Annotated in this window: 21 protein-coding genes and 1 pseudogene (1 of these 22 running past the window's edge); 14 read left to right on the plus strand and 8 right to left on the minus strand. The window is 74.7% G+C overall.

Translation table 11 applies throughout. The annotated features are described in order from the left end of the window. The first annotated feature begins 546 nt into the window (after positions 1–546). The 4 genes and pseudogenes from ACTG9Q_RS23640 (at position 547) to ACTG9Q_RS23655 (ending at position 41,346) form a co-directional block, all read left to right on the plus strand. On the plus strand, positions 547–1,839 hold the full coding sequence (locus ACTG9Q_RS23640) for a serine hydrolase domain-containing protein (RefSeq protein WP_455575065.1): 1,293 nt from the start codon (positions 547–549) through the stop codon (positions 1,837–1,839). 108 nt (positions 1,840–1,947) lie between these two features. Next, positions 1,948–39,807: pseudogene (locus tag ACTG9Q_RS23645) on the plus strand (non-ribosomal peptide synthase/polyketide synthase); the annotation flags it as partial. Positions 39,808–39,910: 103 nt separating this feature from the next. Next, entirely contained in the window at positions 39,911–41,134 is a 1,224-nt protein-coding gene (locus ACTG9Q_RS23650; protein ID WP_455575066.1) for an MFS transporter, read from the plus strand. 14 nt (positions 41,135–41,148) lie between these two features. Continuing rightward, on the plus strand, positions 41,149–41,346 hold the full coding sequence (locus ACTG9Q_RS23655; protein WP_455575067.1) for an MbtH family protein: 198 nt from the start codon (positions 41,149–41,151) through the stop codon (positions 41,344–41,346). Between the two features lie 38 nt (positions 41,347–41,384). Here ACTG9Q_RS23655 and ACTG9Q_RS23660 read toward each other — a convergent pair whose 3' ends face one another. Then, complete coding sequence (locus ACTG9Q_RS23660; RefSeq protein WP_455575068.1) at positions 41,385–41,534, minus strand: hypothetical protein; 150 nt, start codon at positions 41,532–41,534, stop codon at positions 41,385–41,387. A 240-nt stretch (positions 41,535–41,774) separates the two neighbouring features. Between ACTG9Q_RS23660 and ACTG9Q_RS23665 the strand changes: the two genes are divergently transcribed. The 4 genes from ACTG9Q_RS23665 to ACTG9Q_RS23680 are packed head-to-tail and all read left to right on the plus strand — an operon-like array spanning position 41,775 to position 45,510. Next, complete coding sequence (locus tag ACTG9Q_RS23665) at positions 41,775–42,296, plus strand: hypothetical protein (RefSeq protein ID WP_455575069.1); 522 nt, start codon at positions 41,775–41,777, stop codon at positions 42,294–42,296. Continuing rightward, positions 42,289–42,636: an STAS domain-containing protein gene (locus ACTG9Q_RS23670; protein ID WP_455575070.1), complete on the plus strand. Its 348-nt coding sequence runs from the start codon at positions 42,289–42,291 to the stop codon at positions 42,634–42,636. Before ACTG9Q_RS23665 ends, ACTG9Q_RS23670 begins: the two co-directional genes overlap by 8 nt. Next, complete coding sequence (locus ACTG9Q_RS23675; protein WP_455575071.1) at positions 42,633–45,044, plus strand: ATP-binding SpoIIE family protein phosphatase; 2,412 nt, start codon at positions 42,633–42,635, stop codon at positions 45,042–45,044. Before ACTG9Q_RS23670 ends, ACTG9Q_RS23675 begins: the two co-directional genes overlap by 4 nt. Position 45,045: 1 nt before the next feature. Further along, positions 45,046–45,510 carry an MSMEG_6728 family protein gene (locus ACTG9Q_RS23680; protein ID WP_455575072.1) on the plus strand — a complete coding sequence of 155 codons (465 nt, stop codon included), beginning with the start codon at positions 45,046–45,048 and terminating at the stop codon, positions 45,508–45,510. 4 nt (positions 45,511–45,514) lie between these two features. Here the strand turns inward: ACTG9Q_RS23680 and ACTG9Q_RS23685 are convergent, their stop codons facing one another. From ACTG9Q_RS23685 to ACTG9Q_RS23700, 4 genes are all read right to left on the minus strand, one after another. Then, entirely contained in the window at positions 45,515–46,081 is a 567-nt protein-coding gene (locus ACTG9Q_RS23685) for a DUF2510 domain-containing protein (protein ID WP_455575073.1), read from the minus strand. Between the two features lie 5 nt (positions 46,082–46,086). Next, on the minus strand, positions 46,087–47,424 hold the full coding sequence (locus tag ACTG9Q_RS23690; protein WP_455575074.1) for a DUF4041 domain-containing protein: 1,338 nt from the start codon (positions 47,422–47,424) through the stop codon (positions 46,087–46,089). A gap of 95 nt (positions 47,425–47,519) precedes the next feature. Continuing rightward, complete coding sequence (locus tag ACTG9Q_RS23695; RefSeq protein ID WP_455575075.1) at positions 47,520–48,821, minus strand: SGNH/GDSL hydrolase family protein; 1,302 nt, start codon at positions 48,819–48,821, stop codon at positions 47,520–47,522. Positions 48,822–48,849: 28 nt separating this feature from the next. Continuing rightward, positions 48,850–49,974, minus strand: coding sequence for an endo-1,4-beta-xylanase (locus tag ACTG9Q_RS23700; protein WP_455575076.1), 1,125 nt, complete (start codon positions 49,972–49,974; stop codon positions 48,850–48,852). 124 nt (positions 49,975–50,098) lie between these two features. On the opposite strand from ACTG9Q_RS23700, the gene ACTG9Q_RS23705 reads away from it, so the two are divergent. From ACTG9Q_RS23705 to ACTG9Q_RS23715, 3 genes are all read left to right on the plus strand, one after another. Further along, complete coding sequence (locus tag ACTG9Q_RS23705; protein ID WP_455575077.1) at positions 50,099–51,112, plus strand: LacI family DNA-binding transcriptional regulator; 1,014 nt, start codon at positions 50,099–50,101, stop codon at positions 51,110–51,112. Positions 51,113–51,204: 92 nt separating this feature from the next. Further along, positions 51,205–52,476, plus strand: coding sequence for an SGNH/GDSL hydrolase family protein (locus tag ACTG9Q_RS23710; protein ID WP_455575078.1), 1,272 nt, complete (start codon positions 51,205–51,207; stop codon positions 52,474–52,476). Positions 52,477–52,652: 176 nt separating this feature from the next. Then, positions 52,653–53,153, plus strand: a complete 501-nt coding sequence (locus tag ACTG9Q_RS23715; protein ID WP_455575079.1) for a DUF4396 domain-containing protein — start codon at positions 52,653–52,655, stop codon at positions 53,151–53,153. A 44-nt stretch (positions 53,154–53,197) separates the two neighbouring features. Here the strand turns inward: ACTG9Q_RS23715 and ACTG9Q_RS23720 are convergent, their stop codons facing one another. After that, complete coding sequence (locus ACTG9Q_RS23720; RefSeq protein ID WP_455575080.1) at positions 53,198–53,518, minus strand: hypothetical protein; 321 nt, start codon at positions 53,516–53,518, stop codon at positions 53,198–53,200. Positions 53,519–53,652: 134 nt separating this feature from the next. On the opposite strand from ACTG9Q_RS23720, the gene ACTG9Q_RS23725 reads away from it, so the two are divergent. After that, positions 53,653–55,122, plus strand: a complete 1,470-nt coding sequence (locus tag ACTG9Q_RS23725) for an alpha/beta hydrolase (RefSeq protein WP_455575081.1) — start codon at positions 53,653–53,655, stop codon at positions 55,120–55,122. 2 nt (positions 55,123–55,124) lie between these two features. On the opposite strand, the gene ACTG9Q_RS23730 is transcribed toward ACTG9Q_RS23725, so the two are convergent. Then, the gene (locus ACTG9Q_RS23730) at positions 55,125–55,547 is read right to left on the minus strand and encodes an MmcQ/YjbR family DNA-binding protein (RefSeq protein ID WP_455575082.1); all 423 of its coding nucleotides are present in this window, start codon (positions 55,545–55,547) and stop codon (positions 55,125–55,127) included. 141 nt (positions 55,548–55,688) lie between these two features. Between ACTG9Q_RS23730 and ACTG9Q_RS23735 the strand changes: the two genes are divergently transcribed. Both ACTG9Q_RS23735 and ACTG9Q_RS23740 read left to right on the plus strand, forming a co-directional pair. After that, the gene (locus ACTG9Q_RS23735; protein ID WP_455575083.1) at positions 55,689–55,994 is read left to right on the plus strand and encodes a DUF4342 domain-containing protein; all 306 of its coding nucleotides are present in this window, start codon (positions 55,689–55,691) and stop codon (positions 55,992–55,994) included. A 145-nt stretch (positions 55,995–56,139) separates the two neighbouring features. Beyond that, positions 56,140–56,709, plus strand: coding sequence for a dihydrofolate reductase family protein (locus ACTG9Q_RS23740; protein WP_455575084.1), 570 nt, complete (start codon positions 56,140–56,142; stop codon positions 56,707–56,709). On the opposite strand, the gene ACTG9Q_RS23745 is transcribed toward ACTG9Q_RS23740, so the two are convergent. Continuing rightward, positions 56,666–57,671: the 3' portion of a BTAD domain-containing putative transcriptional regulator gene (locus tag ACTG9Q_RS23745; protein WP_455575085.1), read on the minus strand. 2,336 nt of this gene lie beyond the right edge of the window; the window shows 1,006 of its 3,342 coding nt (coding positions 2,337–3,342); the start codon falls outside the window, past its right edge — the gene reads right to left on this strand; it ends in the stop codon at positions 56,666–56,668. The genes ACTG9Q_RS23740 and ACTG9Q_RS23745 overlap by 44 nt on opposite strands.

The raw sequence follows: 57,671 nt of genomic DNA on the forward strand, positions 1-57,671 counted from the left end.
CGGACGAACACCTCCGGACGACGACCCACGACCACCTCCCGCTCGACATGGGAGAACCAGCCTGGCCCGTCAACCAACCAGACCGATTACCGGGTCAACGTTCCGAGATGCAGCACTAGGTCCTATCACTCGTTTGGCCTAGAGATTCGGCTCGTAGTGAAGCTATCGCTGACCATTATGGCCTTAAAAGACCTGGTGGGAGCGGTTAAGTCAAGTTAATCGAGAGTAGTTCAGTTCTCCGGTCACGCCACGAACGGGTTAAACGTGGCATCGGGGTGAATGGGGACTCAATATCTTCCCACCTTCTCACGCTGTGTCGACGTGATTGTCACAAAAATGGCTCGCCGACCCCGATGTTCGACTACTCCATTTGGAGGTTTGTCCGGCGGGTCCCGCCATGCGAAGTTAAAGTGGTCGCGAGTGCCGTACGGCATCCATTCAGTCCCTTGCGAGGAAGGCGGAGCGGGGTCGGGGTGTCATAGCAGAAGCACTGTCATGAAAGGGATGGCCAATGAATGCGAATGAGGGACTATGCGCTGGAACAACATGGAAACTGAATTCCACCGTCTTCGCGAACAGACGTTTACGCCCGGGGCGCAGCTGGAGATAGCCGAAGGCGACCGGCTCACCTCCTGGGTGAGCGGGGTCGAGGAGCACGGCACCTCCCGCCTGCTGAGCGCCGACTCCGCGGTCCCCATCGGCTCGATCACCAAGGTCTTCACCGCCGTCCTGCTGCTGGCGCTGGTCGCCGACGACGAGGTGGACCTCGACGAGCCCATCGCCCGGTGCCTGGACACCGTCCGTCGCACCCCCATCGCGACGGTGACCGTCCGCCAGTTGCTGACCCACACCTCCGGGCTGGTCAACGAGCCGCCCGGACAGATGGAGGGCTGGTCGGTCGACCGCTACATCAAGGCCGTCGCCGCGTGCGGGACGCTGCACGAGCCCGGCTCCGCCTTCTCCTACTCCAACGCGGGCTCCACCGTCCTGGGCGCCGTCGCCGCCGCTGTCACCGGCATGAGCTGGCACGAAGCCGTCGAGGCCGTGGTACTCGAACCGCTGGGCATCGTGCCCCGGTTCGTGGTCGGGCCCACCACCGCCGCGCAGACGCCCCAGCCCGTCCTCGGCCACGCGGTCAGCGCCGCCCGCGGCCGCGTCCGCCCCGTCGAGCAGGCGATCGGTCCCGCCCAGGCCGCCGCGGGCGCCTTGGCCTGCAGCGCGGCCGACCTCGTCCGACTGGGCCGCGCCCTGCTCGCCGACGGCCGCCGCACCCGTCTGGACGAGGTGGACTTCGCCGCGATGCTCGTCCCGGAGCCCTCGGCCCGCCCGGTCGGCCTCGCCGACGCGTGGGGACTGAGCCTGGCCCGGTTCGACCGCGGCCGGACGTCCTGGTGGGGGCACGACGGGATGGCCAACGGCACCTCGTGCCACCTGCGCATCCACCCCCTCGACGACACCGTCATCGGGTTCACCGCCAACGGCACCTCCGGCCACGCGCTCTGGCGCGCCCTGTTGCCTGAGCTGCGAGAACGCGGGATCGATGTCGGCGACCACAACCCGCCGGGCCCGGCGGGCCCGCCGATCGCCTCGGTCACGGAGTTCGCGGGCGACTACCGCAACGGCGACACCGACTACCGAATCGTCGCGCGCGGCCTTGAATTGATGCTCGTCATCGACGACGAACCGTCGGCACGGATAGTCCTGGCCCAGAACGGTGTGTTCGCGTTGTGTGACCCGGACTCCGGCGAACGCGTGCAGACCGGACTGTTCCTGGCCGGACCGGACCGTTCTGTCGACCGCCTGCAAATCGCTGGACGGGTTGCCCGAAAGGTTTCATAGTCGCGGCACCGACTGAGTCGTAAACAATTCACGGCCACCTTCGGCAATAATCCCGTCGGCCGGCGATGACGCCTGCCCGAAAGGTCTCACATGACGATCCAAGATGCCATGCCCGGCTTTCGGGCGGGTGCCGCGAATCCGGCCGAGGCCCGGCTGGTCGAGCTCATCGCGGCCCGGGTGGCACTGTCGCCGAACGCGCCCGCCTTGGTGCACGACGGCGGCGAGATCAGCTTCGCCGAACTCGACGCCATGGCGGGCGGCCTGGCGCGGCGGCTGCGGGCGCACGGCGCGGGGCCCGAGCAGGTGGTGGCCCTGGCGCTGCCCCGGTCCGCCGAGATGGTGGCCGCCCAGCTGGCCGTGCTGAAGACGGGCGCGGCGTTCCTGCCCGTCGATCCGGACTACCCCGCCGAGCGCATCGCCCACATGCTCGCCGACGCGGCCCCCCGCGTGCTCGTGACCAGCGCGGAGATCGCCCCGGGGCTGCCCGCCGCCCCCGGCACCCAGGTGCTCACCCTCGACCAGGCCCGCGATCGGTCCACCCCCACCACGCCCACGGCGCCCGAGCACGCCGCCTACGTCATCTACACCTCCGGGTCGACCGGCAGGCCCAAGGGCGTCGTGGTGACCCACGCCGGGCTGGCGTCCTTCGCCGCGGCCGAGATCGAGCACTTCCAGGTGAGCGCGGGCGACCGGGTGCTGCTGTTCTCCTCGCCCAGCTTCGACGCCTCGATCCTCGAGCTGTGCCTGTCGCTGCCCGCGGGCGCCGCCCTGGTCGTCCCCCCGCCGGGCCCCCTGCTCGGCAGGGACCTGGCCGACGTGCTGAACCGCCACCGGGTCACCCACACCCTGATCCCGCCGGTGGCGCTGGCCACCGTGGACCCCGGCACCGACCTGCCGCACCTGCGCACCCTGATCGTCGGGGCCGACGCCTGCCCGCCGGAGCTGGTGCGGCACTGGGCCCCCGGCCGCAGGATGGTCAACGCCTACGGCCCCACCGAGTCCACTGTGGTCAGCACCTGGAGCGAGCCGCTGAGCCCCGGCGGGGACGTCCCCATCGGCAGCGCGATCCCCGGCGCCCGGGCCTACGTGCTCGACGGGGACCTGCGCCCGGCCGACAGCGGCGAGCTGTACGTGGCGGGCATCGGGCTGGCCCGCGGGTACCTGCGCCGCCCGGGGCTGACCGCGCAGCGCTTCCTGCCCGACCCCTACGGCGCGCCGGGCGCCCGCATGTACCGCACGGGCGACCTGGTGCGCCGCGGCGAGGACGGGCAGCTGCGCTTCCTGGGCCGCGCCGACCACCAGGTCAAGATCCGCGGCTTCCGGGTCGAGCCCGGCGAGGTGGAGGCGGTGCTGCGCGAGCAGCCCGGCGTGCGCGACGCCGTGGTGGTGGCCCGTGCCGACGCCAGTGGGCTCAAGCGCCTGGTCGCCTACGTCCTCGGTGAGTCCGACGGACTGCGCGAGCGCGTCGCCGAGGTCCTGCCCGCCCACCTCGTCCCCGCCGCCGTCGTGCCGATGACGGCGTTCCCCCTCTCGCCCAACGGCAAGCTCGACCGCGCCGCGCTGCCCGAGCCCGTCTGGCGCACCCGCGAGGCGGCCGGGGCGCGCACGGCCACCGAGGCCGCGGTCACCCGGGCCTGGGCCGACGTGCTCGGCCTGCCCGAGGTCGGCGTCGACGACGACTTCCTCGCCTTGGGCGGCGACTCAATCCTGGCCACCCGGCTGCTCGCCCGGCTGAACGCCGCCGTTCCCCTGCGCGCGGTGTTCGAGGCCCGCACCCCCGCCGCGCTGGCCGCCGTGATCGACACCGCGGGCGTGGACACCGGCCCCATCGAGGCGCGCGCTCCCGGCGCGACCCCGCTGTCCGCCCCGCAGCGCAGGCTGTGGCTGCTCGACCAGAACGACCCGGGCTCCACCGAGTACAACACCGGCGTCGCCGTGCGGCTCGGCGGCGCGGTCGACACCACCGCGCTGCGCGCCGCGCTGGCCGCCGTGGTCCGCAGGCACGACGCGCTGCGGACGACGTTCGCGGGCGGCACGCAGGTTGTCGCCGAGGACGGCCACATCCCGCTGGCGACCGTGCGGACCACCGACGTGGACAGCGCGGTGGCCGCCGACCTCCGCGTCCCCTTCGACCTGGCCGAGGGCCCGCTGACCCGCGCGCTGCTGGTCACCGCCGCCGACGACGACCACGTGCTGCTGCTCGCCCAGCACCACATCGTCACCGACGGCTGGTCGGTCCGCCTGCTCGTCGACGAGGTGGTCGAGCACTACCGGGCGGCGCTGGCGGGCGAGACCCCCGCCGTGCCCGCGCTCCCGGTGACCTACCGCGACTTCACCACCTGGCAGCACGCCCGCCTGACCGACGACGCCCTGGCGCGGCACCTGGCCGCGCTGCGGACCGAACTCGCCGGGCTGCCCGTGCTGGACCTGCCGACCGACCGGCCCCGGCCCCGGGTGCGCTCGCGCGCGGGCGCCGCCCACCGCGTCGACCTCCCCGCCGACCTCGCCGACGCCCTCACCCGGCTCGCGCGCGCCGAGGGCGCCTCGCTGTTCACCGTGCTCACCGCGGCCGTGCAGCTGCTGCTGTCGCACTACACCCGCGAGCGCGACGTCGCCGTCGGCACGATCACCGCCGGGCGCGACCGCCCGGAAGTGCAGGACCTGCTGGGCTTCTTCGTCAACACCGTCGTCCTGCGCTCCGACGTGGACACCAGGCGCACCGTCGCCGAGTTCGTCGCGGCGGTCCGCGACACCGTGCTGGCCATGTTCGCCCACGCCGAGGTCCCCTTCGACCGGCTGGTGGAGGAACTGCGCCCCGAGCGCGACCCGAGCCGGACCCCGCTCGTGCAGGCGCTGGTCCTGCTCCAGCAGCCCGCCCCCGCCGCGCGCGAGGTCGCAGGGCTGCGGGTGTCCGACCACGACCTGCCCCGGCAGGCGTCCCGGTTCGACCTGGTCTTCGAGTTCACCCCGCGCGCGGACACCCTCGCCCTCACCGTCGAGTACGACACCGCGCTGTTCGACCCGGCGACCGTCGAGCGGGTCAGCACGCACCTGACCCGGCTGCTGGCCGCCTTCGCCGCAGGCCCGGACGCCCGCCTGGCGGAGCTGTCCCCGCTGACCGACGACGAGCGCTGGCGCGTCCTGGTGGACTGGAACCCGCCCGCGGCGGCGCCCACGGCGTCCCCCGCGACGCTCCCCGACCTGTTCCAGCGCCAGGCCGCCCGCACCCCTGACGCCCCGGCCGTGGCCTGCGACGGCGTGGAGCTGACCTACCGCGACCTCGACGAGCGCGCGAACCGGCTGGCCAGGGTGCTCATCGAGCACGGCGCCGGGCCCGAGCGCTTCGTCGCCGTCGCCCTGCCCCGCACCCCCGACCTCATCGTGGCCCTGCTCGCGGTGCTCAAGGCGGGCGCGGCCTACCAGCCGGTCGACCTCGGGTACCCGGCCGAGCGCATCGCCTTCCTGCTCGCCGACACCCGGCCCGCGCTGCTGCTCACCACGGCCGCGGCGGGTGCGCGCGACGGCGTGGACACCCTGTTCCTCGACGAGCTCGACCTCGCCGGGCGCCCCGCCGCCGCCCCCACCGACGCGGACCGGCGCGCGGCCCTGCGGCCAGGGCACCCCGCCTACGTCATCCACACCTCGGGCTCGACCGGCAGGCCCAAGGGCGTGGTGGTCGCCCACGAGTCGGTCGCCGACCTCGCCGCCTGGGCGGCCGCCGACCTCGGCCCGGACCTGCTGTCCAGGGTGGCCGCCTCCACCTCGCTCAACTTCGACGTCTCCGTCTTCGAGATCTTCTGCCCGCTGCTCGCGGGCGGCCGGATCGAGCTGGTCCGCGACGTGCTCGCCCTGGGCGAGGGCATGGCCGCGGGCTCCACCCTGGTCAGCGGCGTCCCGTCGGCGTTCACCCAGATGCTCGCCGACGGCGGGCTCGGCGCGACGCCGGAGCTGGTGGTCCTCGCGGGCGAGGCGCTGACCCCGCACGTGGCCCGCCAGGTGGCCGAGGCCCTGCCCGGCGCGCGCGTGGCGAACATCTACGGGCCCACCGAGGCCACCGTCTACGCCACCGCCTGGTACAGCTCCGCGCCCGACGGCGAGTCCCCGGTCCCCATCGGCACGCCGATCGCCGGGACCCGCGCCTACGTGCTCGACGCCGAGCTGCTCCCGGTGCCCGTCGGCGTGCCGGGGGAGCTGTTCCTCGGCGGCCGGGGCCTGGCCAGGGGCTACCTCAACCAGCCTGGGCTGACCGCCGACCGGTTCGTCGCCGACCCCCACGGCGCGCCGGGCGAGCGCATGTACCGCACCGGCGACGTGGTCCGCTGGACCGCCGACGGCGAGCTGCTCTACCTGGGCCGCACCGACCACCAGGTCAAGATCCGCGGGTTCCGGGTGGAACTGGGCGAGATCGACGCCGTGCTCGTGCGCCACGACGCGGTGGCCGAGGCGGTCACCGTCGTGCGCGAGGACGGCGGCCACCCCCGACTGGTGTCCTATGTGGTCGGATCGGCGCCGGACCCGGTCGAGTTGCGGGCCTTCCTCGCCCAGACGCTGCCCGAGCACATGGTCCCGGCCGCGATCCTGGTGCTCGACGCCATGCCGCTCAACCCCAACGGCAAGCTCGACCGCCGCGCGCTGCCCGCGCCGGAGTTCGCGGGCGGGGCCGAGCACGTCGAGGCCGGGACCGAGACCGAGCGCGTGCTCGCGGCCATCTGGGCCGAGGTGCTCGGCGTGGCCCGCGTCGGCGTGCACGACAACTTCTTCCTGCTCGGCGGCGACTCCATCCTGGGCCTGCGGGTGGCCGCCCGCGCCAGGGCCGCGGGGCTGCGGCTGGTCTCGCGCGACCTGTTCCTGCACCAGACCGTCGCCGCGCTCGCCCCGCACGTGACCCCGCTGGCCGACCAGGTCACCGCGGAGCAGGGCCGCGTCACCGGTGACGCTCCGCTGACCCCGGTCCAGCACTGGATGTTCGCCACCAACCCGGTGCCCGGCCGGTTCGACCAGTCACTCGTCCTCACCCTCGCCCCCGGCGTCGACGTGCCCGCCCTGCGCACGGCGCTGGCGGCGCTCGTCGACCACCACGACGCGCTGCGCACCCGCTTCGAGCGGACCGGCGACACCTGGCGCCAGCACATTGTCGAGCACCAGCACGGAGAAATTCTCCACGTCGTGTCCACTCTGGACGACGACGCAGGCGAGTTCGACCTCGCGAACGGACCGCTGCTGCGCGCCGTGCTCGCCGAGTCGGGCACCGCGCCCCGGCTCGCGCTGGCCGTGCACCACCTGGTGGTCGACACCGTGTCCTGGCAGATCCTGCTCGAGGACCTGGGCACCGCCTACGACCAGGCCCGCCGCGGCGACCCCGTGCGGCTGGGCGACAAGAGCACCTCGTTCCGCGACTGGGCCCGGGGCCTGGCCGCGCACACCGCCGAGTTCGCCGACGAGGCCGACCACTGGGCCCGGACGCTGGAGGTGGACCCGGCACTGCCCGTCGACCGGTCGGCCCCGGCCACCGGCGTGCGCTCGGTCTCGGTCCGGCTGACCGCCGAGCAGACCTCGGCGCTGCTGCACCAGGTTCCCGACGCCTACCGCACCCAGGTCAACGACGTCCTGCTGGCCGCGCTCGGCCGGGTCCTCGCCGACTGGACCGGGCGCGGGCGCGTGCCGGTCACCCTGGAGGGGCACGGCCGCGAGGACGACCTCCTGCCCGGCATCGACCTCTCCCGCACCGTCGGCTGGTTCACCGCCATGTACCCGGTCGTGCTGCGCGGCCACCAGGACTGGGCGCACGCCCTCAAGGGGACCAAGGAGGACCTGCGCGCGGTGCCGCGCCGGGGCATCGGCTACGGCGCCCTGCGCAGGCTGGCGGGCGACCCCCGCCTGGCCAAGGCCGAACCGCTGATCAGCTTCAACTACCTCGGCCAGGCCGACCTGCCCGGCACCGGGGCGCTCGCGGCCACCGTCGAGCGGGACCTGGCGCTCACCGCCGACCCCGCCACCCCGCGCCCGCACCTGCTCGACGTCGTGGCCCGGGTCGAGGCGGGCGAGCTGGAGACCACCTGGTTCTACTCGCCCGACGTCCACGACGACACCACCGTCGCCCGGCTGGCCGACGCCTTGGCCGCCGCGCTCGCCGAGGTCATCGCCCACTGCGCGCAGCCGGGCGCGGGTGGCCGCACCCCGTCGGACTTCCCGCTCGCGGGGCTCACCCAGTCCCAGGTGGACGCCCTGGTCGACACCGGCGTCGAGGACCTGTTCCCGCTGACGCCCGCCCAGGCGGGCATGGCCTTCCACTCCCAGGACGGCGCGGGCGCCTACCTGCAGCAGATCGACCTCGTCCTGGACGGCGTGCCCGACCCCGAGCTGCTCGCCCAGGCGTGGCGCGCCGTCGCCGAGCGCACCCCCGCCCTGCGCGCCGAGCTGGTCTGGGACGACGTCCCCGTGCCGCTGCAACGAGTCCGCCGCGACGCCGTGCTCCCCATCCGGATGCTCGACTGGTCCGATGTGGACGACCAGGCCGACGAGCGGGCCCGGCTGCTGGCCGAGGACCGCGCCGAGGGCATCGACCTGCGCCGCGCCCCGCTGCACCGGGTGGGCCTGATCCGGCTCTCGGCCACCGAGGTGCGGGTCGTGTGGACCTTCCACCACGTGCTGCTCGACGGCTGGAGCCTGTTCCACGTCCTGTCCGACGTCTTCGCCCACCACGCCGCCCTGCGCGACGGCACGCCCATCGACCCGGCGAACCGCCCGCCGTTCCGCGACCACCTGGCCTGGCTGGCCGCCCAGGACACCGCCGAGGCCGAGGCGCACTGGCACGCCGTCCTCGACGGCGTCACCGAGCCCACCCCGCTGCCCTTCGACCGCCCCCCGACGGTCACCCACCAGGCCGAGTCCTTCGCCCGCGAGGACGTCCGCCTCGACACCGGCACCACCGCGGCCCTCGGCGACCTCGCCCAGCGCTCCGGCCTGACGCTGGGCACCCTCATGCAGGGCGCGTGGGCACTGCTGCTGGCCCACCACGACCGCACCCGCGACGTGCTCTTCGGCACCACCGTCTCGGGCCGCCCCGCCGAGCTGCCCGGCGTCGAGTCGATGGTCGGCATGTTCATCAACACGATCCCCACCCGCGTGCGGGTCGCCCCGGGCGAGTCGCTGCTGCCCTGGCTGCGCGACCTGCAGGACGCCCAGACCCGCGCCCAGCGCCACGACCACCTCCCGCAGGCCAGGATGCGCTCGGGCGCCGCGCTGCCCGAGCGCGCCCCGCTGTTCCACAGCATCGTCGTGGTCGAGAACTACCCGGTCGACGCCGACGCCGCCGCCGAGCACGGCCTGCGGCTGCGCGAGCTGAGCGGCGTGGAGACGACCAACTACCCGCTGAGCGTCGTCGTCTACCCGGGGCCGGAGCTGGGCCTGGCCTTCGGCTACGACCCGGCGCTGTTCGACGCGGCCACCGTCCGGCGGCTCGCGGTCAGGCTGCTGACCCTGCTGCGCGGCATCGCCGCCGACCCGGCCCGCCCCGCGCTGGACATCCCCGTGCTCGACGACGCCGAGCTCCGCACCCTCACCGCCTGGCACGGCACCAGTCCCGAGCCGCCCGCGCGGACGCTGCCCGAGCTGATCGCCGAGCGCGCCCGCACCGCCCCGGACGTGCCCGCCGTGCTCGCCGACGGCGTCTCGGTGACGATCGGCGAGCTGGCGGCCAAGGCCAACCGCCTCGCGCACCGCCTGCTCGCCCTCGGCGCGGTGCCCGACCGCCCGGTCGCCCTGCTGCTCGAGCGGTCGCCGGAGGTGGTGGCCGTGGAACTGGCGGTCGTCACCGCGGGCGCGGCGTACCTGCCGCTGGACACCCGCGCGCCGGTCTCCCGGCTGCGCGACCTGCTCGCCGAGTCCGGCGCGACGGTCGTGATCACCGACGCGGCGCGCGCCGAGACCGCGCGGCAGGCCCACGACGGCCCCGTCGTCCTGGCCGACGACCCGACGCTGGCCGACGAGCCGACGCACGCCCCGGCCGTCGACCTGACGCCCGATCACCTCGCGTACGTGATGTTCACCTCCGGCTCGACCGGCAAGCCCAAGGGCGTGGCGGTGCGCCACCGCGACGTGGTCGCGCTGGCCGTCGACAGCCGCTTCGCAGGCGGTGGCCACGAGCGCGTGCTCATGCACTCCCCGCTGGCCTTCGACGCCAGCACCTACGAGGTGTGGGTCCCGCTGCTGGGCGGCGGCCAGGTCGTCGTCGCCCCGCCCGGCGACCTGGACCCCGGCGTCCTGCGCCACGCCATCGGCACGCACGGCGTCACCGGCCTGTTCCTCACCACCGGCCTGTTCCGCCTCGTCGCCGAGGACGACCCCGGCTGCCTCGCGGGGCTGCGCGAGGTCTGGACCGGCGGCGAGGTGGTGCCCGCGGCGTCGGTGCGCGCCGTGCGGGCCGCCTGCCCCGAGCTCACCGTGGCCGACGTCTACGGCCCGACCGAGACCACCACGTTCGCGACCAACCACCCATTGACGGGCGAGGTCCCCGAGAGCCTGCCAATCGGCAGACCGCTCGACGGCATGCGCGCCTACGTGCTGGACGCCGACCTGCGTCCGGCGCCGATCGGCGCGCCTGGGGAGCTCTACCTCGCCGGGGCCGGGCTGGCCAGGGGATACCTGGCCAGGCCCGGTCTCACCGCGGAGCGGTTCATGCCCGACCCGCTGGGCACGCCCGGCACCCGGATGTACCGCACCGGCGACCTCGCGCGCTGGTCGGCCGAGGGCACGCTGGACTTCCTCGGCCGCGCCGACGACCAGGTGAAGATCCGCGGCTTCCGCATCGAGCCCGCCGAGATCGAGGCCGCCCTCACCCGGCACCCGGACGTCGCGCAGGCCGTCGTCGTCGCCTACCGGCCCTCGGGCCGGACCCGGCTCGTCGGGTACGTCGTGGCCACCCCCGGCCACGACCCCGACCAGCGCGCCCTGCGCGACTTCCTCGCCCAGTCGCTGCCGGACTACATGGTGCCCTCGGTGCTCGTGCCGATCGCCGCGCTGCCGCTGAACAAGAACGCCAAGGTCGACCGGCGCGCGCTGCCCGAGCCGGACTGGTCCGCCGCGCCCGCCGCCGCCCACGTCGAGCCCCGCACCGACGCCGAGCGCGCGCTGGCCGACATCTGGGCCACGCTGCTCGGCCGCGACCGGATCGGCGCGACGGACAACTTCTTCGAGCTCGGCGGCGACTCCATCCTGAGCATCCAGGTGGTCTCCCGGGCCAGGGCCGCGGGCCTGGCGCTGACCGCCCGCGACGTGTTCGGCCACCCCACCGTCGCCGCGCTCGCCGCCCGCGCCGGGAAGGTGGGCGACGCGCCCGCCGTCGACCAGGGCCCGGTGACCGGCCCCGCGCCACTGACCCCGGTCCAGCACTGGTTCCTCGACGCCCCCAACCCCGACCACGCCCTGTTCACCCAGTCGGCGGCCCTGGAGCTGGACCCGGCCGTCGACGTCGAGGCCCTGCGCCGCGCGCTGACGGCGCTGGTCGAGCACCACGACGCCCTGCGGACCCGGTTCACCCGCCACGAGTCCCGCTGGCGCCAGCGCGGCGTCGCCGCCGAGCAGGTCGAGTTGCTGGTCGGGGCCGTGGACGCCGAGGAACTGGCGCGCGGGCTCGACCTGGAGAACGGGCCCCTGCTGCGGGCCGCGTTCGTGCCCGGCGACCAGCCGCTGCTCGTGCTCGCCGCCCACCACCTGGTCGTCGACGGCGTCTCCTGGCGAATCCTGCTGGAAGACCTCGCCACCGCCTACACCCGGGCCCAGGGCGGCGACGCCCAGCTGCCCGCCAAGACCACGTCCTGGCGCGACTGGGCCCGCCGCCTGCACGCCCACACCACCGCGGGCGGGTTCGACGGCGAGATCGGGCACTGGAGCACCGTCGACGCCGACCCGGGGCTCCCGGTCGACGGGGACGGCCCGGGGACCATCGGGTCCATGGGCACCGTCTCGGTGCGCCTGGACGCCGAGCACACCAAGGCGCTGCTGCACGAGGTGCCCAGCACCTACCGGACCCAGGTCAACGACGTCATGCTGGCCGCGCTGGGCCACGTGCTGACCGCGTGGACGGGCCGCGACCGCGTCCTGGTCGACCTGGAGGGGCACGGCCGCGAGGCCGACGTCCTGGACGGCCCCGCGGCCGACCTGTCCCGCACCGTCGGGTGGTTCACCGCGCTCTACCCCGTCGTGCTGCGCGCGCACCCGGACTGGGCCACCGCGCTCAAGACCACCAAGGAAGACCTGCGGGCGATCCCGGCGCGCGGCGTCGGGCACGGCGCGCTGCGACACCTCTCCGGCGACCCGTCGGTGTCCGGCGAGCCGCCGCGGATCAGCTTCAACTACCTCGGGCAGTTCGACTGGACGACCGGCAGCGGCCTGGTCCGCGGGGTGCGCGGCGGCCTCGGCGGCCAGGCGCACCCGGACATGCCGCGCCCGCACCAGCTCGACGTGGTCGGCCAGGTCCGCGACGGCGGGCTGGAGTTCACCTGGTACCACGACCGCGGGACCCACCACGAGAGCACGGTGCGCGAGCTGGCCGACGGGCTGCTGTCCGCGCTGCGGGCGATCGTGGCGCACTGCGCCGAGCCCGGCGCGGGCGGGGCCACCCCGTCGGACTTCCCGCTCGCCCGGCTCGACCAGTCCCAGGTGGACGCCCTGACCGGCGTGGTCGAGGACGTCTACCCGCTGACGCCGATGCAGGCGGGCATGGTGTTCCACACCCTGGTCGACGGCGAGGGGGACGCCTACTTCAACCAGGTCGTGCTCACCCTCTCCGGCGTCGGCGACCTGTCCGCGCTCGCCACGGCGTGGCGCGAGACCGTCGCGGCGAACCCCGTGCTGCGCACCCAGGTGGTGTGGAACGGGGTCGCCGAGCCGGTGCAGGTGGTCCGCGGTGACGCCGCGCTGTCGGTGACGACGCTGGAGCTGCCCGACGAGGACGCCCTGGCCCGTTTCCTGGCCGAGGACCGCGCCCGCGGCGTGGACCTGACCGAGCCGCCGCTGCTGCGCGTGGCGATCGCGCCCGGCGACGGCGACACCGCGCTGGTCGTCTGGACCTTCCACCACGTCCTGCTCGACGGCTGGAGCGCCGCGGAGGTCTTCGCCGAGGTGTGCGCCCGCTACGCCGCCCTGACCGGCCGCCCGGTCCCCGAGCCGCCGGTCCGCGCCCCCTTCCGCGACTACCTGGCGTGGCTCGCCGAGCGCGACCACGCCGCCGCCGAGCGCTTCTGGCGCGCCGAGCTGGCCGACCTGACCGCCACGACCCCGCTGCCGTTCGACCGGCACCCGGTCGGGGCGCACCGGGCCGCGTCCAGCCGCAGCGTGCGCCTGGCGCTCTCGGCGGAGGGGTCCGCGCGGCTGCGCGCCCAGGCCCAGCGGCACGGGCTCACCGCCAGCACGGTGGTGCAGGGCGCGTGGGCGCTGCTGCTGTCCCGCTTCGGCGGCACGGACGACGTCGTGTTCGGCACGACCGTCTCCGGCCGCCCGCCGGACCTGCCGGGCGTGGAGTCGATGGTGGGCATGTTCATCAACACCGTGCCCACCCGGCTGAAGGTGCCCGGCGACCGGCCCGCCGCGGCCTGGCTGGCGCAGGTGCAGGCCCGGCAGTCCGAGGCCCGCCGCTACGACCACGCCGCCCTGGCCCAGCTGCGCGCCTGGAGCGGCGTGCCCGCGGGCGGGAACCTCTTCGACAGCATCGTCGTGTTCGAGAACTACCCGTTCGACACCGGCGCCCTGGACGCGACCGGCGTGCGGCTGGTCGGGAGCACCGACACCGAGCCCACCAACTACCCGATCAGCGTCGTGGTGCGCCCCGGCGACGAGCTGGTCATCGACATCGACCACGACCCCGACCTGTTCGACGAGGGCACCGCGCGCAGGCTCGCCGACCACCTGGAACTGCTGCTGAGCGCCATCGCCGCCGACCCGATGACCCCGCTGGGCGACCTGCCGGTGTTCATCGGGGGCCAGCGGTGGCTGACGGCCGATGACGCGGCCGAGCCCGAGGCGGACACCGTCACCCGGCGCTGGTCGTCGCTGGTGGCGCTGGACCCGGCCGCGGCCGCCGTCGCCGCCGATGGGGTGGCCTGGAGCCGCGCCGAGCTGGACGCGCGCGCCAACCGGCTGGCCCACCGCCTGCTGCGGCTGGGCGTGACGGCCGAGCAGCCGGTCGCGCTCCTGCTCGAGCGCTCCCCGGACGTCGTGGTGGCCGAGCTGGCCGTGCTGAAGGCGGGCGGCGCCTACCTGCCGCTGGACACCCGCGCCCCGGTGGGACGACTGCGCGAGCTCGTCGACCAGGCGGGCGCCCGAGTCGTGCTCACCGACGACGGGTGGAGCGCGACGGCTGTCCACCTTGGACAGACCCAGCGGGTCGACGACACCGCGGGGGAGCCCGAGGACGTGCCGGGCGTGGACGTGGCGCCGGACAGCCTGGCCTACGTGATGTTCACCTCGGGGTCGACGGGAACCCCGAAGGGGGTGGCCGTCCGACACCGCGACATCGTCTCGCTCACCGACGACAGCCGCTTCGCCGGGCACGACTGCGTGCTCCTGCACTCGCCGCTGGCCTTCGACGCGACGACCTACGAGGTGTGGGCGCCGCTGCTGCGCGGCGGCCGGGTCGCGGTGGCCCCACCGGGCGACCTCGACCCGGTCGCGCTGCGGGAGGCGATCACCGCGCACGGCGTCAGCGGCCTGTGGCTGACCGCCGGGCTGTTCCGGGTGATCGCCGAGGACGAGCCCGCCGCGCTGGCCGGGCTGCGGGAGGTGTGGACCGGCGGCGACGTCGTGCCCGCGGCGTCCGTGCGCGCGGTGCTGGCCGCGTGCCCGGGGCTGACCGTGGTCGACGGCTACGGGCCGACCGAGACCACGACCTTCGCCACCGCCTTCCGCGTGCCCGAGCAGGTGCCGGACGTCATCCCGATCGGCGCCCCGCTCGACGGGGTCCGCGCCCACGTGCTCGACGCGCGCAGGCGCCCGGTCCCCGTGGGCGCCCCGGGTGAGCTGTACCTCGGCGGCGCCGGCCTGGCCCGCGGCTACCTCGGCAGGCCGGGGCTGACCGCCGAACGGTTCGTGCCCGACCCGTTCGGGCGCCCGGGGGAGCGGCTGTACCGCACCGGCGACGTCGTCTCCTGGACCGACGAGGGGACGCTGCGGTTCCTCGGGCGGGCCGACGACCAGGTCAAGATCCGCGGCTTCCGCATCGAGCCCGGCGAGGTCGAGGCCGTGCTGGCCGCGCACCCCGCCGTCGCCCAGGCCGTCGTGGTCGTCCGGCAGACGGACACCGGCCGCAAGCGCCTGGTCGCCTACGCGGTGCCCGCCACTGGCGAAATCGGCACTGGCGGGATCAACACCGGCGGGCTCGACACCGAGACCCTGCGCGCCCACGTCGCCGGGCTGCTGCCGGACTACATGGTCCCGTCGGCGTTCGTGCTGATGACGGCGTTCCCGTTGAACGCCAACGGCAAGGTCGACCGGCACGCCCTCCCGGAACCCGCCGCGGACGTGGTCAGCACCGCGGGCCACATCGCCCCGCGCACGGCCGCGGAGTCCGCCCTGGCGGAGGTGTGGAGCGGGGTCCTCGGCGTCGAGGGCATCGGGGTCGACGACGACTTCTTCGGCCTCGGCGGCGACTCGATCCTGAGCATCCAGGTGGTGTCCCGGGCCCGCGCCCACGGGCTGCGGATCACCCCGCGCGACGTGTTCGACCACCCGACCGTGGCGGGTCTCGCCGCCGTCGCCCAGGCCCTGCCCACCGCGGGCGGCCACGGCCCGGTCACCGGCGACGCGCCGCTCACCCCGGTCCAGCACTGGTTCTTCGCCACCATCGGCCCGGAGCCCGCGCGTTTCGACCAGTCGGTCACGCTGACCCTCGCGCCCGGGGTGGACACCGGTGCCCTGGACCGCGCCCTGCGCGCCCTCCTCGAGCACCACGACGCCCTCCGGATGCGCTACACCCCCGCCGAGGGCGGCTGGACCCAGTCCAACCCCGCCCCGGCCGACCGCCCCGTGCTCCGGACGTCCGATGTGGACAAGGCGCACGACTTCGACCTGGCGAACGGCCCGCTGATCAACGCGGTGCTGGTTCCCGGGGACGAGCCGACGCTGCTGCTGGCCGCCCACCACCTGGTCATCGACGGCGTGTCGTGGCGGGTACTGCTGGAAGACCTCGACACCGCCTACCGCCAGGCCGTGGCGGGGGAGCGGGTCGACCTCGGCAGGCGCACCACCTCCTTCCGCGACTGGGCCCGCCGCCTGGCGGCCCACGCCGCCGCGGGCGGGTTCGACGACGAGATCGCCCACTGGCGCGCGGTGACCGCCGACGCGGGCGGCGCGCTGCCGGTGGACCTGCCCGGCGCCAACACCGCCGAGTCCACCGCCGAGCACACCGTCTGGCTGGACGAGTCCGAGACGAGGGCCCTGCTGCGCGAGGTCCCCGCCGCCTACCACACGCGCGTCAACGACGTGCTGCTCACCGCGCTGGGCCAGGTCCTCACCGAGTGGACCGGGCGCGAGCGGGTGCTGGTCGAGGTGGAGGGCCACGGCCGGGAGGAGGACGTCCTCGGCGCCGCGGGCGCCGATGAGACCGTCGACCTCTCCCGGACCGTCGGCTGGTTCACCTCCATGTACCCGGTGGCGCTCGGCGCCCGCGGGGACTGGGGGTCGGCGCTGCGGGCGACCAAGGAGAGCCTGCGCGCCATGCCGCGCAACGGCGTCGGCTACGGGGCCCTGCGCCACCTCGCCCGGCACCCGGAGTTCGTCGCGGTGCCCGAGCAGGCCGTCGGGTTCAACTACCTGGGCCGCTTCGACTGGTCCGCGCTCACCGGCGAGCTGATCACCGGCGTCGGCGCCCTGGAGTCCGACGTCAGCCCGCGGGCCGCGCGCCCGCACCTGCTCGACATCGTCGCCAGGGTCGAGGGCGACCGGCTGGCCATCACCTGGCTCTACGGGACCGAGGTCCACCGCGCGGAGACGGTCGGCGGCCTCGCCGACGGCCTCGCCGCGGCCCTGCGGGCGATCATCGCCCACTGCGCCGCGCCGGGCGCGGGCGGCCACAGCCCGTCGGACTTCCCCCTCGTGCGGCTCGACCAGTCGCAGGTGGACAGGCTGACGGCGGGCGACGTCGAGGACATCCACCCGCTGACGCCGATGCAGGCGGGCATGGTGTTCCACGGCCTGTCCCAGACCGCGCAGGGCGTCTACCTCGAACAGGTCACCTTCATCGCCGAGGGTGTCGACGACGTCGACGCGCTGGCCGCCGCTTGGCGCCACGTCGTCGCCCACACCCCCGTCCTGCGCAGCGCCATGGCCTGGCACGGCCTGGACGAGCCGGTCCAGGTGGTGCACCGCGACGCGGAGCTGCCCATCACCCGGCTCGACTGGACCGGCCTGAGCGCCGAGGAGCGGGGTTCCCGGCTGCACGGGTTCCTGGAGGCCGACAAGGCCCACGGCATCGACCTCACCGCGCCGCCGCTGCTGCGCGTCGCCCTGGCCACCGTCTCGCCCACCGAGGTGCGGGTCATGTGGACCTTCCACCACGTCCTGCTCGACGGCTGGAGCGTCTTCCACGTGCTGGCCGACGTCCTCGACGCCTACCCGGCCCTGCGCGGGGGCGAGTCCCCCGCCGTGGCCGACCGGCCGCCGTTCCGCGAGTACCTGCGCTGGTTGTCCACCCAGGACGACGAGAGCGCCGAGGCGCACTGGCGGCGGGTGATGGCGGGCTTCGCCGAGCCCACCCCGCTGCCGCTGGACCGCAGGCCGGACCCGGCCCACGCGACCCGCTCCAGCACCTGGGTGACGGAGTCGCTGGACACCGCGCGCACCGCGGAGCTGACCGCCTTCGCCAAGCGCCACCAGCTCACCCTCAACGCCCTGGTCCAGGGCGCGTGGGCGCTGCTGCTCGCCGCGCACAGCGGACAGCGCGACGTCTGCTTCGGCGCGACCGCCGCGGGCAGGCCCGCCGACCTGCCCGGCGTGGACCGCATCACCGGCATCTTCATCACCACGCTGCCGGTCCGCGTCCGGATGCCCGGGGCGCAGCCGGTGGTGCGCTGGCTGCGGACCCTGCAGGCCGACCAGGCCGCCGCCCGCGCGGCCCAGCACGTGCCTCCCGCGGTGGCCCAGGCCGCCAGCGACCTGCCCGCCGGGGTCGCCGCCTTCGACAGCATCGTGGTCTTCGAGAACTACCCCGTCCGCCCGGCCGAGGGCCCCGGCCCCCGCCTGCGCGACATCGACGCCCGCGAGACCACCAACTACCCGCTCACCCTCGTGGCGGCGCCCGGGGAGCAGTTCGGCGTGGAACTGGGCTACGACCCGGACCTGGTCACCGGGCACACCGCCCGGCGGCTGTGCGCCCAGGTGCTGTCGCTGCTGCTCACCCTGGCCGCCAACCCCGCCACCCCGCTGGCCGCCCTGGACCTGCGCCCCGAGGCCGACCGGGAGCTCCTGGCCCGGTGGAGCGGCGCGGTGGTGACCGACGTCCCGCCGCTGCTGCCCGACCTGATCACCGACCAGGTCGCCAGGACACCGGCGCTCCCGGCCCTGCTGGGCGCGCACGGCGAGATCACCTACGCGGAGCTGGACATCCGCGCCAACCGCCTCGCGCACCTGCTGGTCGCCGAGGGCGCGGGCCCGGAGACCATCGTCGCCCTGGCGCTGCCCAGGTCGGTCGACATCGTGGTCGCCCAGCTCGCGGTGTGGAAGGCGGGGGCGGCGTTCCTGCCCATCGACCCCGCCTACCCGGGCGAGCGCATCGCGTTCATGCTCGCCGACGCCGCCCCGCTGCTCGTGCTCACCGACACCCTGTCGGCGGCCGTCCTGCCGCCGGGGACCCGCCACCTCGTCCTCGACGCCACCGGCCAGCCCCAGCTGCCCGCCGACGCCTGCGTGCCCGAGCACGCCCCGGGCGTCAGGGTGGCGCCCGAGCACCCGGCGTACGTCATCTACACCTCGGGCTCGACCGGCACCCCCAAGGGGGTCACCGTCTCCCACGCCGGGCTGCCGGTCTTCGCCGCCGCGGAGATCGACCACTTCCAGGTCACCGAGGGCGACCGGGTCCTGCAGTTCTCCTCGCCCAGCTTCGACGCCTCGATCCTCGAGCTGTGCCTGGCCCTGCCCGCGGGCGCGGCCTTGGTCGTCCCGCCGGAGGGCCCGCTGCTGGGTGAGCACCTCGCCGAGGTGCTCACCCGCCACCGGGTGACCCACGCGCTGATCCCGCCGGTCGCCCTGGCCACCCTCGGGGCCGACGTCGCCCTGCCCGACCTGCGCACCCTGGTCTCCGGCGGCGACGCGTGCACCCCCGAGCTGGTCCGCAGGTGGGCCCCGGGCAGGCGCATGGTCAACGCCTACGGCCCCACCGAGTCCACTGTGGTCACCGCGTGGAGCGGGGCGCTGGAGCCCGGCGGGGGCACGCCCATCGGCACGCCGATCCCGGGCACCCGGGTGCACGTCCTCGACGCCGACCTGCGCCCGGTCCCGATCGGCGCGCCGGGTGAGCTGCACGTCGCGGGCGCCGGCCTGGCCCGCGGCTACCTCGGCCGCCCCGGCCTCACCGCCGACCGGTTCATCCCGGACCCGCACGGCGTGCCGGGCGACCGGATGTACCGCACCGGGGACCGGGTCCGCTGGCTCGCCGACGGCACGCTGGAGTTCCTCGGGCGCACCGACCACCAGGTCAAGGTCCGCGGCTTCCGGGTCGAGCTCGGCGAGATCGAGGCCCGCCTGCGCGAGCAGCCGGGCGTGGCCGACGCGGTCGTCGTCGTCAGGGACCAGCGCCTGGTCGCCTATGTGACCGGCGCCCAGGACACCGAGGAGCTGCGTGCCGCGCTGGCCACGTCGCTGCCGGACTACCTGGTGCCGTCGGTGGTCGTCGCGCTCCCGGCCCTGCCGCTGACCCCCAACGGCAAGCTCGACCGCGCGGGGCTGCCCGACCCCGGCGCCCCGGCGCCGCGCGCGGACCGCGTCGCCCCGCGGACCGACACCGAGGCCGTCCTGGCCCTGATCTGGGCCGAGGTCCTCGACCTGGCCGAGGTCGGCGTGACCGACAGCTTCTTCGACCTCGGCGGTGACTCGGTGCGCGGGCTGCAGGTCAGCTCCCGCGCCCGCGAGGCCTTCGACGTCGCCCTGACCCCGCGCGACGTGCTCACCGCGCGCACCGTGGCGGCCCTGGCCGAGGTCGTGGAGGACCACATCCTCCGCGACCTCGAACTCGCCGCCCTAGACCAGCAAGCCTGAGGAGAACCGACGATGACGTCCTCGCGCCAGGACCGTGCCGCCAAGCTGCCCGCCAACCTGCGGGAGCAACTGGCCCAGCGGCTCGCGGGCAAGGCACGCCGTGCCGACGTGATCCCGCCCGCCGACCGCGGCGGAGCGCTGCCGCTGTCCAGCGCCCAGCGCAGGCTGTGGTTCCTCACCGAGTTCGGCGGCAGCGACTACACCAGCGCCGTCGCGCTGCGCCTGACCGGCACGCTGGACCGGGCCGCGCTCGGCCGGGCTCTGGACGCGCTCGCCGCCCGGCACGAGGCCCTGCGCACGACCTACGCCGACGGGCCCGTGCAGGTCGTCCACCCGCCCTCGGGGCTGCCCATGACGATGGTGGACGCCCGTCCTGGAGTGCTGGAGGAGGAGTACGCCCGGCCCTTCGACCTGCGCACCGGACCGGTGGCGCGGGCCGTGCTGGTCACCGAGTCCGACACCGAGCACGTGCTCATGCTGATCGCCCACCACATCGCCACCGACGGCTGGTCGATGGGCGTGCTCGTCGGCGAGCTGGGCCTGCTGTACTCGGCGGCGCTGCGCGGGGAGGAGGCCGAGCTGCCCGCGCTCCCGGTGGCCTACGGCGACTTCGCCGTCTGGCAGCGCGACCGCCTCTCCGGCGGCGCGCTGCGCGAGCAGATCGCGCACTGGGAGGCCAAGCTGGCCGGGCTCACCCCGCTGGAGCTGCCCACCGACCGGCCCCGGCCCGCGGTGCGCGGCGGGCACGGCGCGGTGCACGGGTTCACCCTGTCCCGCGAGCTGAGCGCCCGGCTGGCCGAGCTGGCCCGCTCCCGCCAGACCACCCTGTACACCACGCTCGTCGCCGCCTGCCAGGTCCTGCTCTCCCGCTACGCCCGCCAGCGCGACGTCGCCGTCGGCACCGTCACCACCGGCCGGGGCCGCCCCGAGCTGGAGCGCGTGGTCGGCTTCTTCGTCAACACCGTCGTCCTGCGGTCCGAAGTGGACCCGGCACTGTCCTTCCACGACTTCCTGTCGCGGGTCAACGAGACCGCGCTGGAGGCGTTCACCCACGACGAGACGCCCTTCGACCAGCTCGTCGGCACGGTGGCGGGCGGGCGGGACGCTGGCCGCAACCCGCTGTTCGACGTGATGGTCCTGCTCCAGAACACCCCGCCCGCGCAGGGGGGCTTCGCCGACCTGGCCGCCACCGGGGTCGAGGTCGGCAGGCACAGCGCCAACTTCGACCTGACCTGGGAGTTCCAGGAGACCGACGGGGTGCTGTCCGGCTCGGTCGAGTACGCCACCGAGCTCTTCGACGCCGCCACCGTCGAGCGGATGGCCGCGCACCTGCTCACCCTGCTCGACTCCGCGGTCGCCGACCCCACCCTCCCCATCGGCCGACTCGCCATGATGTCCCCCCAGGACGCCGCCGACGTCCTGGGCGTCGGTGACCGCGCCGCCGCGGCGACCGAGCCCGCCACGGTGCTCGACGTCTTCGCCCGGCAGGTCCGCGACACCCCGGACGCCGTTGCGGTCACCTCCGCGCGGGGCACGCTCACCTACGCCGACCTCGACGCCCGCTCCGACGACCTCGCCCGCGCGCTGGACCTGCGCCCCGAGGACCGCGTCGGCCTGCTGCTGGAGCGCTCGCCGGACGTCCTCGTCGCCGAGCTGGCCGTCCTCAAGGCGGGCGGGGCCTACCTGCCGCTGGACGCCCGCGCCCCCGAACAGCGCAACCGGCAGATCCTGGCCGCGGCGGGCGCCGGGGTGCTCATCACCGACCGCCAGGCCCCCGAGGGCTACCCCGGGCGCGTCCTCGCCCCCGACGCCCGCGCCGAGGGCCCGGCCCCGGCCGCGGCGGTGACCCCGGACAGCCTCGCCTACGTCATGTACACCTCCGGCTCGACCGGCGTGCCCAAGGGCGTGGCCGTCCGCCACCGCGACATCACCGCCCTGGCCGCCGACAGCCGCTTCGCGGGCAGCGCCCACGACCGCGTGCTCGTGCACTCCCCGCACGCCTTCGACGCCAGCACCTACGAGGTCTGGGTCCCGCTGCTCACCGGCCGCACCGCCGTCGTCGCCCCGCCCGGCGAGGTCGACCTGCGCGCGCACGACGTGACCGCCGCCTGGATCACCGCGGGCCTGTTCCGCGTGCTCGCCCAGGAGGACCCCGCCGCCTTCGCCGGGCTGCGCGCCGTCCTCACCGGCGGCGACGTCGTGCCCGCCGCCGCCGTGCGCCGCGTGCGCCGCGCCTGCCCCGACCTCACCGTCATCGACGGCTACGGCCCCACCGAGACCACCACGTTCGCCACGACCCACGCCGTGGAGGGCCAGTCGCCCGAGGTCATCCCGATCGGCCGCCCGCTCGACGGCATGGCCGCCTACGTGCTCGACGCCGACCTGGCCCCGGTGCCGCCCGGGGTGCCCGGCGAGTTGTACCTGGCGGGCACCGGCCTGGCCCGCGGCTACCTCGACCAGCCCGGCCTCACCGCGGGCGCCTTCGTCGCCAACCCCCACGGCCCGCCCGGCTCCCGCATGTACCGCACCGGCGACGTGGTGCGCTGGGCCGCCGACGGCGAGCTGCGGTTCCTGGGCCGCGCCGACGACCAGGTCAAGATCCGCGGCTTCCGCATCGAGCCCGGCGAGGCCGAGGCCGCGCTCGCCGCGCACCCCGCCGTCGCCGAGGCCGTCGTGGTGGCCCGCCGCGACACCGGCGGCGCGCGGCTGGTGGCCTACCTCGTCGGCACCGAGCCCGGCGCGGCCGACATCGATGCCGAGGAGCTGCGCGCCTGGCTGCGCCGCGGCCTGCCCGACTACCTGGTGCCCTCGGCGTTCCGCTGGCTCGACAGCCTCCCCCTGACCGCGAACGGCAAGGTCGACCGCCGGGCGCTGCCCGACCCCGAGCCGGTGGCCAAGCGCCCCGCCGTCGCCCCGCGCACGCCCGCCGAGGAGGCGCTGGCCGCGGTCTGGCGCGAGGTGCTCGGCGTGGCCGAGGTCGGCGTCGAGGACAACTTCTTCGAACTCGGCGGCGACTCCATCCTCAGCATCCAGCTCGCCTCCCGGGCGCGCGCCGCGGGGGTGCCGGTCACGTCGAAGGACCTGTTCCTGCACCAGACGATCGCGGGACTGGCCGCGAACCTGAGCACCGGGGCGGATGAGCCCGCGGTCGAGACGGTCACAGGCCCGGCCCCGCTCACCCCGATCCAGCGCTGGTTCCTCGACCCGGAACCGGCCGCGCCGCACCACTTCACCATGTCGGTCCACGTCGAACTGGACGCGGGCGTCGACGAGACCGCGCTGCGCGCCGCGCTCGACGCCGTCGTCAACCACCACGACGCCCTGCGCACCCGGTTCACCCGCGGCGAGGCGGGCTGGACCCAGGAGACCGGCCCGGCCCGCGGCTGCCCGCTGGCCATCGGCGACCCGGCCGAGGCCGACGCGGCGGCCCTGGCCGCCCAGAGCGGCATGGACCTGGCCGAGGGTTCGCTGATGCGCGCCGTCCTGTTCCCCGGCGAGCAGCCACGGCTGCTGCTCACCGCCCACCACCTCGTCATCGACGGCGTGTCCTGGCGCGTCGTCCTCGGCGACCTGGAGACCGCCTACCGCCAGGCCGTCTCCGGGCAGCCCGTCGAGCTGGACCCGGTCGGCACCGCGTTCGGCCAGTGGGCCCACCGCATCGCCGCGCACGTCGCCGACGGCGGCTTCGCCGACGACCTCGACCACTGGCGCGCGCAGGACGCGCCCGCCGAGCTGCCCGTCGACGGGTCCGGCGAGCCCACGGCGGCCGCCGTCCGCGCGGTCACCGCCCGCCTCAGCCGCGAGGACACCGCCGCGCTGCTGCGCCAGGTGCCCGCCGTCTACCGCACCCAGGTCAACGACGTGCTGCTCAGCGCGCTGGGCCTGGTGCTGTCCCAGTGGACCGGCGAGGACCGGGTGCTGCTGGAGATGGAGGGCCACGGCCGCGAGGACGTGCTCCCCGGCGCCGACCTCACCCGCACCGTCGGCTGGTTCACCAGCCAGTACCCGCTGGTCCTGCGCGTGCCCGCCGCCGATTGGGGCACGGTCCTCAAGTCGGTCAAGGAGCAGGTGCGCGCCGTCCCGCGTCGCGGCCTGTCCTACGGCGCCCTGCGCTACCTCGGCGGGCACCCCGACCTCGCCGAGCTGCCCGCCCCGCGGATCAGCTTCAACTACCACGGCCAGTGGGACACCAACTCCGCCGGTGACGGCCTGGTGCGCGGGCGGTGCGCCCCGATCGGCGCGGACGCCGACCCGCACCGCCGCCGCGACCACCTCATCGACATCGCGGGCGTGGTCGACGGCGGCGTGCTGGAGCTGACCTGGCTGTACTCGCCGGGCGTGCACACCGAGTCCACCATCCGCGGCCTCGCCGAGGCGATGAGCGCCGCGCTGCGCGAGATCGTCGCGCACTGCGCCGACCCCGCCGCGGGCGGGCGCACCCCGTCGGACTTCCCGCTGCTGCGCCTCACCCAGGAGCAGGTCGACCGGCTGGCGGGCGACGGGCAGTCCATCGAGGACATCTTCCCGCTGACCGCGCTGCAGTCCGGCATGCTGTTCCACAGCCTCGTCGACAGCGGCTCCGGCGCCTACCACGACCAGGCCCGGCTGCGGCTGACCGGCGTGGCCGATCCGGCCGCCCTGGCCCGCGCCTGGCAGGACACCGTGGCGCACAACGCCGTGCTGCGCGCCAGCCTCGCCTGGCGCGACCTGCCCGAGCCTGCGATGGTGGTGCACCGGTCGGTGCGCGTCCCCATCGCCCACCACGACTGGCGCGACCGCCCGGACTTCGAGCCCGAGCTGGCCAGGGTCGCCGAGGCCGACCTGGCCGCGGGCCTCGACCTGAGCGACGCGCCGCTGCTGCGGCTGTCCATCGCCGCCCTGCCCGGCGACGAGGTGTTCCTGGTCTGGACGTTCCACCACGTCCTGCTCGACGGCTGGAGCCTGGGCCAGGTCCTCGCCGAGGTCTGCGAGCGCTACGCCGCCATCACCGGGGACCGCGAGCCGAGCCTGCCCGCGCGCGGTGCTTACCGCGAGTACGTACGCTGGCTCACCGGGCGCGACACCGCCGCCGCCGAACGGCACTGGCGCGGTGTGCTGGCCGGGTTCACCGACCGCACCCCGCTGCCCTTTGACCGCGTCCCGGCGCAGGCACACCGGGCCGAGTCGTCGGAGTCCGTCCACGTGGCGCTCTCCGTCGACCGGACCGACGCGCTGCGGGAACTGCTGCGGGCCAACGGGCTCACCATGAACACCGCCGTGCAGGGCGGCTGGGCGCTGGTGCTGTCCCGCTTCGCCGCGGAGCGCGACGTGGTGTTCGGCACCACCGTCTCCGGCAGGCCGGACGAGCTGCCCGGCGTCGAGGACATGGTCGGCATGTTCATCAACACCGTGCCCACCCGGGCCCGGGTCGACGGCGCGCGCGCCCTGGGGGAGTGGCTGCACGACCTGCAGACCCAGCAGGCCGAGTCGCGCAGGCACGACTTCGCCGCCCTGGCCCAGATGCGCGCCTGGAGCGACGTCACCGACACCGGCGGGCTGTTCGACAGCTCCGTGGTGTTCGAGAACTACCCCTTCGACGAGACCGCCACCGCCGCGGCGGGCATCGGCATCGCCGAGGTCCGCGCCACCGACACCACCACGTTCCCGCTCAGCGTCCGCGCCCACCTCGACGACCGGCTGCGGGTCGAGCTGTCCTACGACCCCACGCTGTTCGACACCGACACGGCCCGCCGCCTCGCGGGCCACTTCGAGCTGCTGCTCGACGCCATGGCCGCCGACCTCGACCGCCGCGTCGCCGACCTGCCCGCCGTGAGCGACGCCGAGCGGCGGCAGGTGATGGTCGACTGGAACGGCCAGGCCGACGCCGACCCCGCGCCCGCCACCATCACCGCCCGCTTCGCCGAGCAGGCCGCGCGGACCCCCGACGCGACCGCCCTCACCGACCGCGGCGCGCACCTGACCTACGCCGAGCTGGACGCCCGCTCCAACCGCCTCGCCCAGCTGCTGGCCGAGCGCGGCGCCGGGCCCGAGACGCTGGTCGCCCTGCTGCTGCCGCGCTCGGCCGACCTCGTCGTCGCGGTGCTCGCGGTGCTCAAGTCCGGCGCGGGCTACCTGCCGCTGGACCCGGACTACCCGGCCGAGCGGATCGCCAGGACCGTCGCCGACGCCCGCCCGATCCTGCTGCTGACCGACGACGACACCACCAGTCTGTCCGATGTGGACGTCCTCCGGCTGGACCCGGCCGACCTGGAGCGCTACCCGGCCGTGGCGCCGGAGCCGGACCTGCGGCCCGAGCACCCCGCCTACGTCATCTACACCTCCGGCTCCACCGGCGTGCCGAAGGGCGTGGTGGTCCCGCACGCGAACGTCACCCGGCTGTTCACCGCGACCGCGCCCTGGTTCGACTTCGACGAGTCCGGGGTGTGGACGCTGTTCCACTCCTACGCCTTCGACTTCTCCGTCTGGGAGCTGTGGGGCCCGCTGCTGCACGGCGGCCGCCTGGTCGTCGTCCCGCACGAGGTGTCCCGCTCCCCGCGCGAGTTCCTGCGCCTGCTCGCCGACGAGCGGGTGACCGTCCTCAACCAGACCCCGTCGGCCTTCTACCAGCTCATCGCCGCCGACGAGGAAGACCCCGAGACCGGCGCGCGGCTGTCGCTGCGCCACGTCGTCTTCGGCGGCGAGGCGCTGGAGCTGTCCCGGCTCGCCGGGTGGTACCGCCGCCACGCCGACGACGCCCCGGTGCTGGTCAACATGTACGGCATCACCGAGACCACCGTGCACGTCACGCACCTGGCCCTGGACGAGCGGCGCGCCGCCGCCGCCCGCGGCAGCGTGATCGGCGGGCCCATCCCCGACCTGCGGGTCTACGTCCTCGACGCCGACCTGCGCCCGGTGCCCCCCGGCGTGACCGGCGAGCTGCACGTCGCGGGCGCCGGTCTGGCCCGCGGCTACCTGCGCAGGCCCGGCCTCACCGCCGACCGCTTCATCGCCGACCCCTACGGCCCGCCCGGGACCCGGATGTACCGCTCCGGCGACCTGGTCCGCTGGGCGGAGGGCGCCCTGGAGTACCGGGGGCGCGCCGACCAGCAGGTCAAGATCCGCGGCTTCCGCATCGAGCTGGGCGAGGTCGAGGCGGCCCTGCTGGCCGACAGGGAGGTGCGCCAGGCCGCCGTCATCGACCGCGAGGACGAGCCGGGGCACCGCAGGCTCGTGGCCTACCTGGTCGACCCGGACGCCGAGGTCGACACCCTGGCCCTGCGCGAGCGGCTGGCGACGACGCTGCCCGGCCACATGGTCCCCGCCGCCTTCGTCGCGGTGGGCGGGCTGCCGCTCACCCCCAACGGCAAGCTCGACCGCCGCGCCCTGCCCGCGCCCGAGGCCCCGGCCGCGGCGGGCCGCACCGAACCGTCCACCGACGCCGAGCGCCTGGTCGCGGCGGCGTGGGCCGAGGTGCTGGGCATCCCCGCCGTCGGCGCCGAGGACAACTTCTTCCACCTCGGCGGCGACTCCATCCTCAGCATCCGCCTCGCCGCGCGGCTGGGCACGGCGTTCGGCGCCGATGTCTCCCCGCGCGCGGTCTTCGACACCCCCACGGTGGCCGGGCTGGCCGCGGCCCTCGCCGCGAGCGGCCCGGACACCCGCTCCGCCATCCCCACCGCGCGCCGCGACGGCGGGCTGCCGCTGTCGTTCAACCAGCAGCGGCTGTGGTTCCTCGACGAGTTCGAGCCCGGCGGCGCGGAGTACCTCACCCGCTTCGCCGTGCGCCTGACCGGGACCGCCGACGTCGAGGCCATCTCCGCGGCGCTCACCGGCCTGGTCGAGCGGCACGAGGCCCTGCGCACCACGCTGCGCGCCGTCGACGGGCAGGGCGTGCAGGTCATCCGCGCGCCGTGGACCGTCGAGGCGCCCGTGCTCGACCTGTCCGAGTTGGACGCCGCCGCCCGCGCCGCCGAGACCGAGCGGGTGCTCGCCGAGGACGGCGCGACCCCGTTCGACCTGGCCGAGGGCCCGCTGCTGCGCCCCCGGCTGATCCGCCTGGCCGCCGACGAGCACGTCCTGGCCATGACCCTGCACCACGCGGTCACCGACGGCTGGTCCATGGGCGTCCTGCTGGAGGACTTCCGCGCCCTCTACGCCGCGCGGCTGTCCGGGACCACCGCCGAGCTGCCCGCGCTGCCGGTGCAGTACGCCGACTTCGCCGCCTGGCAGCGCGAGCGGCTCACCGGTGACGTCTTGGCCGACGGCCTCGCCTACTGGCGCGCCAAGCTGGCCGAGCTGCCCGTGCTCGACCTGCCCACCGACCGCCCCCGGCCGCCGGTGCGCTCCGCGCGCGGCGCGCTGCGCCCGTTCACCGTGCCCGCCGAGGTCACCGAGCGGCTGCGGGCGCTGGCGGGCGAGCACGACGCGACGATGTTCATGGTGCTCGTCGCCGCCGCGCAGACGCTGCTGCACCGCTGGACCGGTCAGCGTGACATCGCCATCGGCACCGTGGTCTCCGGCCGCGAGCGCCCCGAACTGGCCCGCGTGGTCGGCTTCTTCGTCAACACCCTGGTCCTGCGGTCCACAGTGGAGGGAACGTTCGACGGCCTGCTGGCCGAGGTCCGCCGCACCGTGCTCGACGGCATCGCCCACCAGGACGTGCCGTTCGAGCGGGTCGTCGACGAGCTGCGCCCCGAGCGCGACACCAGCCGCAACCCGCTGTTCGACGCGATGGTGCTGCTGCAGAACACCGTGGGCGAGCCGTTCACCATGCCCGGCCTGCGGGTGGACGAGGTGGAGCTGACCGGCGTCAGCGCCACCTGCGACCTGACCCTGGAGTTCGCCGAGCACGACGGCGGCCTGGTCGGCTCCGTGGAGTACAGCACCGACCTGTTCGAGCCGGACACCATCGAGCGGCTGACCGCGCACCTGACGGTCCTGCTGGGCGCCATCGCGGCCGCCCCGACCGCGCCCGTGGACACCCTGGCGCTGCTGCCCGACGCCGAGCGGGACCTGGTCCTGCGCCAGTGGCAGGGCAGCGCCCTGCCCGCCGACGCCACCACCGCCACCTTCCCCGAACTCGTCGCCGGGCAGGCCGCCCGGACCCCGGGGGCGACCGCCCTGGTCACCACCGCGGGCCGTCTCACCTACGCCGAGCTCGACGCCCGCGCCACCCGGCTGGCCCACCACCTGAGCGCGCTCGGCGCGGGACCGGAGCGGGTCGTGGCCGTGCGGCTGCCGCGCGCCGAGGTGCTCCCGGCGCTGCTGGCCGTGCACAAGGCGGGCGCGGTGTACCTGCCCGTCGACCCGGACGTGCCCGCCGACCGGCTGCGCTTCCTGCTCGCCGACGCCGCTCCGGTCCTGCTCATCACCGCGGACCGCTGCGACGTGGACGTCGCGCAGGTCGACCCGGGCGCGCTGCCCGCCGACCTGCCGGTGACCCCGCTGCCCGCGCCCGCCCCCGAGCACGGCGCCTACCTGATCTACACCTCCGGCTCCACCGGCAAGCCCAAGGGCGTGCTGGTCGAGCACCGCCAGCTGACCCACCTCTACGCGGCCCACCTCGTGGACTTCTTCGCCGCGACCGCGGCCGCCGCGGGCGGCAGGGCCCGCTGCGCCCTGACCGCGAGCTTCACCTTCGACACCTCGTGGGAGGGCCCGCTGTTCCTGGCCGCGGGCCACGAGCTGCACGTGCTCGACGACGACGTGCGGCTCGACCCGGCCGCCCTGGTCGACTACATCGCCCGCGAGCGCGTCGACGTCCTCGACGTGACCCCCACCTACGCCCGCCAGCTGGTCGACGCGGGACTGCTCACCGACCCGCGGCACCGCCCGGGGGTCCTGATGCTCGGCGGCGAGGCGCTCAGCGCCACGCTGTGGCGCACCTTCGCCGAGGCGCCGGACACCGTCGCCTACAACTACTACGGCCCCACCGAGTGCACTGTGGACAGCATGTGGGCGCCGGTCAGCGGGGCGCGGCCGGTGATCGGCAGGCCGAGCCGCGGCCTGCGCGGCTACGTCCTCGACGCCGCGCTGCGGCCGGTCCCCGTCGGTGTGGCGGGTGAGCTGTGCCTGGCGGGCGGGCAGGTCGCCCGCGGCTACCTGAACCAGCCGGGCATGACCGCGCTGCGATTCGTCTCCGACCCGTTCGGGCCGCCCGGCTCACGCATGTACCGCACCGGGGACCGGGTGCGCTGGACGGCCGACGGCGCCGTGGAGTACCTGGGCCGCGCCGACGAGCAGGTCAAGGTGCGCGGGTTCCGCATCGAGCCCGGCGAGATCGAGGCCGCGCTGCGCGAGCACCCCGACGTCGCCGACGCCGCGGTCGCCGCCGTCGAGCACAACGGGCACAACCGGCTGGTCGCCTACGTGACCCCGGAAAGCGACACCGCCGCGCTGCGGACGTGGCTGCGCGAGCGGCTGCCCGACTACCTGGTGCCCTCGGCGTTCGTGCCGCTGGCCGCCCTGCCGATGTCGGTCAGCGGCAAGGTCGACCGGCGGGCGCTGCCCGCGCCGGACTTCAGCGGCCTGCTCGACACCGAGTACGTCGCCCCGCGCACCCCGGCCGAGCAGACGCTCGCCCAGGTGTGGGCCGAGGTGCTCGGGGTGGACCAGGTCGGTGTCGATGACAACTTCTTCGGCCTCGGCGGCGACTCCATCCTCAGCATCCAGGTGGTCGCCCGCTCCCGGCAGGCCGGGCTGCGGATCAGCGCCAAGGACGTGTTCTCCCACCAGACCGTCGCCGAGCTGGCCGCCCGCGCCGCCGACGCCCCCGCGCCCGTGCGCCGGGCCGCGGTGACCGGTCCCGCGCCACTGAGCCCCATCCAGCGGTGGTTCGTCGAGTCCGCGCCCGACCCCGACCGGTTCACCATGTCGATGCTGGTGGACCTCGCCCCGGGCACCGACCCGGACCTGCTCGACGCCGCCATCGACGCCCTGGTGGAGCACCACGAGGCACTGCGCAGCCGCTTCAGCGCGGGCTGGACCCAGGACGTGGCCGCCGACGGCCCCCACCGGGTCTCCCGTCGGGTATTCGAAACAGGGGTATCCGACGCTGGGGTACCCGACGCTGGGGTGGCTGAGGCTGGGTTGGCTGGCGCTGGGCTGGCCGACGCGGCCGACGCCGTGCGGGCCGCCCTGCGGATCGCCGACGGGCCGCTGGTGGGCAGCGTCACCGTCGTCCGGGACGCCGCCGCGGTCCAGCTCCTGCTGGTCGCGCACCACCTGGTGATCGACGGCGTCTCCTGGCGGGTGCTGTTCGCCGACCTGGAGACCGCCTACCGCCTGCTCGCCGCGGGCAAGCCCGTCGACCTGGGGGAGCGGACCACCGGGCTGCGCGACTGGGCCGCCCTGCTGACCGAGCGGGCCTGCGACTTCGACGCCGACGCCGCCTACTGGCACGCCGCCACCGGGCCCGTCGAGCTGCCCGTCGACCGCGACGGGGCGAACACCGGGGCCCGCGAGCGCACCCTGTCGGTCCAGCTGGGCCGCGAGGACACCGACGCGCTGCTGCACGCCGTCCCCGCCGCGTACCGCACCCAGGTCAACGACGTGCTGCTCAGCGCCATCGGCCGGGTGCTGGCCGACTGGACGGGCCGCGACCGCGTCGTCGTCGGGCTGGAGGGCCACGGCCGCGAGGACATCTTCGACGGCGTGGACCTCTCCCGCACCGTCGGCTGGTTCACCGTGGAGTACCCGCTGGTGCTCGACGTGCCCGCCGCCGACTGGGGCACGGTCCTCAAGTCGGTCAAGGAGCAGGTGCGCGCGGTGCCGCACCGCGGCCTGTCCTACGGGGTCCTGCGCCACCTGCGCGGCGACGCCGAGCTGGCCGCCCGGCCCGCGCCGCGGGTGAGCGTCAACTACCACGGCCAGTGGGACGCGGCCGGGGGCGGCGACGGCCTGCTCCGCGGCTGGCACGCCGGACCCGGTTCGGACACCGATCCCGACGCCGAGCGCGCCTACGAGCTCGACATCACCGGCGTCGTGCAGGACGGGCGCCTGGAACTGGGCTGGACCTACTCCGCCGACCGCTACGACGAGTCGACCGTGCGCGCCCTGGCCGAGCACACCCTGGCCGCGCTGCGGGCGATCACCGCGCACTGCGCCGACCCGGCCGCGGGCGGGCGCACCCCGTCGGACTTCCCGCTGGCCCGCCTCACCCAGGAGCAGGTCGACCACGTGGTCGGGTCCACCCCGGCCGAGGTCGCCGACGTGCTGCCGCTGACCCCGCTGCAGGCGGGGATGCTGTTCCACAGCCTGGTCGACAGCACCTCCGGCGCCTACTTCAACCAGCTCGCCGTGCCGCTGTCCGGGGTCACCGACCCGGTGGCGCTGGGCCGGGCGTGGCAGCGCGTGGTGGACCGCACCCCGCTGCTGCGCACCCGGATCGTCTGGCAGGACGTCGACCAGCCGGTGCAGGTCGTGCACCGCGGGGTCGAGCTGCCGATCACCCACCACGACTGGCGCGGCGCCGAGGACCGCGACGCGCGGATCGCGCGGCTGCTGGCCGAGGACAGCGCCGCGGGCATCGCCCTCGACACCGCCCCCCTGATGCGCCTGAGCATCGTGCGCACCGGGGACGACGAGGTGCTGCTGGTGTGGACCTCGCACCACGTCCTGCTCGACGGGTGGAGCAGCGGCCAGGTCTTCGCCGAGGCGTGCGCGGGCTACGCCGGGCACGAGCGGCCCGTCCCGCGGGCCCCCTTCCGCGACTACCTCGCCTGGCTCGACCGCCAGGACGCCCAGGCCGCCCGCCGGTACTGGAGCGAGGCGCTGGCCGGGTTCGGCGCGCCGACCCCGCTCCCGCTGGACCACGCCCCGGCCGAGGCGCACCGCGCCGAGTCCGCCCGCACGGTCGCCGCGTCGGTGGACACCGCCAGTTCCGACCGGCTCCGCGCCGCCGCCCGCAAGCACGGGCTGACGGTGAACACCGTCGTGCAGGGCGCGTGGGCGCTGCTGCTGGCCCGCTTCAGCGGCGCAGGCGACGTCGTGTTCGGCGCGACCGTCTCGGGCAGGCCGCCGGAGCTGCCCGGGGTCGAGTCCATGGTCGGCATGTTCATCAACACGATCCCCACCCGGGTGCGGGTCGAGCCCGCCGCCGTGCTCGGCGACTGGCTGCGCGGCCTGCAGGAGCAGCAGAGCGAGTCGCGGCGCTTCGACCACGTCTCGCTCGCCGACCTGCAGTCCTGGAGCGAGGTGCCGCCGGGGACGGCCCTGTTCGACAGCGCCGTGGTGTTCGAGAACTACCCCATCGAGGAGGGGTTGGCCGAGAGCGGCCTGCGGATCGGGGAGATCACCGCGACCGACACGACCAACTTCCCCCTCCTGCTCAGCGCCTTCCTCGGCGCGGAGCTGAACCTGCGGCTGGCCTACGACCACCGGCTCTTCGACGCCGAGACCGCCGACCGACTCGCCGAGCACTTGGTGCTGCTGCTCACCGCCGTCGCCGACGGGGTGGACCGGCCGGTCGCCGCGCTGCCCGCGCTCTCCGACGCCGACCGGCGCCGGGTGCTCACCGAGTGGAACGCCACCGGCCCGGCCGCGACGGGCACCGTGCCCGGCCGCTTCGCCGAGCAGGTCGAGCGCACCCCGGACGCGGTCGCCCTGGCGGGCGATGGCGTGCGGTGGACCTACGCCGAGCTGGACGCGCGGGCCAACCGCCTGGCCCACCGGCTGATCAGCCTCGGGGTCGCCGCCGAGCGGCCCGTCGCCCTGCTGCTCGGGCGCTCGCCGTGGGTCGTCGTGGCCGAACTCGCCGTGCTCAAGGCGGGCGGCGCCTACGTCCCGCTGGACTCGCGCGCCCCGGCCGCCCGCCTCGCCGCCATCCTGGCCGAGACCGGCCCGGTGGTCCTGCTGGCCGACGGCGACCTGGCCGAGACCGCCAGCGCCATCCACAGTGGACACATCATTCGGGTGGACGAGCCGCTGGACGAGCCGGAGCACGCGCCTGAGGTCGCCGTGGACCCGGAGAACCTGGCCTACGTCATGCACACCTCCGGCTCCACCGGGGTGCCCAAGGGCGTGGCCGTGCGCCACCGCGACGTGGTCGCCCTCGCCGCCGACCGGCGCTTCACCGGGGGCGCGCACGAACGCGTGCTGCTGCACTCCCCGCACGCCTTCGACGCCACCACCTACGAGGTGTGGGTGCCGCTGCTCGGCGGCGGCACGGTCGTCGTGGCGCCGCCGCGCGACCTCGACCCGCGGGCCCTGCGCGAGGTGGTCCAAGACCACGGCCTGACCGCGATGTGGCTCACCGCGGGTCTGTTCCGGCTGATCGCCCAGGACGACCCCGCCGCGCTGCGCGGCCTGCGCGAGGTGTGGACCGGCGGCGACGTCGTCCCCGCCGCCGCCGTGCGCCGCGTGCTGGAGCACTGCCCCGGCACCACCGTGGTCGACGGCTACGGCCCCACCGAGACCACCACGTTCGCCACCACCTTCCCCATGACCGACACCGCGCCCGACCCGGTCCCGATCGGCGCCCCGCTGGACGGGATGCGCGCCTACGTGCTCGACGCCGACCTGCGGCCGGTGCCCCCGGGCGCGCCCGGCGAGCTGTACCTGGCGGGCGCCGGGCTGGCGCGCGGCTACCTGGGCAGGCCGGGCCTCACCGCGGAGCGCTTCGTCGCCGACCCGTTCGGCGGCGGCGAGCGGATGTACCGCACCGGCGACGTGGTGCGCTGGACGCCCGCGGGCACGCTGCGCTTCCTCGGCCGGGCCGACGACCAGGTCAAGATCCGCGGCTTCCGCGTCGACCCCGGCGAGGTCGAGGCCGTGCTCGCGGGGCACCCGCTGGTCTCGGACGCGGTCGTGGTGGTGCGCGAGGACGACGGCCGCAAGCGGCTGGTCGCCTACCTGGTCGCCGCCCCTGGCACTGGCACCGCCGCTGGGACCGCCCTTGGGACCGGCACTGGGATTGGCACTGAGACCGGCACCGAGACCGCCCCTGGCACTGGCGCCGAGACCGGCGCTGGGACTGGCACTGGGACCGGCACCGGGATTGGGGCAGAGGCCGACGCCGAGGTGCGGGACTGGCTGGCCCTGCGGCTGCCGGACTACCTGGTGCCCGACGCCATCGTCGCGCTGGACGCGCTGCCGCTGAGCGCCAACGGCAAGGTCGACCGGCGCGCGCTGCCCGCCCCGGCCGCGCGGGCGCTCGTCCGCACGGCCCCGGGGACGCACGCCGAGCGCGTCGTGGCCGAGGTCTTCGCCCGGGTGCTCGACGTGGCCGACGTCGCGGTCGAGGACGACTTCTTCGCCCTCGGCGGCGACTCCATCCTCAGCATCCGGGTGGTCTCGGCGCTGCGCAGGGCCCTCGGCGTCGAACTGTCGCCGCGCGCGCTGTTCACCCACCGCACGGTCGGCGCGCTCGCGGGCGCGCTGGGCTCCGGCGGCGGGCTGGACCCGATCCCGCGCGTGGCGGGGGACGGGCCGGTGCCGCTGTCGTTCGCCCAGCAGCGGCTGTGGTTCCTGCACCAGTTCGCCCCCGACGGCGGGGAGTACGCCTCCGCGATCGCCCTGCGCCTGCACGGCCCGCTGGACACCGACGCGCTGTCCGGCGCGCTGAGCGCGCTGGTGGCCCGGCACGAATCCCTGCGCACCACGTTCCCGACCATCGACGGGCACGGCGCGCAGTGCGTGCACCCGCCGTCCGCGGTGTGGCTGCCCGTGCGCGAGGTGGGCGCCGACGGGATCGACGCCGCCCTGGCCGCCGAGCGGGACCTCCCGTTCGACCTGGCCACTGGGGCGCTGCTACGGCCCGCGCTGCTGCGGGTCGGGCCGGGGGACCACGTGCTGAGCCTGGTCCTGCACCACATCGTCACCGACGGCTGGTCCAACGGCGTCCTGCTGCGTGACCTCGCCGCCCTCTACGGCGGGGCCGAGCTGCCCGACCCGGCCGTGCGCTACGCCGACTTCGCGGTGTGGCAGCGCGAGCGGATGTCCGGCGAGGTGATGGCCGAGCACCTGGCGTACTGGCGCGACCGGTTGGCCGGGGTGACCCCGCTCGACCTGCCGCTGGACCGCCCCCGGCCGCAGGTGCGGCCCACCCGCGGCGCGGTGCTGCGGTTCACCGTGCCCGCCGACCTCGTCGGCCCGCTGCGGGCGCTGGCCCGCGGCCACGACGGCACCCTGTTCACCGCGCTCGTCGCGGCGTGCCAGGCGCTGCTGGCCAAGTACTCCGGCAGGCCGGACGTCGCCGTCGGCACGGTCGCCTCCGGGCGTGACCGCGGCGACCTGGAGGACGTGGTCGGGTTCTTCGTCAACACCCTGGTCCTGCGGTCCGAAGTGGACGGCTCGGTCGGGTTCGGCGGGCTGCTGGACCAGGTCCACCGGACCGTGCTCGACGCCTTCGCCCACCAGGACGTCCCGTTCGAGCGGGTGGTGGACGAGCTCTCGCCGGAGCGCGACCCCAGCCGCAACGTGCTGTTCGACGCGATGGTGGTGCTGCAGAACACCGGCGGGGAGCCGCTGGAGCTGCCCGGCCTGCGGGTCGAGGAGCTGGCCCCGCCGCCCGGGGCGACCACCTGCGACCTGGTCTTCGAGTTCCAGGAGCGGGGCGAGGAGCTGGACTGCGCGCTGGAGTACGCCGCCGACCTGTTCGACGAGGCGACGGTGTCGCGGATGTCGGCGCACCTGCTCGCGCTGGTGCGCGGCGTCGTCGAGCGGCCCGACCAGCCGCTGGCCCGGCTCGACCTGCTCACCCCGGCCGAGCGGCGCGCCGTTCTCGGCGAGTGGTCCGGCCCCGCGCTGGACATCGGTCCCGAGATGGTGCACGAGCACCTGAGCGCGACCGCCGCGCGCACACCGGACGCCACGGCGCTGGTGTCCGGTGCGGACCGGTTCACCTTCGCGGAGCTGGAGGCGCGGGCCAACCGGCTGGCGCGGCACCTGGTCGCCCAGGGCGCGGGGCCGGAGCGGACCGTGGCGGTGATGCTGCCGCGCTCGGCGGAAAGCGTCGTGGCGCTCATGGCGGTGCTCAAGGCGGGCGCGGCCCACGTCTCGATTGATCCGGCCCTGCCCGCCGAGCGGGTCCGGGCGCTGCTGGCCGACACCAGGCCCGCGGTGGTCATCGACGCGGTCGTGCCGGACGACGCGCTCGGCGCGGACTCCACGCCGCTGTCCGACGCCGACCGGGTCGCGCCGCTGCTCCCGGAGCACCCGGCGTACATCATCCACACGTCGGGATCGACCGGGGAGCCCAAGGGCGTGGTGGTCGAACACCGCTCGCTCACCGCGTTGCTGGCCTTCCAGCGCGCGCACTGGGCTCCGCACGCCCCGGACAGGCCGCTGCGCATGGCCCTGATGGCCAGCTTCTCCTTCGACGCGTCCTGGGACTCCCTGCTGCTCATGGTGGCCGGGCACGAGGCGCACGTCATAGGCCACGACGAGCAGCACGACCCCCGCGCGCTGCTGGACTACACCGCCGCGCACGGCATCGACCTCGTCGACAGCACGCCGAGCTTCGCCTGGCACCTGGTCTCCGAGGGGATGCTCGACGGCGGGCCGTCCCTGCTCCTGCTGGGCGGCGAGGCGGTGTCGCCGGACCTGTGGCAGGCGGTCGCCGACGCCCCCGGCGTCACCGGCTACAACTTCTACGGCCCCACCGAGACCACAGTGGACGCCGTGTACCGGCGTATCGAGCCGGGCAGCGTGCCCGAGATCGGTACACCGCTGGCGAACACGCGCGCCTACGTGCTCGACGCCGACCTCGCGCCCGTGCCGCCCGGGGTGACCGGTGAGCTGTACCTGGCGGGCCCGCAGGTGGCCCGCGGGTACCTGCGCAGGCCCGGCCTGACCGCGCAGCGGTTCCTGGCCGACCCGTTCGGCCCGGCGGGGGAGCGGATGTACCGCACGGGTGACCGGGTGCGCTGGACCGCCGATGGCATCCTGCGGTACCTGGGCCGCGCCGACGACCAGGTCAAGATCCGCGGCTTCCGGGTGGAGCCCGGCGAGATCGAGGCCGTCCTGCGGTCCTGCCCCGGTGTGCGCGACGCCGCGGTGGTGGCGCGGACCGACGAGGGCCACCAGCGCCTGGTGGCGTACGTGGTCGGCGACGACACCGCCGCCCGTGACCTGGCGCGCGCCCGGCTGCCCGAGCACATGGTGCCCGCCGCGTTCGTCGTGCTGGACGCCCTGCCGGTGTCGGTCAGCGGCAAGCTCGACCGCCGCGCCCTGCCCGCCCCGGACCTCACCTCCGCGGAGTTCGTCGAGCCGGTCGGACCGATCGCCCACGAGCTGGCCGCGATCTGGTCGCGGGTGCTGGGGGTGTCCCGGGTCGGCGCCCGGGACAACTTCTTCACCCTCGGCGGCGACTCGATCCTCAGCATCGAGGTCGTCACCCAGATCCGGCGCGCGGGCTACCGCGTCAGCACCAAGGACCTGTTCCTGCACCAGACCGTCGAGGCGCTGGCCGAGGTGGTCGTCGCCGAGGACGCGGGCGGAGAGGACCGGGCCGCGGTCGTCGGCGAGGTGCCGCTGACCCCGATCCAGGCCGACTTCCTCGGCTCCGGGGCACCCAACCCGCACCACTTCAACCAGGCGATGCTGCTGGAGCTGCGCGAGCGCCCCGACACCGCGGCCCTCGACACGGCGCTGACCGCCCTCCTCGCCCACCACGACGCCCTGCGGATGCGCTTCGAGTTCGACGGCACCACGTGGCGCCAGCACAACCCGGCGCCCGAACCGGTCAGCGTCCTCGACGTGCACGACCTGGCGGCCGTCCCCGAAGTCGACCGCCAGGAGGTCATGACCACGATCGCCGACGCCGCCCACGCAGGCCTCGATCTCGGCGGCGGCTGCCTGCTCCGCGCCGTCCTGTTCGACCTGGGCCAGGACACCCGCCCCGTCCTCCTGCTCATCGGTCACCACTTGGTGGTGGACGGCGTCTCCTGGCGCATCCTGACCGACGACCTGGAACGCGCCTACGCGCAGACCGTCGCGGGAGAGCCGATCGACCTGGGCGGCAAGACGACCTCGGTCCGCGACTGGTCCCTGCGCCTGCGCGACTTCGTCGCCGAGGGCGGCCTGGACCACGAGTTGGACCACTGGTCCGCGCAGGACTCCGCCGCACCGCTGCCCCGGGACAACCCGACGGGCAACCCGGTGGCCGAGCCGGTGACCGTGCGCCTGTCCACGGAGGAGACCGAAGCGCTCATCCGCTCCGCCCCCGCCGCCTACCGCACGCGCGTCAACGACGTGCTGCTGGCCGCCCTCGCCGCCGCCCTGCGCGACTGGACCGGCAACGACCTGGTGGCCGTCAGCCTGGAGGGCCACGGCCGCGAGGACGTCCTCGACGACGTCGACCTCTCCCGCACGGTCGGCTGGTTCACCACGGTGTTCCCGGTGACCATGCGCGTGCCCGACACCACCGACAGCCGCACCCTGGTCCGCGCCGTCCGCAAGCAACTGCGCGCGGTCCCGGCCAACGGCTTCGGCTACGGCGCCCTGTGCCACTTCGGCTCCCCCGCCGTGCGCCAGAGCCTGGAAACGGCCAGGGAACCGGAAATCGCCTTCAACTACCTGGGCCAGTGGGACGGCTCCGGCGGAGACGACAGCGAGGGCCTGGTCGGCCGCGGCCTCGGCTCCCTCGGCGCCGACGCCGACCCGTCGACCCCACCCCGTTACCTGCTGGAGGTGGTCGGCGCGGTGCACGACGGCTCCCTCGCCTTCTCCTGGTACTACCGACCGGAGATCCACCTCCACTCCACAGTGGAAAAGGTGGCGACCTCCTTCCTGGACACCCTGCGCCACATCGCCGAGGACAGCCGCCGATGACCCTGACAATCAGCGCGCCGTCAACCGCGCGCGTTCCCCAGCCGGACGACCGTCGGGCCACGGTGGGGCAGGTGTGCCGGTGAAGGCGCGAGCTGACACGTCGGTTCCCCTGTCCCGCAACCGGGACTACCGGTTGCTGTGGATCGGGCAGGGCCTGTCCGAGGTGGGTATCGGGGCGTCGACGGTGGCGCTGCCGCTGTTGGTGCTCGCCATCACCGGCTCGGCGGCGGCGTCCGGGCTGGTGCTGGCCGCGCACGCGGCGGCGCAGCTCGTGGCCGGGATTCCGGCAGGCGTGCTCGTCGACCGGTGGAACCGGCGCCGGGTGATGCTGCTGTGCGAGGCGGTCCAAGCGGTGACCGTGGCGGGGATCGCGCTGGCGGCGTTCAGCGGGACGGCCAGCCTGCCGCTGCTGCTCGTCCTCGCCGCGGTGCTCGGCCTGTGCCAGGCGCTGTTCGAACCCGCCGAGGCGTCCACCCTCCCGGCGCTGGTCGGGCCCGCGCAACTGCCCACGGCCATCGCGCTCAACGCCGCCCGCGGCTACGTCGGCCTCCTCGCGGGCACCGCGATCGGCGGCGCGCTGTTCGCGGCGCGCCGGTGGGCGCCGTTCGGCCTCCAGGCGCTCGCGCACGCGGCGTCCTTCGGGCTGCTGCTGTTCCTGCGCATCCCGGACCGGGAGCCGGGGCCGGTCGTGCGCCCGAACTTCCGGCGGGAACTGACCGAGGGCCTGCGCTGGGTGTGGCAGGACCGCCACATCCGCGCGGTCACCGGGTGCGCCATCGGCCTGAACTTCTTCTTCCAGGCCTTCTACCTCATCGTCCTCGCCTTGGTCGCGGGCCGTGGCGCGCCGCCGGGCGAGATCGGTCTGATGGCGGCTATGCTGGGTGTCGGCGGCGTGCTCGGCGCCCTCGTCGCGCCACGCCTGCACCGCGCCCTCTCCCCGCGCATGGCGATCCTGGGCACGATGTGGGTGATCGCCGCCCTGATGCCCTTCGCCGCCATCGCCCCCAACACCTACGCCGTCGGGGCCCTGCTCGCCGCCGCGGCCTTCCTGGCCCCCACCGCGAGCACGACCATCACCACCTACCAGCTGCTGCGCACCCCCGAGAACCTGCGTGGCCGCATGGCCGCCACCATGGCCGTCACCATCGGCGTCGCCGCCGTGGCGGGCCCCGCCACCGGCGGCCTGCTGGCCGACGCCATCAACCCCACCCACGCCGTGCTGGCCTGCGCCGCGGGCACCGCGCTGCTGTCCCTGCTGTTCACCCTGACCCCTGCCCTGCGCAGCTTCCCGAAATCCCCGTGAGAAAGAAGGAACCCATGGAAGACGACATCACCTACCGCGTCCTGGTCAACGCCGAGGACCAGTACTCCCTCTGGCCCGCCCACCTCGACATCCCCGCGGGCTGGACCTTCGAGGGCACCGAGGGCCCCCGGGACGCCTGCACCGCCCACGTCGACCAGATCTGGACCGACATGCGCCCCCGCACCCTCCGCGAGCGCATGGACTCCGTCTGACCAACGGGGGGCCGGGCCCACACCGGGCCCGGCCCCCGTCAGCTCCTCGGCAGATCCTCCGGCCACGGCAGCCGCGGCGAGCCGGTGCCCGCCAACACCGCCAGGAACGACCGGGCGTGCACCGTGTTCCGGTGCCCATCGCCGCGCACGTTCCGCTGCCGCACGTGCGGCGTCAACGCGTGGAACATCGTTGTCCCCGCCGCGTCGAGTCAGGGTGGGTATTCCGGGCATCCGTGGCAGGCACCCGTGTGGGGGCACTTCAAGTGGGCACACGTTTGACCCCGTGAGGGGGACGGGTAGATGTCCGCATGGTCCACGACGTGTTTCGGCGGGTGGCGCGGTTCCGGGGGGCGCGCGCCTTTCATCCGGTTGGGCGGATGTTCAGCGGGCGGATCGTGCCGTGGCGGAGTTGTCCGGCGTGGGTGCCGGTGAGCGAGGCGCCGGTGCGGGCGCGGCTGTCGCGGGGGGTTGGTCTGCGCGCTCCGCTGCCTGACATCCTGGGGCTCGCGTTTCGCCTGCCCGGTCCCTGGGACGTGCTGCTGTCCAGCACCGCGGGCGGGGTGGTGCCCTGGTTCGCCAGGTCGTGGCGTACGGGCAGGTTCAGCAGTGTCGTCCGGTACCGGCTGGACGGCCACCGGTTCCAGCTCCGCGCCCGGGTCGTCGACGGCTGCCCCGACCGCCTGCCGGTCACCTTCGCGCTCTCGCTCGGTGACGGCACCCCCGTCGCCCGGCTCGTCCTCGACGCCGCCGCGCCGGACGAGGACACCGCGTTCGACCCCATGCTCAACCGGCCCGGCGACCTGGGGATGGGACCCCGGTGGTTCGCCCGCCTGCGGGAGCGCGCCTACGATGGCAGCCGGACGGGCCGGGCCGGTGGTGACGGCAGGCCGGCCACGGTGTGTGATGCTTCCATCTCAGCCTGCGATCCGAAGGAACCGAGCCATGGGTGACCCGCTCCTGCTGAGGATCGACGTCGGTGAGTCCCGCGACGGCGGCTCCCGGGTGGTGGCCGTCGCAGGCGAGCTGGACTTCGCCACCTCGCCTCGGCTGTTCGACGCCGTCGCGCCGATCGCCGCCGGGGGGCAGGGGGTCGTGCTGGACATGGCCGAGGTGACCTTCTGCGACTCCAGCGGCCTGAACGCGCTGGTACGCCTGCACAAGGCGGCCATGGCGGCGGGCGGGTCGCTGTGCCTGGCGCGGCTGCGCCCGATCGTCGCCACCATCATCTCGGTGGTCTCGCTCGACCAGCTGTTCACCCTCAGCGACGACCTGCCCGGGTCTGCTGGATGACCAAGCGCGGGTACGACTTCGCCGCCTTCGGCCTGTCCGAGATGGTGCGGGCCGCTGCGGCGCTGCGCGAGGGCGCTGAGCGGGCGGCGGACTTCCCGGCCGCGGCCCGCAGCGTCGTCGAGCAGCTGCGCGACGGATTCGTCGACGAGCACGGCGCGCCCGTGCTGCGACTCGTGCGGCTGTTCACCACCCGGCGGCTGGCCGACCTCGAACCCGACCTGCTGAGCCTGCTCGACGACGCCCCGCGACGCCCCGACCTGCGCTGCCTCACCCTGACGGCGACCGCGGGGGCGGAGCCGGAGTGGAACGACCCGGCCCTCTCGGGCCCGTACCGGGTGCTGGCGCTGCCCTCGGCGGAGGCGGTGGCGGGCGCGCCGATGTTCTCGGCGCTGATCCGGGAGCTGGGGATCTCCGCCGCCGACCTCGTCGCGGGCGCCGAGCACACCGGCGGCCGCCGGTTCGGGGTGTTCCACGTGCCGGTGGCCCTGGACAGCCCGCGCGTGCCCGACCAGGACTTCGTCGCCCGCCACGACATCGCCTCGGTGCTCGGGTTCGGCGGCGTGCTGCCCGACGGCGGCATCTTCTGCGTGGTGATGTTCTCCCGCGCGCACATCCCCTCCGGGGCCGCCGAGCAGTTCCGGGCGGTCGCGGTCAGCGTCCGGGCGGGCCTGCTGGACCACCCGCGCACCCACGCGAGCCTGGCCGCCCAGCGCGACGCCCTGCGCGAGCACCTGTCGCTGCTGGAGGAGACCTCGCAGCAGCAGGGCGCCACCCTGCAGGAGACTGTCGACCGGCTGCGCACCGAGGCCGCGCTCGTGGACACCCTGCAGGTCGTCGGGCAGCGGCTGACCTCCCAGCTGGACCTGGACACCCTCGTCCAGGACGCCACCGACGCGGCCACCCTCGCCACCGGCGCGCACTTCGGCGCGTTCTTCTACAACCTGATCGACCAGTACGGCGAGTCCTACATGCTCTACACGCTCTCCGGTGTGCCGAGGGAGGCGTTCTCGAGCTTCCCGATGCCGCGCAACACCGCGGTGTTCGCCCCGACCTTCCACGGCCACGGGACCGTGCGCTGCGAGGACATCACCCTGGACGAGCGCTTCGGCAAGAACCCGCCGTACCACGGGATGCCCGTCGGGCACCTGCCGGTGCACAGCTACCTCGCGGTGTCGGTGATCTCCCCGACCTCGCGCGAGGTGCTGGGCGGGTTCTTCTTCGGCCACCCCGAGCCCGACCGGTTCACCGCGCGCCACGAGCAGCTGGCCGAGGGCATCGCCGGGTACGCCGCCATCGCCCTGGACAACGCGCGGCTGTTCGCCCAGCACCGCAGGATGGCCACGGAGCTGGCGCGGAGCATGCTGCCGACCGTGCCCACCGTCCCGGGCCTGGAGATCGTCTCCCGGTACCTGCCCGCCGCCGTGGGCTCGGAGGTCGGCGGGGACTGGTTCGACGTGATCGAGCTGCCCGCGGGCCGCACCGGGCTGGTGATCGGCGACGTCGTGGGCCGCGGGGTCGGCGCCGCGGCGGTGATGGGCCAGGTCCGCACCGCCGTGCGGTCCTACGCGCTGCTGGACATGCCGCCCGCCGACGTGCTGCGCCAGGCGTGCGAGCTGGCCAACAGCATCCAGGCGGACCCGTTCATCACCTGCCTCTACGCGGTGCACGACCCGGTCGACAACACGCTGACCGTGGCCAACGCCGGGCACCTGCCCGCGGTGCTGCTGGGTGCGGACGGCTCGGTCGAGTTCGTCGGCTCGAAGCTGGGGATGCCGCTGGGCGTGGGGGAGAAGTTCGCCCAGCGGACGGCGTCGTTCCCGCCCGGCGCGCGGCTGGTCCTCTACAGCGACGGCCTGATCGAGACCCGCTCCCGGGGGGTGACCGAGGGCATCGATGAGCTGGTGCGCGGCCTGCGCGACCTCCCGGCCGGGGCGGACGCCCAGAAGGCGTGCGACGCGCTGATCGACAGCCTCACCGCGGGCAGGCACGACGACGACGTCGCCCTGCTCTACGTCCACCACACCGGCGCCCAGCGCTCGGCGGCGGCCATGGAGGTCGCCCGCGACCCGGCGGCCGTCGCCCAGGCCCGCGCGTTCGTCACCGCCCGCCTCACCGAGTGGGAGCTGACCGACCTGCTGGACGTGGTCGTCACCATCACCAGCGAGCTCGTCACCAACGCGATCATGCACGCCGAGGGTCCCGCGGTCCTGCGCCTGCACCACGACGACACCCGCCTGGTCATCGACGTCACCGACCACGGCTCCGCCTGGCCCAGGGTGTACGACGCGGGCCCGAACGACGAGCACCACCGCGGGCTGGCCATCGTGCAGGCCTTCTCCAACCGCTGGGGCACCCGCGCCACCCTGGAGGGCAAGGTCGTCTGGGCCGAGATCACCCAGGGGGCCTGACGTGCAGACCTTCCTGCCCTACCCCGACTTCACCGCGGCCGCCCGCGTCCTCGACCAGCGGCGCCTGGGCAAGCAGCGCGTGGAGGCCGTCCAGGTGCTCCGCGGCCTGACCGTGCCGGGCTACGGCTGGCGCCACCACCCCGCGGTCCGGATGTGGACGGGCTACGAGGAGGCCCTGGTCCGCTACGGCCTCCAGGTCTGCGCCGAGTGGTGCGCCGCGGGCCACGCCGACACCTGCGCCGCCACCCTGGCCACCGACCTGGCCGCGCGCACGGCGCTCACCGAGGTCCGCGGCCAGTCCGAGCTGGCGGACGCGGGGGAGCTGCCGCCGTGGCTGGGCGACGAGGCGCTGCACCTGAGCCACCGGTCCGCCCTGGTCCGCAAGGCGCCCGAGCACTACCGGCCCCTGTTCCCGGACGTGCCGGACGACCTGCCCTACGTGTGGCCGGACTCCGACCGACGCTGACCCGTCAGACGATGTCCAGCCGGGGCGCGGCCGAGGCCGTCCGGGCGGCGTGGGCGACGGTCTGGGCGTCGGTGAGGTTCCCGACGATCACGGCCAGGGCGGGCACGGCGCGCTTGGTGGGTTTGGTGGTGTAGACGGCGAAGGTGTTGCTCGCCTGGGTGTAGGTGACCGCCTTGGCCTGGTTCCAGCTGACGTGCAGGAACTGGCGGCGGATGATGCCCACGAAGAGGAAGAGGAGGCGGTGGTTGGTGCAGACCAGCACGCCGTGGCCGTCCCCGTAGGCGGCCGTGAGGGCCACCACCCGTTCCTCGGGTTCGAGGTGCTCGGGCAGGAGGTCGACCTCCTTCATGGAGCCCAGGAGGCCGCCGTGGACGCGCTCGAGGGCCTGGGCGATGTCGGGCCTGCGGACCGGTGGCGGCCGGGGGTCATCGCGCGGCACGGGTTCGGCGGTCGGTGGGGCGGCGGCCGGGCGGGCGGCGGTGTGGAAGGTCCACCGCCTGCCGTCCCAGAAGCGCAGGTGCTGGTCGTCGAGGGGGTCGGGCAGCCACGCGGACGGGCGGGGACCGGTCACGGGGCTCACTCCCCGCCGTCGTCGGAGAGGTCGCCGTCGCCGCCCGCGTCGGTGTGGGCGCCGACCGCCGCGTGGTCGCGGCGGCGCGGGTCCGACGCCCGCCACTCGACGGCCTCGGCCGTGTCGTTGTACTCCACGACGTGGTCGTCGCCGAGGTCCACGAGGAGGTCGCGGACCTCGGCGGGGGTGGCGTAGAAGAACTCGCGGCGCGCGTTGACCAGGTTCACCCGCTTGTGGCTGAGCCGCTGGTGCAGCGCGGTCTCCAGCGCGACCGCGTCCTCGGAGAAGAACAGCGCGTGGGTGTCGAACCGGAACGGCACCGAGGCGTCGCCGAGCTCGCGGACGCGGTCCATCGGCTCCAGCCTGCGGGTCATGCCGATCTTGACCATGTCGGGGCCGAACGCGCCGACGTTGGAGATCACGTAGACGTAGCCCGCGCGGACGTTGGCGGCACGCCGCTCGACGCCCGCGATGGCGTCGTCGACCGAGGCGAGCTGCTCGTGGGCGCGGGCGAGGCCGTCGAGGTCGCCCTTGGCCTCCAGCTTGGCGACGACCGTGGCGTAGTGCGCGCGCTCCTTGACCAGGCGCGCCCGTTCGCGCTCGATCTCCTTCATGACCTTGGCCTCCTCGCGCAGCCGCTCGCGCTCGGCGCGGGCCTGGTCGCGCTCGGCCTCGACCTTCACCAGGTAGTCGGCCGTCAGGTCGATCTCGTGCAGGCGCAGCCGGTGGTAGTCCCGGGAGATGGCGATGCCCATCAGCGTCCCGAGCTTGCCGATGGTCTCCCTGGTCGTGCTGAGCCGCTCCTTCACCGCCTCCCGCGTGTGGGGCTTGACCCCGCGCACGGCGTTGTCGGCCTCGGCGTTGTAGGCGCGCAGCATCAGCTTGGCCATGTCCCGGCCCAGCTTCTGGCCCTCCTTGACCGACCCGTTCACCGCCCAGTCGACCTGGCAGCTCACCGCGTCGCCCCGGACGGCCTCCTTGATCCGCTTCTTGAGCACGGCCACCGCCTCCTTGTAGGCCATGGCGTCATCGAGGGGATGGGCGTACTCGTACACCCCCGCCTCCTGGAGCAGGGCCAGCTCGCGGGTCTCCACCAGCTGCGACCGGACCGCGGCCAGCTCCGCCTGGGCCTGCCTGCACCGCGTGCTCAGCCGCGTGTACTCGCCCCGGGACTGCTCCACCGCCGCCCGCAGCTCGCGCAGCTCCGCCTCCCGGGCGGCGGTCTCCGCGCCCCGCAGCTGCCCGACCCACCCCCGCAGCTCCGCGACCGTCGCCTGCGCCGCGGCCAGCTCCTGCCTGGCCGCGGCGACCTCCGCGTTCTCTCGGTTGCCGAACAGCGCCACGCCGCGTCCTCCTGAGCCCGGGAAAGCGGGCCGTGATCAACACCCACGGCCATGACTCCCCATCGCCGGGGCTCGGCGCGCGTTACACCGGCGTGTCAGTCGAGGCCGAAGCGGGGCGGGTGGGGGCGGGGGTGGAACAGGTGGGCGGGGATGGCGTCGGCGATGGCCTGGTAGCCCGCCGGGTTGAGGTGCAGGTGGTCGCCGTCGTCGTAGGCGGGGAGCAGGGCGCGCGGATCGCGCGGGTCGCGGACGGCCCGGTCCAGGTCGAGCACGGCGTCGAAGCGGCCGCTCGTGCGAATCCAGGCGTTGACCCGCTGCCGGGCGGCTTCCCGTTCCGGGGTGTCGTAGCCGGTGTTGCCGCCGAAGGGGAGCAGGGTCGCGCCGTAGACGGGGATGCCGTGGGCGTGCGCGCGGATGATCATTTGGTCGTAGGCGGCGACCAGGTCGTCGGCCACCCGCTTCTGCGCGGCCTCGGTCGACTCGGCCGTGCCGATGTCGTTGACGCCCTCGAACACGACCAGCCACGCCACCGCGCTCTGGGTGAGCACGTCGCGGTCGAAGCGGGCCAGGGCGTTGGGGCCGAGGCCGTCGTTGAGGACGCGGTTGCCGCCCGCCGCCTGGTTGAGGACCGCGACGTCCGCGGTGGCGGGGTGCGCCCGCAGGCGGGCGGCGAGGCGGTCGGGCCAGCGGTCGTTGCCGTTGGTGGTGGAGCCGCGGCCGTCGGTCAGCGAGTCGCCGAGCACCGCCACCGCCGCCGTGCCCGGCCTCGACCACACCTCGACACCGCTGACGAAGTACCAGTGGTTGGTGGGAGTGGCCCCGGCGAGGTCGTTGTCGCTGACGTGGTTGCCGGACAGCAGGTACGACGTGGTGCGGGAGCCGGGGTGCGAGGTGACCAGGTTGGACGCCTGCCCGTCGGCCAGGTACATCGTGACCGCCAGGTTCGCCCGCGCGCCCAGCGGGAAGTCCAGCGGGTCGGAGACCACCTGTGCGCCGACCGGCACCACGGTGGACGGCCTGCCGTGGAACGTCACCGGGCGCGAGGTCCCCGGCTGGATCGCGCTGACGCCCGCCGCGCCGCCCAGCGGCGTGGCCACCGACACCGCGGTGATCGGCAGCGCCGTCCCGCCGAAGGCGTTGGAGAAGCGCAGCCGCACCGTGTGGCCGCCGATGGAGGTGTGCACGGTCTGGCGCAGCGTCGTGTCGGCCATGACCAGCCCGTCCTGGGTGAACGGGTCGGGCGGCAGGTTGTGCGGCTCGGTCAGCTGGGGCATGGCCGTCCAGGTGTTCACCCAGTGCGGGTGCCCCGGTTGCGGCCCGGTGCGCGCGGCCACGGGCGAGGTGGCGACGGCGGCCGCCGCCAGTGTGATGACGAGGATCGACGTCGCTCTGCTCATGACCGCGCGCTCCTGGGGGTCTCGGGGTTTACCGGGGTGCGGCGGCCAGCGTGGAGCGCAGGGCGTGGTAGGCGGGCTTGCGGGTCAGGTCGTCCCACATGATGTTCGCCGCGCCCTCGCCCTCGAAGAACACCGGCACCCAGGAGTACTTGTCGGTGAAGCCCCAGATGGTGAACGAGTCACAGCCGCTGACGTTCAGGCACGCGGTGAGCGTGCGCTGGTAGTACTCGGCCTGCTTGGTGAGCTGCTCGGCGGTCGGCACCCCGCTCGCGGGCAGGTCCATGCGCACGTCCAGCTCGGTGATCGCGGTGGCGAGGCCGAGGTCGGCGAAGCGCCGCAGGTTGGCCTCCAGGTCGCCGGGGAAGCCGTAGCGGGTGCTCAGGTGGGCTTGGGCGGAGAAGCCGTGCACCGGCACGCCCTGGGCGAGCAGGTCCTGGACGAGCGCGTAGTAGGCGTCGCTCTTGGGGTTGTCGCTCTCGACGTTGTAGTCGTTGAAGAACAGCAGCGCCCTCGGGTCGGCCTGGTGCGCCCAGCGGAACGCGTCGGCGACGATGCCCGGGCCCAGCTCGCGAATCCAGATGTTGTCCTGGGTGCGCAGGGCGCCGGTGTCGTCGAAGATCTCGTTGGCGACGTCCCACTGCTGGATCTTGCCCCTGTAGCGGCCGACCACCGTCATGATGTGCTCGCGCAGGATGGCGCGCAGCTCCTCGGCGCTGTAGTCGCCCTCCGCCAGCCAGGCCGGGTTCTGGCTGTGCCAGAGCAGCGTGTGCCCGCGGACGGCTTGGCGGTTGCGCTGGGCGAACTTGACGATGGCGTCGGCGGCGCCGAAGTTGTAGCGGTCGGCCTCGGGGTGGATGTACTCCCACTTCATCTGGTTCTCGGGGGAGACCGAGTTGAACTCCCGGGCGAGCGCCGCGCGGTAGGGCTGGTCGGAGGTGAACGGGTCGGGGTAGGGCTGGTCCTCGTGGTGCCCGCCGCCCGCGACCGCGGTGCCGATGTGGAAGCCCTTGGGCGCCACCCACCGCAGCGTGTCCTTCTTCGCGTGGCCGGGGGGCTGGTGGCCGACGGGCGCCGCCGTGGCGGACGGGAGCACGAGCGGCGCGGCCAGCGCTGTCGCGGCGAGTGCGGTGATGACAAGGCGGAGCGGCTTCATCGCGGTCTCCTGCATTCGGAAATTCGAGCGATACTTTTTCGGAATATTCCGGAATATGATGCTGCCGGACGGTAGATTGCGCGCTGTGCGACCGTCAAGCCCCTGACGGCCAGGAGGAGGAACCGTGGCCCAGCGCCCGACCGTCACCATTTCGGCCATCGCCGCGGCGGCGGGCGTGTCGTCGCCGACGGTGTCGCGCGTGCTCAACGGGCGCGGCGACGTCGCCCCGGCCACCAGGGAACGCGTCGAGAACCTGCTGCGCGACCACGGCTACCGCCGCCGCGGCGCCCCGGCCGCCGAGCGCGTCGGCCTGCTCGACCTCGTCTTCAACGACCTCGACAGCCCGTGGTCGGTGGAGATCCTGCGCGGGGTGGAGGACGCCGCGCACGCCGCGGGCAGCGGCACGGTGGTCTCGGCGATCCACCGGCGCGCCAACTCGACCCGCCAGTGGCTGGACAACCTGCGCTCCCGCGCCAGCGACGGCGCGATCCTGGTGACCACCGACCTGGACTCGGCCCTGCACGCCGAACTGCGGGAACTGCACGTGCCCGCCGTCGTCATCGATCCGGCAGGCGTGCCCGACCTCGCCGTGCCCACGATCGGCTGCACGAACTGGGCGGGCGGGCTCAGCGCCACCGAGCACCTCATCCGCCTCGGCCACCGCCGCGTCGGGCTGGTCGCGGGCCGCCCCGAGCTGTGGTGCAGCCGCGCGCGCCTGGACGGCTACCGGGCGGGGCTGGAGACCGCGGGCCTCACCCTCGACCCCGCGCTCGTCGTCCAGGGGGAGTTCGACTACGAGTCCGGTTTCCGCGCCGGGGAACGGCTCTTCGAGCTGCCCGACCCGCCCACGGCGGTCTTCGCCTGCAGCGACCAGATGGCGCTGGGGGTGTACGAGGCGCTGCGGCGGCGCGGCCTGCGGGTGCCGCAGGAGGTCAGCGTGGTCGGGTTTGACGACCTGCCCGAGTCGCGCTGGTCGTCGCCGCCGCTGACGACGGTCCGCCAGCCGATGGTCGAGATGGGCAAGCTCGCCGTGCGCACCGTGCACCGGCTCGTGCGGGGTGAACCGCTCGACAGCCCGAGGGTCGAACTGGCGACGGAACTCGTCATCCGGGACAGCACGGCGCCGGTCGGGCGTTGACAGCTCGGGCGTTGACAGCGGAACTCCGCGCTGCCTAGCCTTCCGGAATCTTCCGGAACACTGTGGGTGTCCCGGCGGTCGAGGAGGCACCGATGCCACAGCCCCGCCCGTACCGACGTCTCGCGCCGCTCCTGGCCGCCGTGCTGCTCCTGCTCACCGGGTGGACGGCGGCGGGCGCCGCCCCCAGCGGCCCCCCGGCGAGCTGGGTCGGCACCTGGGCGAGCGTGCCGACGAGCACGCCCGCGACCGGGACGCGGGAGCTGCGCGACCAGACCATCCGCCAGGTCGTCCACACCAGCATCGCGGGCGACCGGCTGCGCCTGCGGCTGACCAACGAGTTCGGCGACCGCCCGCTGCGCATCGGCGAGGTGCGCGTCGCCCGCCGCGCGGGCCCGACCGGGACCGACATCGATCCCGCCACGGACCGCGCGGTCACCTTCGGCGGCCAGGCGTCGGTGGCGATCCCCGCGGGCGCGCCCGCGGTCAGCGACCCGGTCGCCCTGGCCCTGCCCGCGCGCGCCGACCTCGTCGTGAGCGTCCACCTGCCGCTGGCCACCCCGGTCACGACCGTGCACGGCTTCGCCTACCAGGAGAACGTGCTGGCCTCGGGCAACGTCACCGGCGCCCGGTCGGTCCCGGCGACCGAGACGATCACCCAGTGGTACTTCCTCTCCGGCGTCAGCGTCGAGACCCGCCACCCGCGCGCCCGGGCCGTCGTCGCGCTGGGCGACTCCATCACCAACGGCTTCGAGTCCGCGGTGAACGCCAACCACCGCTGGCCGGACCTGCTGGCCCGGCGCCTGCGCACCACCGGCGTCCTCAACTCCGGCGTCGCGGGCAACCGCCTCCTGCACGACCCGAACCCGCCCGCGGGCCACCCCGCCGAAGGCTACGCCGCGTACTTCGGCCACAGCGCCCTGCGCCGGTTCGACCGCGACGTGCTGGCCCAGCCCGGCGTCGGCCACGTCATCGTCCTGCTCGGCGTGAACGACCTCGGCCACCCCGGCACCTCGGCCCCGCTGTCGGAGGCCGTCACCGCCCAGGACCTCATCGGCGCCCACCGCCAGCTCATCGCCCGCGCGCACCAGGCGGGCCTGCGGATCTACGGCGGCACCATCCTGCCGTTCAAGAACGACACGCTCGGCTTCCACAGCCCGGAGAACGAGGCCAAGCGTCAGGCCGTCAACGACTGGGTCCGGACCAGCGGCGAGTACGACGCCGTCCTCGACTTCGACGCCGCCCTGCGCGACCCGGCCGACCCGCTGAGCCTGCGCCCCGCCTACGACAGCGGCGACCACCTGCACCCCAACGACGCCGGGATGGCCGCGATCGCCGCCACGGTCCCCTCGCACCTGTTCCGCTGACGCCCGCCTCCCCGGTGCCCCTATACCCCCTTGCGGTATAGGGGCACCGGTGCTAACTTCGCCGCTGTTGATACCCCCCCTAGGTATCGAGCGGTGAGGTGTCCCGGCGGAACGGACCGCCGGTGGCCGCCGCTCGGACGTAGGGTGGATCGGAGCAGGTCAAGGAGGGTTCACCCATGTCCGGCCCGCACGACCACGACCCGGCGCGCCCCGCCGCCGAGCACGGCCACCCCGCGCCCAAGGCCACGTGGGCGGTGGCGGCCTCGGCCACGCTGCACTGCCTCACCGGCTGCGCCATCGGCGAAGTCCTCGGCATGGTCATCGGCACGGCCCTCGGGTGGGGCACCGTGGCGACCATCGTGCTGGCCGTCGCGCTGGCCTTCCTGTTCGGCTACGCCCTGACCATGCGCGGCGTCCTGCGCGCCGGGGTGGCGTTCAAGCAGGCGCTCAAGGTCGCCCTGGCCGCGGACACCGTCTCCATCACCGTCATGGAGGTCGTCGACAACGGCGTCATGGTCGCCGTCCCCGGCGCGATGGACGCCGGGCTGGCCAGTTGGCTGTTCTGGGGCGCGCTCGCCTTCGCCTTCGCGGTGGCGTTCGTGGTCACCTGGCCGGTCAACAAGTGGCTCATCGGCCGCGGCACCGGCCACGCCGTCGTCCACGCCTACCACCACTGACCCGCGGCGCCCTGGGCCGCTTCGGTGAGCTGCCCGCCGCGCGGTCACGTCAGGACGGCGACCGCGCGCGCGGCGAGCGCGTCCAGCACGTCCGCCCGCGCGGCCGGGACGCTGATCTCCAGCGTCAGGCCGTCGCCGGTGACGCGCAGGTCGAAGGTGAAGAAGCTGCAGCAGTCCGTCTCCCGGACGGCCAGGCCGGTCACCTGGGCGGCCACTTCCCTGGCGAGGACCAGCCGCAGGGTGGTCGGCCCGCTGCGCAGGACCCCGCGCAGGCCGGTGGCGAACAGCCCGTCGAACTCCGCCTCCCGCAGCGGGCGCTCGACGGTGGGCAGGGTGCAGGACTGGGGCGCCCATTCGGTGCTCATGGTCGACGGTAACCCCCCGGGTGCCCCGCAGGCCGTCCCCGGCCGATTGACTGATCAGTCGCCTCGTCGAGCTCCACGCCATGTCAGCGGGGACATACTCGAACCCAGGATGATCCATCCACGGGGGAGGACCGATGACACACGGAACCGGCCTGCGCGTCGCGCTGGCCGCTGTGCTGATCGCGGGGAGCGGGGTGGCGGGCGCGGGGACGGCGGCGGCCGAGCCCGCGCTCGACTGGCGGCCGTGCCAGGAGAACACCGAGGTCGAGTGCGCCGGGCTGACCGTGCCGATCGACTGGGCCAGGCCGTCGACGGGCACCATCGAGGTCGCCGTGGCGCGACGGCGGGCGACCGAGCCGGACGCCCGGATCGGGACGCTGGTGTACCTGCCGGGCGGCCCCGGCGGGTCCGGCGTCTCCGCGCTGGTGGGCACCGGCGTCCTGACCCCCGAGATCGCCCGGCGCTTCGACGTCGTCAGCCTCGACCCGCGGGGGACCAACCGCAGCCACCCGGTGCTGTGCTCGGCGGACCTGGTCGCCGCGGGCCCGAACGTCATCCCGGACACGGGCGCGCGGCTGGCCGAGGTGGTCGACCACAACAGGCGCCTCGGGCAGGACTGCCGCGCGCACACCGGCCCCCTGATCGACCACGTCGACACCGCGAGCGTCGCGCGGGACATGGACGCGCTGCGGGCCGCGCTGGGGGAGCGGCAGCTGAGCCTGTACGGGATCTCCTACGGCACCCTGACCGGCCAGATGTACGCCGAAAGGTTCCCGCGCCGCGTGCGCGCCATGGTGCTGGACAGCGTGTTCGACCACAGCCTGTCCACCCGCCGGTTCCTGTCGTCGGAGGCGCGCGCCGCCGAGGACTCCTTCGGCGAGTTCATCGCCTGGTGCGAGCGGGAGCGGTCGTGCGCCCTGCACGGCCAGGACGTCGGCGCGGTCTTCGGGCGGCTGTACGAGAAGTCGCTCCGGGGCGAGCTGCACGTGCCCGGCGACCCCGCCACCCCGCTGGCCCCCATGGACCTGATCATGGCCTCGGTCGGCCGCCTCTACGGGCCGCACTGGGCGGCGCTGGCCGAGCTGCTGAACGCGCTGGCCGAGCAGGGGGCGACGACGGCCCAGGCCGCGCCGGACCTGGTCGAGTTCCCGATCGCCATGTTCTGCGCCGATCACCGCTTCGAGTTCTCCGCGCAGCGCGAGTGGGTCAAGGCGTGGCGCTCGATGAACCGGACCGCGCCCACCATCCGCGGGCACTTCTCCTGGCCCCTGGTCTCGACCTGCGTGGGCTGGCCCGCGCGGACGGGCAACCCGCAGCACCGCACCGACATCGACGGCGGCCCGCCGGTCCTGCTGATGAACTCCCGGTACGACCCCGCCACCCCGCACGAGTGGGCCACGGGTGTCGCCCGCCAGATCGACAACAGCGTCCTGCTCACCTATGACGGCTGGGGCCACCGCGTCTACGACCGCGGTGAGTGCACCCTTGGCGCCTTCCACCGCTACCTGATCGAGGGCACGACACCCGCCCGCGGCACCCACTGCGCCGCGGTCCTGCCGGTCCAGACCGCCGAGAAGAGCCAGTCGCCGATGACGGGTTGGTAGCCCTACTTCTCCCCTCGCGCGGCGAGCCAGGTCCGGGCTCGCCGTGCGGAGGTCTGGGAGAGCCAGGCGTCATGGACCACCTCGGTCAGCTCGTCGACGGTGAGCTCGCCGATCCGGCTCTCCCGCAGCAGCACCGAGCGGTGCCCGTCGAAGTGCGCCGTGGTGAAGAACGGCGAGGACTCGTCCTGGACCAGGGCCTGCTTGTCGTGCTCGGAGGCCACCCAGAACACGATCACGTCCGGGTAGCGCTCCCCGGACCCCGGGTCCACGGCGTCGGGCCGGGGATCGCGGAAGAAGACGAACGACTTGCCGCCGACCTGGTAGACGGCCTTGCCGTTCGCGGCGTGCTCCACCTTGACGTGCGGCATGCCCTGGGCGAGCCGGTGCACGTCCTCCACGCGCGCCCGGCGCGGTCTCGCGGCCATGGGCGGGGAGTCTAGGGGGCACGCCACTGGGCAGCGGCCCAGGCCGGAATCAGGGCTGACCCCCGGGGAAACCCCGATGCCCGTGACCGCGCGGGCGGGCAGCATGGTGGAGGTAAGGGGATCAGCTGCAGAGGAGAACCGATGAACGAGTCCGACAACCCCCGCGTCGACCCTGAGGCCCAGTCGCCCACCCAGACCATGGTCAACGCGGTGCGGGGCCTGCTCCAGGAGGGCATCAACCGCCGTGTCGTCGTCCGCGACAGCCAGGGTGGCCTGGTCATGGACGCCCCGCTCGCGGTCGGGGTCGTGGCCGCCCTCGCCGCCCCGGTGGCGACCGCCATCGGCACCGGCGTGGCACTGGTCGGCAAGTGCGGCATCAGCCTGGAGAACCGCGCCGCGCCCGCCACCGCCCCCGTGCCGGTCGTCGACCCGGAGACCGCGGTTTAACCCTGGGGAGCGCACGACCGGGCAGGCGACCCGGTCGTGCGGGCTTTTGGTGCGCGACGCCGAGCTGAAGTGGAGCTGAAGGGGATCGTAAGGCGCTCCCGGCAGCATTGGGGATGTCAACGAGAGAGCACGGAGGAGATCCCCAATGCGGAAAGTCATCGCTTCGGTCAACATGTCGCTCGACGGTGTGGTCGACCACATGGAGGAGTGGCACTTCCAGTACTTCGACGACGGCGCGGGCGAGTTCGCCAAGAACCAGCTCTTCGCCAGCGACGCGCTGCTGATGGGACGGCAGACCTATGAGGGGTTCGCCGAGGCGTGGCCGCACATGGAGGCGGAGACCGGCGAGTTCGGCGTCCGGATGAACAGCCTGCCGCACTACGTGGTCTCCTCCACCCTGGAGAAGGCCGACTGGGGCGACACGACGATCATCAGGGGCGACGTCGTCGCCGAGGTGGCCAAGCTCAAGGAGCGGCCCGGCCAGGACATCCTGATGTACGGCTACGGCCCGCTCGCGCACGAGCTGCTGCGCAACGGCCTGCTCGACGAGGTCCGCGTCTGGCTGCACCCCATCCTCGCCGGGCACGGGCAGTCCGACAGCCTGCTGTTCCGCGACGGCAGCAAGGTGCCCCTGGAACTCGCCGAGACCACCCAGCTCGCCTCCGGGGTGATCATCCTGTGCTACCGCCCGGTGACAGAGCAGCCCGCAGGCTGACGGCGCCCGCTTCACCGCCGTGGTCGAACTCGGCGGTGAAGCGCTCCCCGGCCAGGCCCGCCCGCACCAGCGCGGTGACCCGCTCGACCTCGTCGCGCTCGCCGGGCGCCTGCGGCAGGCCACTCGCCGTGCGCCACGCCGCCGCCGCGCCGAGCATCCCGGCGGCCTCGGCGTGCCGCCCGGCCACGGCCAGCGCGGCGGCGACGCCCTCGGCGGCGAAGGCGCCGTCCCGGGTGTCGCCCCAGCGCTGCGCGAGGTCGAAGGCCTCAAGGTGCAGGTCGAGGGCCGTCCCGGCGTCCCCGCGCAGCTCGGCGGCGAACCCCAGCTCGACCAGCACCATCGGCAGGTACAGCGCGGTGGAGTCCTCGCCTTGGCGCCTGGCCGACTCGACCAGGTTGCCCAGGTGGGTCACGGCGAGGTCGAGCTTCCCGGCCCGCCGGGCGGCGAAGCCCAGCACCATCTCGGCGAAGACCTGGTTGGCCTGGGAGTCCTGCTCGACGGCCAGGCGCATCGCCTGCTCGCACAGCTCCCACGCCCGCGGGTAGTCGCCCAGCTGGAGGGCGATCCAGCCGAGCCAGCTCAGGCGCCCGGCGACCTCCGGCCACAGCTCAAGCTCCTCGGCCAGCCGCAGCCCGTCGCGGTGCAGCCGGGTGGCGCGCTCGTGGTCACCGGTCATCTCGGCGTGCCCGGCGAGCCACTCGGTCGCCTGCAGCACTCCCCACCGGTCGCCGAGCGCCTGGAACAGCGCGGCGGCGCGCGTGCCGTCGCGCTCCAGCGCCGCGGTGTCGGCCCTGATGTGGGCCAGCTTCGCCCTGGTGGTCAGCGCCGCGGCCGTCCCCCACCGGTCGCCGATGCGCTCGAAGGTGTCCAGCAGCCCGCTGACCTGCCGCTCGGCGACCTCCACGTCGCCGAGGTCGGTCTCGGCGTAGACCAGGAGCCACTTCGCCCTGGCCGCCGCGCTC

The sequence above is a fragment of the Actinokineospora lacus genome, from assembly GCF_053813445.1.

Coding starts and splice junctions, on each gene's coding strand:
- ACTG9Q_RS23640 (WP_455575065.1), top strand. CDS start 547: ATGGAAACTGAATTCCACCGTCTTCGCGAACAGACGTTTACGCCCGGG.
- ACTG9Q_RS23655 (WP_455575067.1), top strand. CDS start 41,149: ATGGAAGACGACATCACCTACCGCGTCCTGGTCAACGCCGAGGACCAG.
- ACTG9Q_RS23660 (WP_455575068.1), bottom strand. CDS start 41,534: ATGTTCCACGCGTTGACGCCGCACGTGCGGCAGCGGAACGTGCGCGGC.
- ACTG9Q_RS23670 (WP_455575070.1), top strand. CDS start 42,289: ATGGGTGACCCGCTCCTGCTGAGGATCGACGTCGGTGAGTCCCGCGAC.
- ACTG9Q_RS23675 (WP_455575071.1), top strand. CDS start 42,633: ATGACCAAGCGCGGGTACGACTTCGCCGCCTTCGGCCTGTCCGAGATG.
- ACTG9Q_RS23695 (WP_455575075.1), bottom strand. CDS start 48,821: ATGAGCAGAGCGACGTCGATCCTCGTCATCACACTGGCGGCGGCCGCC.
- ACTG9Q_RS23700 (WP_455575076.1), bottom strand. CDS start 49,974: ATGAAGCCGCTCCGCCTTGTCATCACCGCACTCGCCGCGACAGCGCTG.
- ACTG9Q_RS23710 (WP_455575078.1), top strand. CDS start 51,205: ATGCCACAGCCCCGCCCGTACCGACGTCTCGCGCCGCTCCTGGCCGCC.
- ACTG9Q_RS23715 (WP_455575079.1), top strand. CDS start 52,653: ATGTCCGGCCCGCACGACCACGACCCGGCGCGCCCCGCCGCCGAGCAC.
- ACTG9Q_RS23720 (WP_455575080.1), bottom strand. CDS start 53,518: ATGAGCACCGAATGGGCGCCCCAGTCCTGCACCCTGCCCACCGTCGAG.
- ACTG9Q_RS23725 (WP_455575081.1), top strand. CDS start 53,653: ATGACACACGGAACCGGCCTGCGCGTCGCGCTGGCCGCTGTGCTGATC.
- ACTG9Q_RS23730 (WP_455575082.1), bottom strand. CDS start 55,547: ATGGCCGCGAGACCGCGCCGGGCGCGCGTGGAGGACGTGCACCGGCTC.
- ACTG9Q_RS23735 (WP_455575083.1), top strand. CDS start 55,689: ATGAACGAGTCCGACAACCCCCGCGTCGACCCTGAGGCCCAGTCGCCC.
- ACTG9Q_RS23740 (WP_455575084.1), top strand. CDS start 56,140: ATGCGGAAAGTCATCGCTTCGGTCAACATGTCGCTCGACGGTGTGGTC.